Genomic DNA, 57671 nt, shown 5'->3' with positions numbered 1-57671 from the left:
CGTATTAATATTAACTAAACTACAAATTTCGCCATTGTTTTCATCTCAGGTTGCGATTGCTGTTATTGTGTCATTTTCACTAATTTTAAATAATTTACCTTTATTATTACTAGTTTTGCTACCAATGTAAATTATACCCTTAACATTTAATAAACTACAAATTTCGCCATTGTTTTCATCTCAGTTAGTAATTTGTGTTATGATGTCATCTTTTGTGATTCTAAATAATTTACCTTGGCCGTTAGCAGTTTTAGTTCCCACATAAACTGTATTTTTATCATTAATTAAACTTTGAATTTCACCATTATTTTCTTTTCAATTATTTAGTTCTTGAAACTTACTATCTAAACCTGTGAAACTACAGGCAGCAATATTGGTTGTTGTTATTGTTGTCAAACCTAACATGCTAATTGCTGTTAATATTTTTTTAAAATTTTTCATAATACCCCCATTATTTAAAACTTATTTCAATCTTTGATAAAATAATTTTACATGATTTCAAAAATAAATTAGTATTTATAATACTTTTAGATGTTATTTTATGTTAAAAAAACTACCACAATCTAATACATATAATATTAGGTTGTGGTAGTTTTTAGATTAAGATTTGTTGTTTAGGATATTTATTATTTGTCAAATCATTATTTGCTAAATTATTAATTTTCTCACTATTGATAATTTTTGCTATTACTTCATTTTCAATTAAATTTAAAATATTATTGATTTCACTATTATTTCAATAATTTATTTCTAAAATATTATTTGTTATATCAATAGTATTTGCAATTTCTTGATAATAAAATGAAACATCTGCTAATAATTGTAAATTACTATAACTATTATCTTGTTGTTTTTTATTAATAAGTTTCGTTAAAAAACTTTTTATTAAATCATTTTTATATTGCTCTTTTAAAATTGTTGTGACTTCTAAATCACATATTTTTTCTTCATTCATTATATTGTTTTATCCCCTTTTTAAAATGTTATTAATTAATGGTATCATAAGTTAATAAGAAAAATATAAAATCATGATATTGTGTAGTTGATTATTAAAGTACTTGATTTAAAAATGATATTGAAGAAATTAAAAAATAATATAAAGATGAATGCTATAATTTCCTTATGAAGTGAAATTAAATTTTTCTAATGAATAGTAAGGAGGTTTTACTTTGAGTAAATTAAAATTCATAGATTTATTTGCTGGAATTGGGGGTTTAAGTTTACCTTTTAGAGAACTGGGTATGGAATGTGTTTTTAGTAGTGAAATCGATAAATTTGCGGTACAAACATATGTAAAAAATTTTAATGAAGTACCTTTTGGTGATATTAGAGAAATAGCAGAAGAAAATATACCAACTCATGATTTGTTATTAGGGGGCTTTCCTTGTCAAGCTTTTTCAATTGCAGGGAAAAGAAAAGGTTTTGCTGATGATCGGGGTAATTTATTTTATGAAATAATTAGAATATTATCTTTTCATAAACCAAAAGCATTTTTATTAGAAAATGTGAAAGGTTTAATTAATCACAAAAAAGGTAGTACTTTTAAAACTATCTTAAATAATTTAACTGATTTAGGTTATAAAGTAAGTTATAAGGTATTGAATGCTAGAAATTTTGGTCTTCCTCAAAATAGAGAGAGAGTATATATTGTTGGTTTTTAGAGCATAATATTGATTTTCAGTTTCCTAATCCATTTAATAAAGCAACAATGGTTCCTGATATAATAGAAAATAATATTGATAAAAAATACATAATTTCTGATAAACTTTGAAAAAGTCATCAAGAAAGAAAAGAACGTAATAAATCTAAAGGTAATGGCTTTGGTTATTCGTTAGTATATAAAAATTCGGAATATACGAGTACTTTATCAGCCAGATATTATAAAGATGGAACGGAAATATTATTACATCAAGAAAATAATAATCCAAGAAAATTAACACCAATAGAATGTGCTAATTTGCAAGGATTTCCATATAATTTTAAAATAGTTGTTAGTGATAATCAATCATATAAACAATTTGGTAATTCAGTCGCTGTTGTTGTTGTTAGAGAAATAGCTAAGGAAATTGTCAAATTATTAGAAAGATTAGGATTTTAATTATGAATATTAATAAAATTGAAAAAACAATATGAGATGAAAATATTTTATTTATCGAGTATTGAAGTCGCTAATTCAATTAAAAATTAGATCATCTGTTTTGTTTGATTTACAAGTATTGATTGAAAGAAATAAAAATAAAAATTTAGATAGTAAATCATGATATGAACTTATTAGTAGTATATTAAATTATAAAGCTAATCGTGAATCAAATAATATATCTGAATTATTATTAACGAATAGTAAAAATATAACCAATTTTATTATTTTCTTAGATTTTTCAATCGCTTTATTTCAATTAAAAAGTCTTTTATGGGAAGAGATTAAAACATTTACAAATTCAAGGTTTGTGAAAAAAATTAGTAATATCAGCGATCCACTGTGATTAGCCTAGAATATCCATATAGTTTTAGAGTAATTTTTTCGTTAATAATTGATATGATTATAAGATTTGAGAATAATAAAAGTAATTTTATTTTAAATACCTCAAATAATGAAATATTAAAATTAAATGAAAAACTTAAATTTTTATCAAAAAATAGCAATTTAAATAGTGCCTCAATTTTTAACTTGATTATTAGTGAAAGTGTTAATCAATCAATAAAATCAACAGCAGGTTCAAGTTATGAAGCGAGAGTTAAGGAAAAATTTTTGGAATTCAAGGAAAACATTGAATTATTAAATAATACTCATGATTCAAGAATTCATGCTGTTGAATATGATTTCATTGTTAAATACAAGAAAATTAGTATTGGTATAAGTGTAAAAAGAACACTTCGTGAAAGATATAAGCAAAATTCTGAAAATGTATCAGAATTAGATGTTGATGCGATGATAGTTGTAACGCTAGGAGTAGATTTAACAGAAAAAGTAATGAATAATATTTTACAAAAAAAAGGACAATATATTTTAGTTTCACAAGAAATTTATAAAACTAAAGAATTTTTAAGAGAAAATAATAGAGTTTTTTCATCTGAAAATTTTGATTTTTCAATGTTAGAAATTAATTAATATTTGTTTTTTTATTTTAATAATTTTGAATTATTAAAATAATGTAAAAATAAAAAGTAATAAGAAAAATTATAATTATATTACTAATGAAATAATTATTTTATAAAGGAAATTGTGTAATAATGAAAAATTATATAGAAGATATAGAAAAAATATCATTAAATATTTTAGAAGATAAAGTTAATACAACTATTTTAAAAGAAATAATTTTTGATATAAAAGATAATGATAATAATCGGATGATTAAGTGAAATGAGAAAAACAAAATTGTCCAAAACCAGATTTTATAATTTATCAAAATAACAATGAAAAATGGTTAGTATTAATAGTGTTAAGGCAATATTTTAACAGTAACCGAAAAAGATAATTTAATTAAAAAAATTAGTAAACAGTAATAATAATCTTAAAAATAAAATTGTAAGTAATGTTTTACTTACAATTTTATTTTTATAAAGTTGGGGATTGTTTTGTAACAATTCGCTGTTCATTTTTGATGGTATTATTACTTGTTGTTGCTTGTGTTTGTGCTTGATTAACTTCACTAATTATTAGTTTAATTGCTTTATTATTTTCATCTTCTTTATTTTTAGCATTATCTTGTAATTGTTTTTTAATATTTGCAATTTCTTGTTTGATTTGCTTGTGTTTATTAATTTTTCCAAAAGTAAAAATTTTAATGATAAAATTTCTAAATTTACTTATTTTGTTTTTGGCAATAATCTTTTTATTTAGTTGATCATGAAGTTCGATTTCGATCGTGGCATTATTACTTTTTACGGTACTAATTTCTTGATCATTAATTATTTCTCATTCTTTATTTTCATATTCATTGTCAATTTTTAATTGATTAATAAATTTTTTTGTTGCTTGATTAGTATTACTTATAGATTCTTGAAATGTTATTAATAATTCTAATAAGTATTCTGTTTGTGAAAAGTCATCTTCTTTATCAAGCACTTTATATATTTCTTTTAGTTCTTGTACTGTTTGTGCAACAATAGCACTATGATAATCACCATGAAAATACTCATTATTTTTTTGAAAAATACTATAGCAATTTTTAAATTTACCATCAGGAACGTTTTGATGAGTATATTTTTCTTTTCTTTCAAGAGCATTAATTTTAGTAATATATTTTTTTTCTCAATTTCTTAGTAAATTACTGATATTAACAAAAAGCAACATTTTAATTTGTTGTTCGATTGCTAATTTAAATTCATGGAAATCCTCAGTTTCTTTCACTGCTAATTGTTTTAAAATATCTTCTACATTTTTATTGTTACGCTGTCCATTTTCAGCAATGATACTTTTCACCATTACTGTAAAAAAATCACCATCATTTTTATTATCTATTGCATTTTTATCTGTGAAATATTTACGAAAATCTAACATATTTATTTTTCCTTTAATGTATTTTTAAAATAAAAACCTATTTACTTGGCAAATAAAGTAATAGGTTATCGAACTTATTTCGTTACAAATAAAGAATAGCAAACTTTCTATTTTTTTACAATAATTTTTTTCCATAATTTATTAAGATAATTATTATTTAGTTAACGAAGATACTAAAACCTAAAAATGTAAATAATTAACAACTTTACTTGTTTTTATTTTATATCAAAATATAGTTAAATTAAGATCTATATTTTTCATATTTATATGATTATTTAATCTAGGTTAAAAATAAGTAGTAATTTAGGTGTAGCCTGATTGTATTGCTAGTATTTGTTTTAATTATTATTTTTAAGAGTTAGTTATTTAAGACATCTTCATAAGAAAAAGTATTAGGTGTTTAAAGCAATATATAAAAGAAAATAGAAAAGGAGATTTGCATTAGTATGTTATGAAAAATACTTATACCAATTTTATCTGCAATAATAGCCACCATTACATCATTTATATTATTAAAATTTTTTCCAAATGTTACTTATGAAGAAAAAAATGTTAAAGTTAATAAAAAATATAAATTTAATAAGATTTGTAAGTTATGATACTTCACAATTAAGTGTGTCAACTTTAGAAAGTGATTATTCTATGCAACAAAAGTACTGATGAAAATTAAGAAAAGGAATGGGTATTAAAGTAAAAAATACTAATGCACATAAGTCAACCAATGAATGCTTATTTCTTTTTTCTGATAGAGCAAAAGTCAGAATTTAAAACAAAATATTCAAATTTAAAACCTGAAGAATTAGTTAAAAAAGTTTATGAAAAATGACTTGAATTGGATATAACTGAAAAAGAAAAATATCAAGCACTAGCTAGAACGATATTTGCTTGCTAAAACTAGCAAAAAATAAAGGAATTAAAGAATGAATTTTCTAGTTAAATGATCAGAATTATCAGTAGAATATTGATTATAATAAGATTATCTATAATTATTGTGATATTAATTTGTTATTTATTTTAGTTATTTTATTCATAAAAGAAAAAGATTTAAGTTTAAAATCAATGGTTTTATAAGTGATAATTTACTAAAAATAGGTAAAAAAATTATAAATTTTTTGGTAAAAACTCTTTTGCTCTTTTTAATGAAATTAAATCAATGTTTTAGATAAATGCTATAAATATTTTTATAAGTTTAAAAAAAAGGAACAAAGAAAGAAATTTAAATAACGTATTTTTGCTATTGTTAAAAAACGAAAAGGAATTAAATAAAAAAACAAAACAACTAAATGATAATAAAAAAAATAGATAATCATAATTTATCAGATAATTCGGATAAAAAAATTGAACCAATTTTTAATGACAAAAATACGATGGTTAAATTTAAAGAAGAAAAGTAAACTTTTCAATTTGAGCAGTTTCGGGTAATATTTACTAAAATTAATTAAACATAGTTATTTTTGTAAGTTACACAGATTACTAAACGTTACCTATTACTTTTAAATAGAATTACTTCTTTGTTTTTTGTTATTATAAGTTTTAAAGGAAATCTTTTTCATATTTTTATCAGAAATTACATTTGCTATTTTTTATGCATATATGCCTTTTCTCTTAAAATATTTGCTTATTTTATCTTATTTTCTAAAAGATTTTAAATAGGTTTTAACAATAAAAACAAATAATCAACAGAAAAAATAAAATTATGTCTTATAATTAAAAATAGTAATTAAAAGTTAGAATGATAGATATATTTGTTTTTATAGAATTAAAGATTAGTTATTAGTTTAGGAAATTCTAAAATATTAATTAACATATTTTAAGATTTTATTACATTTATATTTAAAATTTAAGTTAAATAAGGAGAAAATAGTGAAAAAAACAGAAGATCAAGTTAAGGAAGAAATTAAAAATATAATTGGAATTTCAGTAGGTCAGCATACTACATTTAAAGAATTAGGTTTTAATTGGACAGATTTAAAAAAAATAAAAGTTGAAATACAAAATATGAAAAAAGAATTTAATATTAATGAAAAAACACTATTAAGTTTAGAGCCTGATGGATGATATTTTGATGAAAAAAAATCTTGTTCAATAATTGTAGAAGCAAAAAATAGTTTACAAAAAATTGATTCAAAAGCTATAAATCAATTAAAAAAATATATATTAATTGCAAAATCAAAATATAAAAATGTAATTGGAGTTCTATACAATGGTATTGAAAATAAAGTATTTTGAAATTTTAATGAGTATATAGATGAAAACTTATTGGGAATGACAATTAAAAACAAAGAATATTATTTAGATATTCCAAATAATAATTTAATTGATAAAAATAAAATTTATGCTGCTACTAAAACAATTAATGATATTTTACATTTTGATTTTCTGATTAAAAATTTAAATCATAGAATGATTTGAACAGCATGTATTTTAGTAGCAAAAAGATTTGGTTGTAACTATAATATTGATGATTCAATTGCTACAATCAAACATAAAACTATAGAAACAATACATAAACAAATAGAAGAAGAATTAAAAATAAATAGTAAATTAAATAAACTAGAAGAAACATTTAAATTAATTCAATATCAAGAAAATGTTGATATAAATAAAAAAGAACTTTTTATTAATTCTATAAATAGTATATCTGAAAATATTGATTCAAAAAATTGAAATGGTGAAGATGTAATGGCTATTTTTTTTAATGAGTTTACAAGATATAAAGGAAAAAGTGAAAATGGTCAAGTGTTTACACCAGACCATATAACTTCTTTAATGTATAAAATTACTAAAACAAATATGAATGATAGAGTGCTTGATGCATGTTGTGGTTCAGGTTCATTTTTAGTTAAAGCAATGTGTAACATGATAAAAGAAGCTGGTGGAAATAAAACAAAAAAATCTTTAGAAATAAAACGGAATCAATTATTTGGTATTGAAGTGGATCCGGAAATTTATGCATTAGCATGTGCAAATATGCTTATTCACAAAGATGGTAAATCCAATATTAATTGTGATAATGCATTGTCCCAATTAATGGGAAATTGAATTAAAGAAAAACAAATAAGTAAAGTTTTAATGAATCCTCCTTATGAACAAAAAAGTAAACCAATAGCTATTCTTGAAAATGTTTTAAATAATGTTCAGAGAAATGCAACATGTGCTTTTTTATTACCTAATAGTAAATTAAGAACAAATTGAAAAAAAGTTCAAAAAATTTTATGAACTCATAAATTAACTCATATAATAAAACTTCCAGATATTTTTCAAAATATGGCTTCAACAGGTTCTGTTTCTATTTTTATTTTTAATGCTCATCAACCCCAAAATAACGAAGAGATATTTACTTGTTGAATAAAAGAAGATGGTTTAGTAACAGTCAAAAATCAAGGTCGTCATGATATAAATAGTATTTGAAAAAACGATTTAGAAGATTATTGAGTGGAAGCAATAAATAAAAAACAAGATATAAGAAATAATACTGTGAAATGAATAAAACCTAATGAATTTTTAGAATATCCTGATGAAGAAATTAAATTTGAAATTTTTCATGAAGATTTTAAAAAAACCGTTTTAGAAAGAATTTTTTTTGAAAACCCTGATATAGCTAAAAAATTTGAACAAAAATCTGGAAATAATCCAAATGGCTTAACTCAAAGTGATTGAATTGTCTATGCTTTAAAAAATAAAGGTGAATTATAATGAAATTATCAGAAAATATTAATAAAAAAAATAAAATGTGTTTATCTTCATGAAAAGAATTTTGTTTAAGTGAATTATTTGATATAACAGGAACAAAAACAACGCCAAAAAAAGATTTGATTAAAAATTTAGGTCTGTATCCTTATGTTACGACAGCTTCTAAAAATAATGGTGTAGAATTTTATAGTAATATTTGGACTGAAGAAGGAAAATGTCTTGTTGTTGATTCTGCAGTAGCAGGTTATATGTCTTATCAAGAAAAAAATTTTTCTGCTTCTGACCATGTTGAAAAATTAGTACCCAAGTTTTTTATAAATAAAGAAATTGCAATGTTTATTTACTGTGTATGAAATTCTAATAAAATGACAAAGAAATATTCATATGTTTTAAAAGCAAGTCAAACACAATTAAAAAAAGATACAATTTTTTTGCCATCAATTAATAATAAACCTGATTGGAAATATATGGAAAAATTTATAGTAGATATTCATAATAAAATTTTTTTAAATTTACGAAATTTATCAATTGATATTAAAAATAAAGAGATGATTTCAACAAATAATTGAAAAGAATTTGGATTTATAAAAATATGAAAAGATTCAACTAATAATGTTAAATATAAAAATTTAAATGGTATTTTTGAATTAAATAGCACTTTGTCGGGTATTGATAATAATAAACTTATTAATATAAATTCTAAGGAATTTAATTTAGTAACACGAACAGATATTAACAATGGTATTTTTAAAAAAGTAGGTCATCAAAATAAACCAATAGACAAAGGAAAGTGTATAACAATAGGTTTAGACACACAAAGTGTTTTTTGACAAGATGAAGATTTTTACACAAGTCAAAATGTTAACATTATTAGACATGAAAAATTAACTAACAAATATATTGGTTTATTTATAGTATCATCAATAAGTAAATTAATTAAATTAAATTTTCGATGAGGGAATAAAGGTGCAACTTTATCAAGATTATGTAATTTAAAAATTAAATTACCTGTTAATAAAGATGGACAACCTGATTGAAAATATATGGAAACATATATAAAGTCGATACCATACAGTATATATCTATAAAATTAAATTATTACAATTGTATTTTTCTCATTACCTCATGAACTATTTATATTTAAATTAGGATTTTCTTAGCATTTAAATATTACATAAGGGGCGAAAAACCAAATTTTATTTAAAAATTGAAAAGGAATTAAATAAAAAAACAAAACAACTAAATGATAATAAAAAAAATAGATAATCATAATGTATCAGATAATTCTAATAAAAAAATTGAACCAATTTTTGATGATAAAAATATGGTAGTGCAATTTGGAGAAAAAAAGTAAACATTATTTAAAAAATATGTTGACTTAGTAATGAAAAACCTTTTCATAAAAAAGTTCCTATTTTTTAATATAGAAACTAAAGTTTTTAAAGATCATTTGAATTTGTGTTTATGTTTAATTTTTTTAATTATTTTGTTCTATACAAATAAAAGTAATTTTATTATATACTTTTATTTTATGTTTTAACATTTATTTACGTTAAATATTTTAATTAAAAATTAATATTTACATTTTTTGTGATTTATTACTAGAATTTTAATATGGTTTTATCAATTATTTTTATTTTCCTTTTTATATATTTTTTTTCTTTTGATAATCATTTAGTTATAAAAATTGAACACTTTCCTTAAAATATTTTTAACACAAAACTTATATTTTGTGTCTACTTATCTTAGATGTTCACAACGTATAATTATGGAATAAGTCTAAATAAAGAATTATTTGTAATAAAATAAATTTTTTGATTTTCTCCAAAAATAAAATATTTTATTTTATCCTTTGCAACAAATATTTCATTAAAAATTTCTTCTTTCGATTCACTAATATTTTTATAAATTTTATTTTTATTTGTTATATAAACATTGTTTTTATTATCAATAATTAAGTGATTATAAGTCATTTTTGGAGAAAAAGAAAAGCAACTTGAAAAATCATTGCTAATTTTATTGATACTATAATTGTTGCTATTTTGACCAGCATAGACATTATTATTACTATCAACTTCTAAAATATCAATATCACCAATAACATTTATTTTTTCTTCTTTGTTCAAAATTGTATTATATTTGTAAACAAAAGATCATCCACCAATATAAAGATTACCTTTTTTATCAATGGTTAAAACATTTACTTCTGTATTTGAATAATTTATTATTTCTGTGTAAATTTTATTTTTTATATCATATTTATATACTTTTGAATCATATAAGTAGTAAATTATATAATTATTTTTATCAATACACAAAGATTTAATTCTAAATCTAATATCCTGCATTTTACAAATTATTAAAAGTTGATTTAATTTTGCATCATATTTTAAAATTTCTCCATGAACATTTCCAAAATAAACATTATCATCTTTATCAAAAATTATATTACTAAATACAGGACCATTGGTATTTCCAATTTTTTCTTCTTCATTTTCATTTTTATACTTAAAAACATCACTATTATTTATATTAGTAGTATAAATATTGTTATTTTTATCAACATTAATTTTTCCAGTAATATAAGAAAAATTAGTTAAAAATTTAAAATGACTATTTTCATTACAAGCAAATAAGTTTATTGTTCCTGTTAAAATTATACTAATTGCTCCTAACATACTAAATATTTTTTTCATATATCTTACCTTTCCTAAATTTTTAACATAATTTTATTTTATAGTGTTTTTTAATAAGTTTTAAAAATAAGAATTAGCTACGATTAAGTAACTCTTTTAAGTTTAATATTATTCTTATTAGAATTGGTACAAAACTAAAATAATAGTCCTAAATTATAAATTGAAGCTATTAAATTAAATCTTTTTCTACGATTTTTATATTTTTTAGTTACAATTCTAAATTTTTAAAACATTTTTCTTTTCTTATTTAGTTAAATTTAAGTTTGCTGTCGTAACAATAGTAGATACTATAATTGGAACTTTTAATGTATTGTTTTAAGAGTTTTGATAGTATAAGATTTTACAACTTTAGCACCATCTCCAATTTTATCCATAATGGCTACTTAACAAGTTCCATCAGAAATTTTAAAAATAGAAAATGGTTTTTTCTGGATTTAATTGACAGCATTTAAGTGAAGTTACCTTGTGGGTCTAAATCAATAAGTAAAACTCGTTTTTTTCTATGCTTAAAAAAGCAAATAAATATTAATGATAAATATTTTTTTATTTTAGTAAATTATCCTGTAAAAAAAATGTGTTCTAGTGCAATTAACTAGATATCATTAAATTTTAAATTGATAGAAACTAAATTGCTTTTTAATACTAGTAAGTTTTTGTATTAATATTTATTTGCTTTTTTATATTGTTAATGATATTATTTTTAAGTACTTTTTATTAATAGTAATTTTATAAGTGAGGTGAAACTATGGCAAAACCAAATATCCATCCAGAATACTTTCAAACTAAAGTAACATGTATAACATGTAGTAATAATTTTATTAGTGGTTCAACGAAGGGTAAAGAAATTCGCGTTGATACATGTTCAAGTTGTCATCCATTTTATACTGGAAAACAATCATTTGTTTCAGCAAAAGGAAGAGTTGAACGCTTTAATACAAAAGCAAGTAAACAAGCTGAAATAAAAACAAAAACTGTCGGAGCAAACAAACCAAAAACACAAAACAATAAAACGATTGTATTAGAAACAGCAAAAGATGTTCTAAAATTAACTGATACTAAACAAGTTAAAAAATAATTTTAATTAAAGTAGAAACTATATTATTAGTTTCTTTTTTTTGTATTATTACCGTAAAATTATTTACAACCATTTTTAATATTAATTAAGTTAAAATATTATATATATATTATCCAATAAATATACAATGTAATTTTGATTGGATAACTAGTATAATTATATATTATGTAACTTTAAGGTAAGGAATGGTTTTATGGAAAAATCATCTCAATTTAATAAATTAGCAATAAGTCAAGGTATCAAATATTGTTTATCTGAAACTAATAACCTTAAATTTAACATTGTTAATTTATCTGTTGAAAAAGCGGTAAAAAATTGAAGTTTTGAAGGAAAATATCCTACTTGTTTAGCAATTTTTAGTAATGATGAAGATAATAATGAAAAATTGATTAATGCTTTAGCTGGCAACACTACTATTATCGAAGGTAAAATCTTAATTAATGATCTTGATGTTACTTATAATAGTACTGCCTTTGAACGAAAAATAGTTTATGTTAGTATGCAACTACAAGGTTGAAATAAGCTTTTTAGTATTCAACATAACCTAGCAAGAACAGCATTTGCTAATAAACCTTTTTTACAAGAAATCAGTAACTTTAATCAAAAAATAAAGATCGATATTGAAAATTTAAAAAATACTGGCTTAAACTTAGATAGTGGTTATTTTAAAGATAAATTAATTAATATTATTATTAATTTTATTAATGAAACACAAAGTACTCGTGATAATTTTATTAAAGAATATCAATATCAAATTAATCATTTTCATAAAAATTTTGCTAAAGAAAAATTTAACTTCCCTGGTAGTGAAAAATTAATAGATATTTTAATTAAAAAATTTACTGCTGAAGAAGCCAATATTATTGCTAATAATAACTTATTATTTTTACAATCATTACAAGATCGTATTTCTAGTTTAGAAAGTTTAGTTGGACCATGCTTTTGTGGGTGTAAGCCACCCAGAGAACGAAAATCAGAATTTCAATTACGTGAAATTACTTTTGTTATTAAAGAGATAAATAATTATTTAAATCGCGAAATTAGTGCTACGAGAAGTGAAATTAGAACTACTTTAAAAACTTGTAACAATTATAATCAAAGCTTTAATAATGAACTTAATCATTTACTTTCATATCAACAAATAAAATGTACTCGTGGTCAAATTGATCAAACTTTAGAACAATGAATTGATTTAGCAGAAGTACAAAGAATTAAATTTAATATGAAGCAAGATTTTGTGGCAATGCAACTTTTACCAGATGAAATGTATTTACTTTTGAAAAATATTAAAGATGAAATTAAAATTTATCATGATAAAATTTTAAAAGATCCTGAGTTGCAAGATAAAGAAATATATCAACAACAACTACACACTTTATATTCACAGTTAGTTGATGTTCGTGATTTAATTGGTGAAAATATTGTTATGATTTTTGAAAATTTAGAATTAAGTCATTTATTACCATTACGTTTAACAAAGTTAACAATTGTCGAACGACAATTAATAAAAATTATTCAACAATTAATTGTTCCAACTAAAGTTTTAATTTTACATAATCCATTTGAACTTTTAAATAATGATAATAAAGAACAATTAGCAAATTGAATTAAAAAATTACAAAAGTTTTTAAAAATAATAATTTTTTTTACTACTAATAATCAAGTTGATATTAATTTATTAGCAACTGATGTTACTGTTATTGAAAATGAAATAATTATTCAGCAAGGAAATGTTAGTGAAATAATTACTAAACCATTATCTTTAAACTTATTAAAAGAAATGAATGAACAACATATTAATATTGCCAAAGGAGTATGAAATGCTCATAATTTATATTTTTATGATGTCAATTTGGGAAAATTTAATAAGAAAACTGCTTCGACAATTGCTTTTAAATCAAATAGTATTTTGTTTAGTATCAAAAAACCAAAGTTTACTTTTTTTAAAAATACAATTATTATTAAAGGTGTTATTAAAAACATTACTGAGGTTAATGAAAAAGAAGCATATTTATCAATTGAAACCGCTAATGGTGAAGAGTTTGAAGTTTTAACAAATAACAATAATAATTTTGAAATAGGAACTATTGGCTGAATGAGTATTACTAAAAACTCGATTTTTGTTTTTGATGATGAAACTAAACAATTAATTGGTACATGATAGAAAGGTAGTAATATTTTATGAATATATTTAAACAACAAGCACAGGAAATTTATCAATTAATAAAAATTAGTAACCCGATTATTATTCATCGTCATATTAATCCTGATGGTGATGCTTTGGGAACACAGTGAGGATTAAAAAGAATTATTGAAGATAATTTTGAAAATAAAAAAGTATTTGCTCCTGGTGAAAACAATGAACAAATGGCATCATTTTTTCCATCGCCAACTTTTGTTAAAAAAGAAGATTATCAAAATGCATTAGTAATAGTTTGTGATACTGCTAATCGCGAACGAATTAGTGGTGAGTTTTGACAAGAAGCAAAAAAGATAGTCAAAATTGATCACCATCCTATTATTGATAAGTATGGTGATCTTAATTTAATTGAAGAAACAGCTTCTGCTGCTTGTCAAGTAGTAGCAAAATGAGCGCAACTACTAAATTTAAAAGTTTCTGCTTTAGCAGCTAGGGATTTGTTCTTTGGTTTAGTTACTGATTCTGGTCGATTTTTATATCGTTCTGTTAATGAAGAAACTTTTCAAATTGCTAGTTTTTTAATTAATAAAGGTTTTAATTTATTAGATTTATATCAAAGTTTATATATCCAAAATTTAAAAATTGCAAGATTAAAAGGATATATTTTATCAAATTTTAAAATTACTAATAATGGAGTTGCTTATATCGTATTTAGCGATAAAATAATTAATGACTTACAAACAATAATTATTAATCAAAATAAAATGTTAAATATTAAAGATGAAGTTATTTTAAGCCAAGAGGATTTAACTAGTCAAGTTAATGTTATGTCAAATATTGCTGGTATTAAAATTTGATTAATTGCTGTTTATGATCAATTTAATAGTAAAATTAAGATTAGTGCTCGTAGTGCTAAATGAATAATTAATGATGTTATTGCACAATTTGGTGGTGGTGGTCATCAAACAGCAGCAGGAGTATATTTACAAAACATTGATGAAGTCGAAAAATTACTTGATAGTTTAGATAAAGTTGCTAGTAAACCGCCACACTTAACAAGTAATTAAAAAGTTAGAGATGGAGTAGAAAAAATGTATAATCGTTATAATGAAGGATGAATTGAAGTAATTACTGGCTGCATGTTTGCTGGTAAAACTGAAGAATTTATGCGTCGTATTAATCGTTTACAATATGCTAAACGCAAAGTATTAGTTTTTAAACCAGTGGTTGATGTTCGTTATGATGCCAAAAAAGTTGTAAGTCATAAAGGAGTATCAATTATAGCAACGGTAATTGATGATCCAATGCAAATATTAAAATATGTTGATGCAACAGTTGAAGCAATTGCTATTGATGAAGTTCAATTTTTTAAACCATCAATTATTGAAGTAATTAAAACATTAGCCAATCAAAATAAGCAAGTTATTGTTGCTGGATTAGACCAAGACTTCCGTGGTGAACCATTTGCTGTTACTAAAGAATTATTAGCTTTAGCAGAATTTGTAACTAAATTAGATGCTATTTGCGTTGAATGTGGTAAAGCAGCAACAAGAACGCAACGTATTATTAATGGTCGCGAAGCTAGATATGATGATGAAATTATTTTAATTGGTGCCCAAGAACAATATGAAGCACGTTGTCGTAGTCACCATCGTGTTTTAATAAATGATCAGAAAAAATAAATCAGGTGTGAAATTATGAATCAAAAAACATTAGAACAATTAATGCAACTTGCTAAAAAATATCATGAAATTGAAAAACAATTAGAAAATCATAGTGCAATTACTCGTGAAAAATATACTGAATTAAATAAAGAACGTAGTCGTCTAGCACCAATTATTGAACAATATGGAAAATATCAAAAAATTAATGATGAAATAATTGAAACCAAAAAAGCATTAGCAACAGAACAAGATCAAGAACTTTGTGAAATGTTTAAAACAGATATTAAAACAAATGAAGTTGCATTAGCAAATGCAGAAAATGAATTAAAACTAACATTAATTTCCAAAGATATTAATGATGATAAAAACGTTATTATTGAAATTAGAGGTGCTGTTGGTGGTGATGAAGCAAATATTTTTGCTGGTGACTTATATCGCATGTATAATAAGTATTGTGAAATTCAAAAATGAAAAATTGAAACAATTGAAGCAAAAGAGGCAGTAAATGGTGGTTTTAGTTACATCGCTTTTATAGTTAAAGGTAAACATATATTTGCTAAATTAAAATTTGAAGCTGGTGGCCATCGTGTTCAAAGAGTTCCAAAGACTGAATCACAAGGACGAGTTCATACTTCAATTGCTACGGTTGTCGTATTACCAGAAGTTAATGAAGTTGAAATTAAAATAAATAATTCTGATTTAAGAATTGATACTTATCGTTCGAGTGGTGCTGGTGGCCAACATGTTAATACTACTGATTCAGCGATCAGAATTACTCATATTCCAACAGGAATTGTTGTGACTTCACAAGATGGACGAAGTCAGCATGATAATAAAGATAAAGCAATGCGAGTATTAAGAGCTAAGCTTTATGAAAAAAAAGTTGAGGAGGAACAAGGAAGAATTGGTAATTTACGAAAAACTGCTGTTGGTAGTGGTGATCGTTCAGAAAAAATTAGAACATATAACTATCCGCAAAATAGAGTAACTGATCATCGCATTGGTTTATCTCTATTAAAATTAGATCGGATTATGGAAGGTAATATTGATGAAATTATTATTGCGCTAATAAGTAATGAACAAAAAGAAAAATTAGAAAATATTGATGAAAATATTACCATATTAAAATAAAAAAAGGAAGAAAATTATTATGAATTTTAATATTTTAGATACTCGAACAAAAATTTTATTTTTAATATCAGTTATCTTTTTATATGTAACATTAGGAACATTTATTGCAACAATTATTAGCGGTGGTATTATTCATATTTTATTTTTAGTTTTAACATTATGATTTGCTAGCACCGCTAGTTTGATTTTTCATTATGTATTATGAAAAAACTTAGAATTTTTGCAAAATATTAATACTAATAATATTAATAACTTTGGTTTTATTATTAGCATTTGCAGTTATATTATTCTTTTTCCAATTATTTGTTTATTAACAATTACTTTCTTATTTATTTTTAGTATTATTATTTTAATTTTAATTATTAATAATTTAATAAAAAAAATGTCAAAAAAGAATAATTCAAATGTTAATTTTCAATAAATATTTATTTTGGAGTAACAATTAATGACTTATAAAGATTATCTTTTATTAGCAAAAAAAATTAATAAAAAGAATGAACAAATTAATAAGATAATTTTATTACAGTTTATTAATAAAGATTTATCATGATTATATGCAAATCTTAATCAAACAGTAACAACAAATTTTTTACCATTATATTTAAAAACAATTAAAAAAATTGTTGCTGGCTATCCCTGACAGTATATTGTTGGTTATCAGTGATTTCTTGATCGTAAGTTTATTGTTAATAATCGTGTCTTGATTCCTCGTAGTGAAACTGAAGAATTAGTTAAAAATGTTTTTGTTTATGCACAAAACATTTTTAATAATGATGATTTAACAGTTTTAGACTTAGGAACAGGCAGTGGTGTCATTGCTATTAGTTTGGCTTTAAAAAAATCTAATTGAGATGTCATAGCGAGTGATATTAGCAATAATGCATTAAATATCGCTAAGATTAATAATGATCATTTTAATCTACATAATATTAAATTTATTGAAAGTGATATCTTTAACAATCTTAAAGACTACAAGTTTAATATTATTGTTGCCAATCCACCATATATTGATAAAACAGCAAACAATTTTTTAATTGATAATTTACAATATGAACCAGAATTAGCTTTATTTGCTGCTAATAAAGGCTTGTATTTTTATCAACAAATCTTTCAACAATGTCATCTTGTTTTAAAACAATCATTTTTATTAGCTTTTGAATTTGGCTTTCATCAAAAAGCAGCATTAAACGATCTTATTAAAAAATATTTACCACAATGTAACTATCAATTTGTTAAAGATATTAATAATAAATGAAGAATGTTATTTATTTGGCACGCATTATAACACATAAAAACAATTTTAGAGTAATAATTTTGTCACTCACAAGGTGACTATTTTATTTTTTAAAAAGGAAAATTTTATTTAACCTTTCAATTAGGATAATGGGGGCAGTTTTAATGTGGCGTATCATTGAAATACTAAAATATTTTCAATATTCTTGTTCAGTTAATATACCATTTCTAATGCAAAAATTTAATGTTACATTTCGAACTTTGCAGAGAAACGTTGCTTTTATTAATAAACTATTAATGAAAATTAGTAATTGTAATATTGTTAGAAAACATGAACAATTTGTAATTAATGGTGACAATGAAATAATTGCAATAAATACTTTGCTTGCACAATTTATCCACACACCTAATGAATATCCTTTTGTGACAATGAGTAATTTATTCTTAATGTTTGTATGACAAAAAAAACATTTAACTAGTAAATGACTTATAAATAATATAAGTAATACAAATAAGCATAATTTAAAAAAAGATATTGTTTATTTGAATAATTTTTTAGCTAACCAAAATTTAAGATTAAAAGTAAAATTTGAACATAATAAGGGTTTTCGATTAGTTGGTTATGAACAACATTTACGATTTATAACCGCTATTATTATTATAGAACGTATTGGTAAAGATGAAAATCTTTTCCTAACTGATGATAAGGTCCTAACTTATATATATAAAAAAATAAAAATTATAATGATTAATATCGGTTATAAAAAATATTATGATGAACAGTTGATATGATTTTTAACAATTAATGTCAGAAGAATTAAACTTAATTTTTTTCTTGAAAAAAATAACGAAATTGAATTTAGTTTAAGTTTAAATGTCAAAAAAGAAATTAAAGAATTTATATTAATAATTGCTAAAGAATTTGATATTAAGTTTGATCAATTTGAAACTAATTATTTTAATTTTGTTTGCTTACTTAATATTAAAGTTGATATTCAATTATTTCCAAATATAACTTCAGAAATTGACAATATTACTCAAAAAATATTTTCCTTTATTACTTGTCAATATCAGGTGCCTTTATATTGAAATGTTTTTAAAAGTATTTTGAATAGTTTTCTTAGTGATAATTGATTCAAATTACAATTTAATTATTATCGTGATATTAGTTTTGATTTGGAGGATCTATTTAAAATAGAAAGTGATTACCAATGAGGACAACAACTACTTTTTATTATAAATTCACAATTAAAAAATGATTATTTTCCTAACCTTAATCTTTTAAGAAATAAATTTTTGATGACTACTTTTCATAAAAGTTTTATAGAAAATGAAAACTGAAATATTCCCTTATGTATATTTTTAATTGATGACTCCTATGCTAAAGTTCAAATAAATTCATTTATAAAAGTAAACTTTTCTAATATTTTAATTATTTCCCAAAAAAATAACTTAAATAATAGTTTTAAACTGCACTTACTAAATCAAAAACCTTGCATATTAATTGAAAAGGTAAATATCTATAATAATTATCATTTAGATAAATATAAAAATATTACTGTCATTATTATTAATGAGAATTCGTGAAATTATCGATTAGAAAAAAATATTAATGAAAAAATAAAATGAGTGATGTTAAAAAGAATTCAACATTTAATTACGGTGTTTAATTTTTATCTCCAAGAAAAATTTTATAGTATTAAGTCTATTTTATGAGCATTTCAAAAAATATTTATGAAAAAATATAATTTGAATTTAGAATTTTTAGATATTGATGAATGCTCAATAATTAAAAATTATATTTATGAAAAAATATTATTAATAAATCAATTAATACCTGTTCCAAATTATAATTTCCCTATTATCCTTTTATATACAAAAATCCCTTTAATATTTCATAACAAATTTAAAATCAACTTTATTTTTATTTTATTTACTAATAAAAGCAATACTCAAAATTATAATTGAATACATTTATGAATTTCTTTATTTAAGAAAATGATCAATACTAATATTAAAAGTATTAGTCATATTTATAAAATAATACAATCAATCATTACAATTTAATGTTAATTTCCTCTACATTTTTATGTAAAAACATCTTTAAACTTATTGTTAAAGATGTTTTTTACACATAATTTAATTTTTTTTAATAAAAATATTTTTTTGTTGATATTTTATTATAATATATAGGTATTCATATCAGCATCTTTTTCTTGTTTTTTCTAAGATAACAACTATTATATTTAAAGTAATAAGTGTATAATTTAGTTAAAAATTTTAGAATGGTGCTTTCATGATAATTTTTCAACAAAATCAAATTAAAGAAATTAGTGAAGTCATTATTAATGGCGAAATTGTTGCGTTACCAACAGATACTATTTATGGTCTTGCTTGTAAATTTAATGATGATAAAGCTATTAATAAAATTTATCAAATTAAGAAGCGTAATTATAATAAACCATTATCAGTTTTAGTAGGCAGTTGGGAACAAGCTAAAATTATTGGTGTAATTAGTGAAGAATTACAATCATTTTTACTAAAAAATTTTAATGTTGGTAAAGTTACTGTTATTGTGTTGAAACAATCTAGTTTGAATACTCAATATTGAATAAATAAAAAAACAATAGCAATTAGAGTTAGTGCTTCACATTTTATTCAAGAATTAACAAAATTAACAGGCCCTTTAGTAGCTACAAGTTGTAATTTAAGTAATCAACAACCAATTACTAACTATCATGATATAAACTTCCCTACTTTAAATTATAAAGTAGCAGGTGAGATTTTAGATAATAAGCCATCAACGATTTTTGATAGTTTTAATGATAAAATTATTAGATAAGAGTATTAAAAAAGGAGATAATATTATGAATTGATGAATAATTTTAATTATTATTGTTTGTGTAGCAATATTAATTATATTAACAACATTAATACTATTAATTAGAAAGAATAAACAGAAAAAAATATTAAAAATTACTAATGATATCAATAATACATATCAAAATTTAAAAATTAAACCATTAAAAACTAAAGAGTTACCGGTCTCAATTGCAGAGATTAAAGAGGATATTTATTATAGTGGCAAAGTTATTTTAGGTCAATATCAACACCTTGCTAAGATTTCTGGTCAAAATATTATCTTGAAAACTACAGCTGATGTGGCTAAAAATGCTAACAAAAAAATATTTTTACGTTATAAAGTTAGAGATATTAATTTTATAAAATCATCAGATTTTATCCCCTTAAATCAAATTGATTTATTAATTTCTCAAAAAAATATTTATTTTATTGATCCTTTTGAACCACAAATAATTTCATTGACTAATGTTAATAACATTACATTTTTTTGAGAGAAAAATAAGTATATAAAAAATAAACAAAAATATATTGGTATCGAAATTAATTTTAAAAATAAACCTTTATTTTTTCTTTTTAATACATATGAGGAAGCTATTAATTTTACGACACATGTTATGAAGTTATGATAATTAACGTTTAATAATTAAAAATTTTGCTTTTTTTATGAAAATGATATAATTATAGAAAATATACTATTATTAGGAGCAATATTATGCCAAAAAAATCTTTTAAATTTAATGCTTGAAAGTTTATACAGTTTACTGGCTTTTTTTTAATTATTTTAGGTATTATTTTTTCTTTTTCTTCTTTTAAAGTTACTTTATTATTATATTTTGGTTTAGTATCAGTATTAATAGGTTCTATTAATATTGTTATTTATTATATTTTTATTGGAACAAACAGTTATCAACGATATTTAAGAAAACAAAGTAAACAAAGTAACACTAAGTTAATAATTGAAAATAAATAAAACATATTAAAATAAAACTAAGAAAATACTAGGTGAAAACTATGACAAAAATATTAAAAATATTGAAAGCATTCGTTGTAACAAGCACTGTTTCTTTGTCATTAGTTGCATGTAGAGGAGAAAGAAATCAAGTTTACGTTGATATTAGTAACATTACCATGGAAATGATTAATGCTAAGGTTAGTTTAAATAATGGTGAAATTTATAATACTGCTTTACATCAATTCCAAATAAATATTGAAAATAAAATTAATAGTCTTATAACTCAAGGCAGAGAAGCAAAATATTATGTTGATTTTAAAATTAAAATTGCTAATCATGGCATTTATGATAAAATTAAAAAACTTGAATTACTTGATATCAATGTCTCTGCAACAAGTGATAGTAAAGTTTTAAAAGGTAATTTTAAAGCAGAAGTAAATTTAGTACCAAAAGCAGTAGATATTAGTAACATTAATATTGATAAGCAAGAAACAAAAATTGTAGTTAATACTACTACTTTTGAACAAGCGATTAATGGACAGTGTTTATCATTGATTCAAAATAAAATTACTAATCTTGTTGCAACTGCAAGACAGGATAATGATTATGTTGTTAATGTTGAAGGTCATCAATTAACAGAACAAATCGCTAAACTTGAACCTGTTCATATTAATGTTAATGCCGTTGAAGATGATTATCACTTTTTATTACAAGGTAGTTTTACTTTTATTTTAGTTCTTGTTGCAGTTTAATTTATATTTTTAATTCAAATAAAATTTACTATTAGTATTAACATAAAATAATCGGAGACAAAAATGACAGAGATAGAAAAATTATTAGTGATGAACTATGAAAATGCTTGTAATTATTTAAAGAACAAATATGGACATGTCGCAAAAGATTATTTTATGGATGAAACAATGACAAAAGCAAAAATAAGGCAATCTATCAAAAGAGGTAAAGAGGGTTTATATATTCATCATATTGATGAAGATAAGGCGATTAAATTATCTACACCAAAATATGCGCAACTTGCACCATTTACTTTTCAAAAAGCGAATAGATTAGTTTATTGCAATTTATTAGAACACTTGGTTTTACATATTAAAATAGTTGAATCTACTAAGTCAAAATATGGTTGTGGAGGAATTTATGCATATATTGTTCCCGAATTAAATGATATTTATAGTGGTATTCAATATCAACAACCATGAAAGCAAAAGGTTAGTACAATTATTTTACCATTAAAACAAGATTATCTTAAGTGTATTAAAAAGTTAGTAGATCTTGATTTTCCTTATCCGTTACTTAGTTCTTTTAATGATAAATTTCAATTATGAGAAAGTAAAAATAATAATCAATTATATAATGAAATGAAAAAATTAGGTGTTAAATATTAAAATAATTAATATTATCAAAAAATAATTTCAAAATTTTTCATATCTTTTTATATAAATATAAAATTTTAATTTTTTAAAGCGCTAAATATTGCGTTTTAAAGGCTATTAACGTATTGTTTTATTTTTTTAATATTAGTTTATTAATTTAATCTTTTTGTTACTGATTTTATTGAAAATTTATTTAAAAATAGATGATAACAACTGGCAATAATTTTCATTAGTTTTTAATTTTTTTAGATGATTATGATGAACAGTATATTATTTCATGAATTAAGGACCTCCAGTTTTATTTTTATTTTCTAAAATTAATCTTATGTTTGCAAATTGTTCTTTACTGATAACTCCAATAATATATATATATATATATATATATTATTTTAAAATAGACAAATTATTGAATAAAGAAAGCATGTAAAAAAAATAATAAAAATGAAAAAATGAACAATGTATTTCAAAATTAAAATATTGCCATTGTTCATTTTATTACAAAATTTAATGAGAAATTAATCTAAACTAGTAATTTCATAAATTAATAAAAACATTAAAATTAAAATTGAAAATCTAATTTTGTTAATTTATTGAGATATACTCATTAATTTTATTTATTAATATTTTGTTTTTATTACTAATTATTAATTAGTACTTATCTTTTTGATGAGATTTATTAAAAAAATCATTTTATTAAGTTTAGATATTAGTAAATAATTAAACTGATTATCTCTTAATAAAATAATTACAACTTTTATTATTTATATAACTAGCATTAAAAGTTTTAAATAAAATGAGTTTATTACTTGACTAGTAATTGGTAAAATAAATATCACTTAAAGTTTATATCTGAAAAAAATAATATACAATAAACATTTTTATAAAATACTTGTTGTTTGTTTTTGATGTTTAAATATGAAATTAAATTATGTGATTAATTTATAAATTTTGAAAAATTACTGTTAATGGTAACACTTGTATTAAATCTTGTTACAATATAATCTGTTATAATTAATGAGTTAATATCTTGTTTAAAATAAATAACAATTGCTTTTTGTTAATATTTAATTTCACTTTTTGGAAATTATTAATTAATAATTAATAGAAAATTTTGATTTAATATTAATATTTTATTGTTATTTTATTGATTTCTAAATTAAAAGGCGTAAAATTTCATATTAGTATATATTTTAATTATTGAAAGTATACGGCATTAAAGATAAAGGAGTGTTTTTAGTGGAAAATAGTAAAAATCTGTTTATTGTTAATCATCCTTTAATACAAGATAAATTAACAAGAATTAGAAATCACTTAACCCAAAAAAAAGATTTCAAAGAGAATTTAACCGAAATTGCTACCTTGATGGCTTATGAAGTATTTAAGGATCTTCCACTGGATGAAATTGAAGTAGCAACACCCATTACTAAAGTTATTGGTAAAACATTAACTAAAACAATTATTCTTTCTCCAGTTTTAAGAGCTGGATTAGGAATGATAAATGGATTTGAATATCTAGTACCTAATGCAATTGTTAGTCATATTGGTTTTTACCGTGATGAAGAAACTTTAAAACCACAAAAATATTTTTTTAAGTATCCTAAAAATATTAAAGATATTGAACATGCATTAGTGTTTATTTTAGATCCAATGCTTGCTACTGGTGGTACTGCTGATGCTGCCATTAAAGAATTAAAAAAAGTAGGTTTTAAAAACATTACTTTAGTTTCTATTGTTGGAGCACCAGTAGCAATAAAGAAGATTAATGATAATCATCCTGATGTTAAGATTTTTTTAACAGTTTTGGATAAAGAATTGAATAATGTTGGTTATATTGTACCTGGTTTAGGTGATGCTGGTGATCGTATTTTTGGAACTAAGTAAATAATTTAATGAAAAAAATAAGAAATAACCTTCTTCTTTCAATACTTTTTACAATGCTATGCTATTGATTATTAATTAATGTAGGATTAATTATAACTGTTATAATTAGTACAAGCTATTGATTATTAATTACTGGCTTTAATATTGGTTTTATCGCGAGCATAATTGGCTTATGCTTTTTATACTTAGCATCAAAATGATTAACCAGTAAAATACACTTAAAACAAACCCTTGCATATTTTGGATTTTTATTAAGAATGTTAATTTATGGTTCAATTATAGTTTTGAATATTTTCTTTAATTTTGCTAATATGTTTACTATAATTGTTGGAATGTCGATGTTAATGGTTGCTACTATTACTGCATCATTGTGTGTATATCACAAAAATAATTTAAAAGAAGGAATTTAAATGAATAGTTTAGTTGGACTTGAAAGTTGAAATTATTTAAAAATTATGCCACAGTTGATAACAATTTTAATAACAACAGTTTTTATTAGTGTTATTAGTTATATTTATTATTACAAAGTAAAGCGAATGAAAGCTGATGAAGATCCAAGAGGTATTGTTTTAGTTGTTGAATTGATAATTAAAGCAGTTGAAAAAATCGTTGTTGATGTTCTAGGTATCAAGTATAAAAATTTAACAATTTATTTATTATATGTCATGGGTTATATTTTAATTGGTAATTGATTATCAATTATTGGTCTTGAACCACAAGCATCAAGTTATACCGTTACTTTATCAATGGCATTAGTTACTTTTATTGGAATATATTATATTGCTATTAAATTTCAAAAGTTCTTATTTTTAAAAAAATTTATTATTAATCCTTTAGAATTAATTACTCAGTTTGCACCACTAATTTCTTTATCTTTCCGTTTATTTGGTAATATTTTAGGTGGTAGTATTATTTTAGCAATGCTTTATGGTGTCACTGGTGAAATTTGAAGTAATATTCCAATTATTGGTCAAGTCAATTTATTAATTGGTGTCATTGGCCCATTCTTACATATTTATTTTGATTTATTTACTGGAAGTATTCAAGCTTTAATTTTTGGGACCTTAACTCTTGTTTATTGGAAATTACAAATGGATGAAGGTTCACCGAAAGCAGAACTTACTATTAAATTGCCAAGAAAACTTCGTAAACAAGGTAAACATCATTCAAATCATGAAGAAGAAATTTATAATGATCGTTTAATTATGGAACAAAAATAACATTTAAAAAGGAGAATTTATTTATTATGGAATTATTAACAACAGTAATGACACATTTATTACATTATTTTAATCATTTAGTAACCGATCCTCAATCTTTAGTAAGTTTAAAATTTGTTGGAGCTGGAATTTCAACTATTTCTTGTGCTGGAAGTGGAATTGGCCAAGGTTATGCTGCTGGTAAGGCTGTGGAAGCTGTTTCTCGCAATCCCGAAGTAGAATCAAAAATTAGAACACAATTTGTTATTGGAGCAGCTATTGCTGAATCAGGAGCTATTTATGGTTTAGTTGTTTCTTTAATTTTAATATTCGTAGCAAATTAAATTATTAAAAAGTAGGTGATTTTATGAATTTTAATTTCAATGATTTAGTTTCGGGTGATGATATTGTTAATCAATTATTTCCCAATCTTCCTGTCTTTATTGCTCATATTTTTGCAACAGTAATTTTGTTAATGGTACTTTGAAGATGAGTTTATGCTCCTTTTCGGAAAACATTACATGCACGACACTTGGTAATTAGAGAAAAACTTGATGATGCTGCTAGTAAGCAATCGTTAGCTAACCAAGATCGTGGTGAAGCTAGTCAAATCCTAAAAGCTGCTAAAATTGAAGCGCAAGAAATTATTGCTAATGCACAAAATGATGGTTATAATAAACGTAAACAAATTATTGATAAAGCACAAGAAGAAAGTATGCGAATTACTAATCAATCAAATCGTGATTTAATTCGTGCTCGTAAAGAATTAGAAGCAAAAATTAATGAGGAAATTAAAGTAGTAGCATTAGAAGTTACTAAAGAAATTATTGGCGCCGAAATTAATGCTAAAAAACATGAACAATTAATTGATGATTTTATTAAAAATTTAAAATAGTGGAGAAGTTTAAATGTTGGATGAAGGATTAGCTAATCAATGAAGTAATGGTCTTTTTCAATTAGCTCGAGAAATTAAAAAAATTGCTCAATTTGCTGAAGAAAGTAATAAATTAATTGATATTTTTTCTACGTTTCCAGAATTTATTAACATTGTTAGTAGTAGTAATTTAACTATTGAAATACGTAAACAGATTATTAACGAAACTTTTAAAAACTATATTGAACCATATATACTAAATTTTTTTCTATTATTAATTGATGAACATCATTTTCAATCTGTTCGTCTCATTTTAAAAGAATTTCGTAAATTATGTAATCAATATCAGGATATAAATTATGGCATTATTTATTCAGTAATAGAACTTTCAAATCAACAAATAAATCAAATAAAATTGAAAATTGAAAAAGTCATTAATCATAAGATTAAAGTAGTTAATAAAATTGATAAATCATTGATTGGTGGCGTTAAAGTTAAAGTACGAAATCAAGTTTTTGATGGTTCAGTTAAAGGCCAAATTGATCAATTAAAACAAAAATTATTAAGTCATGAATAGAGGTAAAAACAAGTGTCCTTAAATGTTAATCAAATTTCAGAAATTATAAAAAGCCAAATTAAAAATTATGGTAAAAAAATTAGTGCCAATGAAGAAGGAAATGTTGTTACTGTTGGTGATGGAATTGCTTTAATTCATGGCTTAGATCGAGCTGTTAATGGTGAATTAGTATTTTTTCCTAAAGCTAATGTTTATGGTATGGTTTTAAGCTTAGAAGAAACTGCTGTTGGTGTTGTTTTAATGGGTGATGATACTGATATTAAAGAAGGAGACATTGTTAGTAGAACAGGTAATGTTGTAGAAACACCAGTTGGTAATACTTTGTTAGGAAGGGTTGTTAATGCATTAGGACAAAAAATAGATGGTAAAGGTCCAATTAAAACTACAAAAACTAAACCAATTGAAAGAATAGCTTTAGGTGTGATGACTAGAAAGTCTGTATCAGAACCATTAGCAACTGGATTATTAGCAATTGATGCTATGATTCCAATTGGCAAAGGACAAAGAGAATTAATAATTGGTGATCGACAAACTGGAAAAACAACAATTGCGATTGATACTATTATTAATCAAAAAGGTAAAAATGTTTTTTGTGTTTATGTTGCTATTGGCCAAAAAGCTTCAACTGTTGCGCAAATTGTTGATAAATTGACACAATTAGGAGCAATGGAATATACAACTATTGTTGCTGCTAATGCTAGTGAAGTTGCTCCTTTACAATATATTGCTCCTTATACTGGCGTAACGATTGCTGAAGAATGAATGGAGCAAGGTAAAGATGTCTTAATTGTTTATGATGATTTAAGTAAACATGCCGTTGCTTACCGTGCCATTTCTTTATTATTAAGAAGACCACCAGGAAGAGAAGCTTATCCGGGAGATGTATTTTATCTTCATTCTCGTTTATTGGAACGCGCTGCTAAATTAAGTGAAAAACATGGTGGTGGTAGTATTACTGCCTTACCGATTATTGAAACACAAGCAGGAGATATTTCTGCCTATATTCCTACTAATGTTATTTCAATTACTGATGGTCAAATTTTTTTAATGTCAGAATTATTTAATGCTGGTATTCGTCCCGCAGTTGATGTTGGTTTATCAGTTTCACGGGTAGGTTCATCAGCACAAATTAAAGCGATAAAACAAGCGGGTGGTACCTTAAAATTAGAATTAGCACAATTTCGTGAGTTACAAGCTTTTTCACAGTTTGGTTCTGATTTAGATGAGAACACAAGAGCTATTATTGAACATGGCAAACATGCTATTGAAATTTTAAAACAAAAACAAAATGAACCATTAAGTCAAATTGATCAAGCAATTATTTTATTAGCAATTAAAAATAAAGCAATCAAATGATTACCAGTAGAAATGATGGAATCTTTTAAAAAAGAGGTAATAAATTATTTTCAAAAACAACAACGTAAGAATTATTTAAAATTACAACATGATCAAGCATTTAGCGAAGAACTAGAAAACAATATTAGCCAAGGAATTATGCAAATTGTTTATAATTTAGTTAATAAATTAAATGACTACAACCCAAAAGTATATGGTAGTGTTGAAGAATGGGAAACATTAACTAAAGCATTGAAGTAATGCAGTAAGGTAAGGTGAAATATCATGGCTCAAAGTATGGAACAAATTCGTCAAAAAATTAAATCAGTTAATACTAGTTATAAAATTACTAAAGCAATGCAACTAGTATCAACAGCTAAATTAAAAAAAGTAGGTAAGAGAATTGAGACGATTAAACCTTATTATTCTGAAGTTTACGATACATTCCATCAATTAATACCTAAATTGAATAATTCAATTTATTTAAAAGCAAAAGATCAAGTTATTAATAAAACAATATGAGTTGTTTTTAATTCTAATTTAGGGCTATGTGGTGGTTTTAATAATAATTTAAATAAATTAGTGCTTGAACAATATCGGCCAATAGATGAAATTGTTGTTATTGGTAATAAAGGAGTTTCATACTTTACTAATCATCATTGTAAAATTATCCAATCTTATACTGAAATTAACATTCAATCATCATATAATGATTCGCAAGAAATATCATTATTATTGCTTTCAAAATTTAATAATAAAGAAACTGATGCTATTAAAATTGCATATACCAGATATATCAATACAGTAACAACGATTCCAACAGTTATTGATTTATTACCAATAACTGTTAATAAAACTGATAAAGAAAGTAATTTAATTCAAACTGATTTTGAACCAGATGCCAATACTGTTATTAATAGTGCTTTTCCCTTATATGTTGGTGCCATTATTTATGGAGCATTAGTTGAATCACAAGTATCAGAACAAGCATTACGACGATTAGCAATGGAAAATGCTTCAAAAAATGCCAAAGAAATGAAGGATAAATTATTAATCAGTTATAACCATGCCCGTCAAGGAGCTATTACCCAAGAAATTTCAGAAATTATTGGTGGCGCTGATGCCCAATCATCATAATAAAGGAGTCAATTAAGATGAAAAATGCAACTAGTAAAGAGAAAACGATTAGTGATAACAATGATACCAAAAAAGTTAATACTAAGATTATTGTTAAAACAAAAGAAAAAGTAAATAAAAAAGTAGTAGTTGTTAAAGCAAAAACTAAAACTAATATTGCAACTAAGAAAAATATTGGAAAGATTGTCCAAATATCAGGTCCAGTTATTGATATTCGCTTTAATGATAATAGTTTACCGAATTTAAATAACGCTATTAGTATTGATAATAATGGTCAAAAACTAATTGTTGAAGTTGCAAAACATATTGGTGATGATAGTGTTCGTTGTATTTCTATGGGTCCAACAGAAGGATTGTCTCGTGGTCTTGAAGCTATTGACTTAGGAATTCCAATTAGTGTTCCTGTTGGTGAAGAAGTTTTAGGAAGACTTTTTAATGTATTAGGAGAAGTTATTGATGATGGCAAGGAAATTAAAACGAAATTAAAATATCCTATTCATCGTATTCCTCCTAGTTTTGACGAATTACAATCAAAATCAGAAATTTTAGAAACAGGAATTAAAGTTATTGATTTATTGGCACCTTATGCAAAAGGTGGAAAAATTGGCTTATTTGGTGGAGCTGGAGTTGGTAAAACAGTTTTAATTCAAGAGTTAATCAATAATATTGCTAAAGAACATGGTGGTATTTCTGTTTTTTCTGGTGTTGGTGAAAGAACACGTGAAGGTAATGATTTATATTTTGAAATGCAAGAATCAGGTGTTATTAATAAAACAGCTTTAGTATTTGGACAAATGTCAGAACCACCAGGTGCTAGAATGCGTGTTGCCTTAACTGGTTTAACGATTGCTGAATATTTTCGTGATGAAAAACAACAAGATGTATTATTATTTATTGACAATATTTTTCGTTTTACCCAAGCTGGTAGTGAAGTATCAGCATTATTAGGAAGAATGCCTTCAGCAGTAGGATATCAACCAACATTGTCAACGGAAATGGGTGCTTTACAAGAACGTATTGTTTCAACAACACGTGGTTCTATTACTTCAGTACAAGCAGTATATGTGCCAGCTGATGATTTAACTGATCCAGCTCCTGCTACAACGTTTACCCACTTGGATGCAAAAATTGTTTTAGATCGTAACATTGCTGCATTAGGACTATATCCTGCTGTTCACCCTTTACAGTCTTCATCAAGAATGTTAGATCCTGCTATTGTTGGCCAAGAGCATTATGATGTTGCACAAAGAGTTATTGAAACAATTCAGCGTTTTTCTGAATTAGAACCAATTATTGGTATTTTAGGAATGGATGAATTGAGTGAAGAAGATAAAAAAGTAGTAGCCCGCGCTAGAAGAATTCGTAATTTTTGTTCACAGCCCTTTCATGTTGCTGAAAAATTTTCAGGGTTAAATGGTATTTATATTTCTGTTAGTCAAACTGTTGCTAGTTTTAAACAAATTTTAGATGGTGAATGTGATGATTTACCAGAACAAGCATTTTTATATGTTGGAACGATTGAACAAGCAATTGAAAAAGCAAATAAGCTAAAATAATTGAAGGTGAATAATATGGCATTAAATCTTAAAATTATTACTCCTGATGGTATTTTCTTTGATGGTGAAGTACAGTGAGTTAATGTGAAAACAACTGAAGGGTATGTTGGTATTCTTGAGTGACATACACCATTAATTGCTAATATTCAAATATCTAAAATGTCATTTAAAATTAAAGAAAAAGTTTATGATTTAACGATCTCGGGTGGACTTTTAGTAACGGATTTACATATGGTTCGCATTATTAGTGATAAAGTTGAATATACTTCAATTTTAAAAGAGCAAGAAGTAAGAGTATCTGATGAACGTATTAAAAGAGTTAGTGGGGTTTAATATATGCATGATTCACATTTAATAAAATGAACAATTGAACTAAGTATTTATCTTTTTAGTTTTATTGCTAGTGCTTTTGCCGTAAAAGCAATTCCTTTTACTAAATTTCTTGATCATAGTCGAATAAAAGAATCATGAATTTTGTATATGTTAACAACTTTAGTTTTTACTTATTGTATTGGGACACTATTTATTAAGTGTATTGGTTTAGATATTTGGTTTAGTTAGAAAATAATTAATTATAGTAATGTTTTTTTGGTAAATTTATATTATTTTTTAAATATCAAAATAATATAGTTTTATTTGCAGTTTGTTATTTTTTTGTTACTTAATTAGTATAATAAAAATCAAAAAATTATTTTTACCTATTTTTACTTGTTTTTACTATTATTGTATATATAATTATAATATGTATAATAATAAACCTATTTTTTTATGTTTTTTATGTGTATATACATAAGAAATAAATTTATTTTAAGAATAGAAGGAGATAAGTTAGAAAATGAATAATTTTTTTCATAAGAAAAAATCTTCCCCCACTGATAAAATAAACCCTAGCTTTACTTTTAAAGGAACTTTTAACAAATTAGGTGGCAAAATGTTTGGTAAAATGCAAAACTTAGCAAGAGCTATTGTTTTACCAATTGCTACTTTACCGATTGCTGGTTTATTATTAGGAATTGGTGGTGGAGTTGCTAGTGCTTTAAAGCAATTACCAAATCATGAAAATATTGTTGTTATTATTAATATTTTTTCAATTATGCAAGCTGCTGGAAATGTTGTTTTTGCTAATTTAGGATTAATCTTTGCAATTGCAATTGCTTTTGGATTTGCAAAAGCTAGTAAAGGTGTTGCAGCACTTTCTGGATTTATTACTTTTGCTGTTATGACTGCTGTTATTAGTGGTATGTTTTTTTGAGATTCAAAAACAGAAAAGCTAGGTTTTGATCCATGAAATTTAGGTGAAGGGATGTCTGTAACACCAACTAGTGGTAAAGATTCTGGTCTATTTTCTTCTGTCTTAGGATTATTTCCCACTTTTGATACTTCAGTTTTAGGTGGTATTCTTGTTGGTTGATTAGTATCAATTATTCATAATCACTCATATAATATTCGTATGCCAAGAATATTAACTTTCTTTGGTGGTGAGCGTTTTGTTCCAATTTTAGCTGTTTTTGTTGGAATTGGAATGGGATTGGCGTTTTTCTTTATTTGACCAATATTATTAATTGCTTTTAAAGCAGTAGGGAATGGTTTAGCAACAGGTATGAATACTGGCCAACTTACTACTGGGAAATTAACTGGTGATAATTTTCAACCAACAGTTGGTGGCGCCTTTATTGCAATGTTTTTTGGAATTACTGAACGTTTATTAATACCAACAGGATTGCATCATGTTCAATATGCACCGTTTTGATATACTGGAATTGGTGGAACTTGAACTAATGAAGTTGGTGATACATTTGTTGGAGCATATAATATTTTCTTCGGTCAATTTGCTTCAAATGCCGTTGGACATATGAATCAAACACCTGGTACGATGTTTATGAGTGGACGATTTGCATTTATGCAGTATGGATATCCATTTGCAGCACTTGCGATGTGAATGTTAGCACGACCAGAAAATAAAAAATTAGTTGCTGGTATTTTAGGATCTGCTGCATTAACTTCTTTCTTAACAGGAATTACCGAGCCAATGTTATTCTCATTCTTGTTTGTAGCTCCACTATGTTTTGTTTTCCATGCGTTTATGGCAGGAATTAGTTTCATGATGGCGTATTTATTAAATATAGTTATTGGTCAAGGTTTTGCTGCTGGCTTTATTGATTTTTCTTTCTTTGGAATATTACCAAGTGTTCTTGGTAAAGCAACCGGATTTTACTGAGTATTTGTTACTGGTTTACTTATGGCACCAGCTTATTTCTTTGGTTTCTACTATATTATTAAATGAAGAAATTATAAAACTTTAGGTCGTGAAGAAGGAGAATTGGCAACTAATTTAGCTTTACAAAGTGTTGAAAGTTCTTTAGATAAATCTTCAAAAAAAGGTAAAACAAAAGTACAAAATTTATTACTTGGACTTGGTGGTGCATTAAATATCATTGATGTTATTGTTAATGATAAAGTGTTAGTTGCAACATTAAAAAATAAAAATATTTATTCAAAACCTTTATTACGATTAAGTGGTACTAAAAATATTAAAGTAGATGATAATAAAATTGAAATCACTTATCTTGATGGTGCACAATCTATTTATCAAACTTTACAAGCAGAAATGAGAAAAGAACAAGTAACAGACTCTGATATTAGTAAAGATAAAAAAGATAATTTATCAGAAAATATTTTTAAAGGCCTTGGCGGACGCGATAATGTTAAATTGTTAGATAATTGTGCAACAAGATTACGTGTTACAGTTTATGATACGACTAAAGTAGATGATAATGTTTTAAAAGCAACTGGTGCTGTTGGTATCTTTAAAAAAGGGACTGCTGTTCAAGTGATTTATGGACCACAAGTTGGTAATATTAAAAATGATTTATTAAAAACTTGAACTCCAAAATAAACTATTACTAAAAGAAAATGAACAATTTAAAGGTTGTTCATTTTTTTAGTTTTAGTTATGGATAATGTTAAAATTATAAAATAGAATGGAGGGATTACTATGGATTTTAATGATGATGAAGTTGAACATTTAGAAAAAGCAATGTATGAAGAAGTACAAACAAATATAAAAAATGTAAAATTGACAATTGATGTTAATATTGTTATTAAAGATTTATTTAAATATATTAAATTAAAATGTACACAAAAAATTAGAACTATGGACATTTTAGCATTGTTTTTATCAGTATTTTCCATAATTCTTTCGATATTACTAACTGTTATTGATAAAGATAGTCAAACAATTAGTAATCAACTTTGAAGATTATTATATATAGTAAGAATATTTAAAGATTTAACTGTGATAATAGTATTAATAATCGCAATATTTATGGTTATTTATGAATTTAAATATTGTCTTAAACAAAATCAACAATTTAAATCTTTTTATGCAAGAAATAATGATTTTACACCAGAAGAAATTGTTGCTTCATTAATGGATATTAATAATATTTTTAGTTTTAAACATTGAAATCAAATTTCACTTCATATTAAACATTATAAAAAATGTAAATCATTTAAACAACATGCCATTTTAATTGCCATTTTGGATTATTACCAATTACCAATTAATAAATGAAATTTGATGTATTTAAATCAAACAATTAAATATTTGAATCGAAAACAATTCTGTCATATTTTTAGATTATGTGTATTTATTTGTTTAGCAATAATTATGGTTATTTTAATGAGCACATTCCCTTCAATATTTTTAAAATAATTTTTTTTAGATAGAAAGGTAGCATATGAAAATATTTAATGAAGAAATAGCAATTTTAACAACAATCTTTATTAACAATGCTGATATTAATGTCAAGAGTAAACAAGAAAAATTTCTAGTTAATAATTTTCAATTTTATGGCATTTTAACTAGTAAACGAAAACCTTTAGTAAAATCACTATTAAATAAATGAAATAAAACTTTACCTTTAGCAATTAAAAAAGAGTTATTTCGTGAATTATATTTACAAAAAAATCGTGAGTTTCAGTATACAGCAATGGAGTTCTTAAGTCTTTGATGAAAACAGAATTTAAATTTTAATGATTTAGATTGACTTTTATTGATCATAAAACATAATATTTGATGAGATACTACTGATTATTTTGATAATATTATTGGGGTACTGATATTTAGTAATTCTGATATTAGTATTAGAAATCAATATTTATTTAAATTAATAAATGATAGTAATTTTTGAATGCAACGAATAGCAATTCAAACACAATTAATGTTTAAAGAAAAAACTAATTTTGATTTATTATTTACATTAATTACGCCATTGCTGTTAACACCTAATTTTTATTTAATTCGTGCTATTGGTTGAGCATTACGAAATGCTAAGCGAGTTAATGAAAGCAAAGTAAATAACTTTATTAAAATTAATAATGTTAGTAAAAAAATAATAAGTGTTATTAATGAGCATTAAAAATAAATATGTTTTTTAAAGGAAATTGGTTTTTTAATAAAATTATTAGTTTGTAAAAAAATAGTACAAATCCAAAAAAATTTTTTTGCTGCTAAGCTTTCTAAGTGTTTTTATGTTAAAATAATAAAGGTTTTCTTATAAAATGAGAAATAGTAAATATAATTAATAATACAGAAAATAAATGGTGATTTAGTTTATGTGAGATCATAAAATTTTACGAAAAATTAATAAACAAGTAAAGGCAATAATTAGTCTTGATGAAACAATGAAAAAAATTAGTGATAAAGAGTTAGCAAATAAAACAGTAGAATTTAGAATAAGATTGGCAGAAGGTGAATCATTAGAAGATATTTTAGTTGAGGGATTTGCCACAGTTAGAGAAGCAGCGCGAAGAGTTAGTGGTTTACATCCATATCCTGTTCAATTAATTGGTGGTATTGTTCTTCATAATGGTGATGTTGCTGAAATGAGAACTGGTGAAGGAAAAACGTTAACTGCTGTTATGCCGATTTATTTAAATGCCCTTAGTGGTAAAGGTGTTCATGTTATTACCGTTAATGAATATTTAGCGGCGAGAGATGCTGAGTTAAATCGGCCAATTTTAGAATTTTTAGGAATTACTATTGGTGTTAGTCTTCGTGATCATTCTACTACTCAGAAACGTGAAGCATATTTAAAAGATGTTACATATACAACTAATTCAGAATTAGGTTTTGACTATTTGCGTGATAACATGGTTAAAGTTTATGCAGACAAAGTTCAGCGAAAACTTAACTATGCTATTATTGATGAAGCTGATTCTGTTTTAATTGATGAATCAAGAACACCTTTAATTATTTCTGGTGGTTCCAAGAATCGTACTCCTTTATACCAAGCATCAGATGTTTTCGCAAAAACATTAGTGCCTGAAGATTATAAGATTGATTGAGAATCACGTCAAATTTCATTAACAATAGCAGGTGTTAATAAGGCACAAAAACAGTTTAATTTAAAGAGTTTATTTGATATTGATAATTCAGAATTATTTCATCATATTCAAAATGCACTGCGTGCTAATCATGTTTTCAAATTAGATGTTGAATATGTTGTTAAAGATGGTGAAATTGTTTTAGTTGATCAATTTACTGGTCGTTTAATGCCTGGTCGAGTATATAGTGATGGACTTCATCAAGCTTTGCAAGCTAAAGAAAAGGTGGCAATTCAGCAAGAAACAACAACTGTTGCCACAATTACTTATCAAAACTTTTTTCGTTTATATAGCAAACTAAGTGGCATGACAGGAACTGCTAAAACCGAAGAAGAAGAGTTTGTAAAAATTTATAATATGCGGGTAATTAAAATTTCTACTAACAAACCAATTATTCGTGAAGATAAACCTGACCATGTCTTTGCTTCACTAAATGCTAAATTTAAATCATTAATTGCTGAAGTGAAAGAACGCCATGAGAAAGGACAACCAATTTTGATTGGTACTGCTAATGTTGATGTATCAGAACGAATTGCTAATATGTTAACAAAAGAAGGAATTAAACATGAGATTTTGAATGCTAAAAATCATGCTCGTGAAGCTGATATTATTGCTAGAGCTGGTGAAAAAGGTGCCATTACCTTAGCCACTAATATGGCAGGGCGGGGAACAGATATTAAACTTGGTGATGGTGTCGTTGCCCTTGGTGGATTAGCTGTTTTAGGTACTGAAAGAAATGAAGCGCGAAGAATTGATAATCAATTACGGGGAAGAGCTGGTAGACAGGGTGATCCTGGATTTTCACGATTTTATGTTTCAATTGAAGATGATTTAATGTTACGTTTTGGTGGTGAGAAGTTAAAAAAAGCTTTTGCTAGTTTAGGTGAAGATTATATTAAATCAAAGATGTTGACTAGATCAATTACTAGAGCACAACAAAAAATTGAAGGTATGAATTTTGATGCACGAAAAAACTTACTAGATTATGATAATGTTATCGCTCAGCATCGTGAAGCAATATATCGTCAACGCGATAATATCTTGCTTGCTGATGATTTATTAGATTTAATCAAAAGTATGCATCGAACAGTTGCTCGTGATTTATTAAATATTTTTAATAAAATTGTTGGTAGAGACCAGTTTATTGATTATGATGAATTAGTCAAAGGTATTGAAAATAAATTAATTAATGTTAATGATTTAATGCCAGAAAAGTTAAAACGATTAACTATTGAAGAAAATGTTGATCAAATTACTGAAAAATCTTATGATTTTTATTTAGAAAAAAGAGAAAAATTAAATAAAATTATTATCAAGCAAATTGAAAATAGTGTTATTTTACAAACTTTTGATCAATATTGAACTAATCATATTGATGCTTTAAGTAAACTACGTGCTGGAATTCATTTACGTGGTTATGCCCAGTTAAATCCGTTACAAGCTTATATTGAAGAGGCCTCAAAATTGTTTAATCGAATGAAGGTTAATGTTGCCCATCAAGTTATTATTATGTTGCATAGTATTGATCCAGAACAACATCAAGTTCGCGGTGGCCAAGATGTATTAGAAACAGTATTAGCAAGTAATGTTGAGACAAAAACTAAGATTGGATAGCTAAAAAAACTAAGCATATTATACTTAGTTTTTTTAATGTAATTTTTTATTTTTAATGATTTCTTTCTTTATATTTTCATGATTTTTTCTTAAAGATATTTTTATTTTTTTTGCTGTCATAAGTAGTAGTAGTTCAATTTGGAAAATTATTACCTTTAGTAACAGCATTAGTGTTATTCATAGGTACTAAGTTTTTAGTATAACTGTCACCACCATTAGTTATTGGTCGTTCATAAACAATCGTTCAATTTAAACTTTCGATGGCATCATTAAGTTTTGGTTGTGGAATAAAGTTATGTCAAAACATTAAAGCACCTGCATAGTCTTTGCGATATAATTTTGGATTAAGATTATTAACAATTTCTCCCTTATTTCATACTTCTTCAATTTGTTGTGCTGTTCATATTTGTTGTTCATCATTATTAGCTTGGGTTAAAGGTTCTGTTTTTTGATTAATTTCATTTTGAAAATAAAGAGTTTTCATTTTTAGTGACATATATTTTTTTTGTCTACTTTTTTTGATAAAACATAAACAAGATAATATTAAAACTATAAAATAAAAAGATTCTACTATTCACGGAATAATAAAAAATAAAACGTTTTTATTTTTAACAAAGTAACTTTGATAAAAAGCAGAATATCCTAGCGAAATGAATAAAATTGAACCAGTAATAAATAATAATGATATTCATAACATTATTCTAACTAATATCAATGAAATAAAATCATTAGTTTTTAGAAAAATAAAAGGAAATCCAATAACACCTAAAATTACGATGCTAAAGGCTAATACTATAATTGTTAAGGTTGGAAAGGTTAAGTTAAATTTAATAACCTTTTTAGTAATTATCGTATCAATAAATGCTAATAAATTATTAGTTTCAGTTTTAAAGAAAAAAATTCATACCATTCAACTAATTATTAAGGTCATACTTGTTAATCATGAAAAAACTATAATAAGTCAGTTATTATAATAATTGATATTTTTCTTTGTTGGAGAATTATTAGTATCAACAGTTTCTTGTAATATCTTTTTTTTCATTATTAATAACCTTATAATATTTTGTTATTATTTTTTCTTGTTTCGCTTTTATCCATAATATCTCTCCAATACTAAACGATTATTTTTGCGTATATTTTGTTACTGTATTATTGAATGCTTCTTGATAGCATTTTCCACTACAATATACAAATTTATCACGATATAAAGAATCAAATGTATATTCTTTCTCACATGATGATATAAAGCATTTAGTTGTAATGATTGCCATAATCTAAGCCTCCTTTTGATTTATACTATACATTTTACATGATTTCTTTTTTATCTTTTTATTAACTATTTTTTTATATTTTGCGTGTTAATATCGTTAAAATCAATTATTTATTAAAGATAATTTATGTTTTATTTTAAAAAAATGTAAAATATAAATAACTTCTTAAATTTAAGAAGTTATCGGGTAAGTAAGGGAGGATTAATTTATGAATTTTTTATTAAAAGCATTAAGTATTTTAGTGATGACAACGATGACAGGTGTCTTAGATAATGGACAATTATTAAATAATGGACAATTAAAAATAAGTTCTAAAAAAAATGATAACACACAGCAAGATACAATTTACATTGATAAAGATAAAAAGCAAGTAGCAACTAATGAGATAGACTTATCAAATATAGATAGTAAAGAAATTGTGCAAATTGGTTTTTTTGAAAATGGAGATCACGAAATTCAAGTTGTTAAAATGCCAAGAGTAATTGAGAAAGTACCTAATAAATTACCAACAGCAATTACATCTTTGAAAGATATGTTTAACGGATGTATTTTTTTTAATCAAGATCTTTCATTTTGAGATACTACTAATGTCATAGATATGACTAATACTTTCCAAGGAGCAAGATTATTTAATCAAAATATTTCATCTTGAAATACTACAAATGTAGTAAAAATGAGTGGTATGTTTGCAGATGCGATATTTTTTAATCAAGATATTTCTCCTTGAATTACAAATAATGTTATATATATGAATGCTATGTTTGCCGGTGCTAAATCATTCAATCAAAATTTATCATGAAATATAGTTAAAGTTAAAGATATGAGTTCAATGTTTTATGATGCCATCGCATTTAATGGTAATTTTACAAGTTTATCTCATGATAATAATGTCATAAATATGAGTAATATGTTTCGTAATGCCATTGCTTTTAATCAAGATATTTCAAGTTGAAATGTAGAACATGTGACAAACATGCGTTGTATTTTTACAGATGCAATATTATTTAATCAAGATATATCAAAATGGAATACTGTTAGTGTTACCGATATGGGTTATATGTTTTATCGTGCCTCATCATTTAATCAAGATATATCAAAATGGAATACTGTTAGTGTTACCGATATGGGTTATATGTTTTATCGTGCCTCATCATTTAATCAAGATTTATCAAACTGAAATGTCAAGAAAGTACGATGACATGGTTGATTTGCTACATATTCAGCATTTGCTCATGATCCTAAGAAATGACCTAAATTTATACGTTAGATTTTTAAAAATGTAAAAATTTTATTTAATTACTGATGTTTTTTCCATGATTATCATCAGTAATATTTTTTATTTTTAGTTATAATTATTAGATAAAGTTTTAATTTTATAATAAAATTAACATCAACAATAGAGGAGTCATAGTTATGGCGAATAAATTTTATGCAGTAAAAAAAGGTAGAATTACAGGAATATTTGAAAGTTGAGATCAATGTGAAGTACAAATTAAAGGCTTTGCTGGTGCTAAGTATAAACGATTTGCAACTAAAGAAGAGGCTCAACATTATTTAGATGGCAAAATGGAAACAAATTATAATGATAAATATGAAGTGATAGCATATACTGATGGTAGTTTTAAAGCAACAATAAATCAATTTTCTTATGGACTTGTTTTTTTAAATAAAGGTAAAAAGAGTACTTATTGTGAAAAATTTGATGATGAAAATTGAGCAAAATTAAGAAATGTTGCTGGAGAAATAATGGGTGCACAAAAAGCAATGCAGTTAGCTTTAGAAAATAATATTAAATCAATCTTAATTTGTCATGATTATGCTGGAATTAGTAAGTGGTGTACCGGTGAATGAAAAACTACTAAGGTAGAAACAAAATTATATAAAGCATTTTATGATAAAATAGCAAAAGATGTTACTATTTATTTTAAATGAGTAAAAGGTCATAGTGGTAATATATATAATGATGAAGCTGATGTTCTTGCATCAAAAGCGTTTACCTTAAAAAAAATATCAAATGTAATAATTTAACTATTAACATGATTTTATACAATAGTCAAAAATACTCTAGCAAAAGTGTTGCAATCACTTTTTAATTAGGGTGTTTTTAATTGAAAGTTTTTATTATTTTATTTAAAAAATCTTAAATGGATTCTAACAAGAAATTACCTTGAAGATAGATTAACTAATTAAGAAACTAGTCAAATGAATATTAAGTTGGGAACCTTGTGTTGCATCTAAAGTTCTTTCAAATCAATGGTATTTTAGATAAATATTTTTGTCATCATGATAAATCATGAAATAACAATCAATTTGTACAAAAGCACGAATGTTCCTTTGTCATGAGCACGTGTGTCATAATATGTCAAATCGATGCTGAATCGGTGATGACAAAACCTCCATTTGGACTATAATCATCTGGATTTCATCCAAGTTATATTATTAAATTTATCAGATATTTGCTTTGTATTAATATTTAGTTGTGAAGCAGAAAGTTTACTTTTATAGTATTGCGAGCTTATTTCTAAGTAGCTATCATTAGCAAATATTATTTTTGTAAAGTCTTGAACAAAATTTTGTCAATGATTACTAATAATAATTTCAGTTTTTAAATAATACTATTTCTGAACTTAATTCTTTTTCATTAGAATCCATTCCATTAAAACTTTTATCATCTTTATAATTTAAATTATTATTAGTAATATTACTGTAAAGATAATATTAACAACACGATAATAAACTTTAGTGTCAGTTGAAATAAATTGCGCCCCGGTATTAGTAATTGCATTTTCATCAACTGTAATTTTGTTTCAATCAATATTTCGATTAGTATTTAATTTTTGTCGTAATTATTTCTCTCCTTTTAGTTATTAATTCAATTATGTAAGGAATTAATTATAACAAATATTATTGATGTAATAGTGAAGAATAGAGCAGCAACTTCTCAGTCGGTTTTAACAGTAGTATCTAATAATGTAATCATTTATAATGAATAAAAGAGAAATGGATAATGGATTTTTTTAAACAAGATAAATTTTTACTTTGTTTGTTTATAATCAAATTTGATGCTTTAAAATTGATTTTCGTTCAGGTTTTTGTTTAATAATTGCTTTGTCTTTTTTATTAAAATTATAAAATATTAACTAGTCTCTTAACTTTATTTACCATATTTTTACTTGCTTAAATTTGTTTAGTGTGATAATTTTTCACTTAAATAAATTGTTGCTTTATTTTTTACTGCTCCTGCAACATAAATATTGTTATTGTTATCTATTATCAAACTATTAATGGTACCAGTTGTTCCTGTCATTGCGGTAAATGTATTGTTATTAATTGATTTATAAACACTATCATTACCTCTACTATTTTTATTTACAGCATAAATATTGCCATCTTTATCAGTAGTTAAATTAGTAACGACACCAGATACTACTATTTTCATTTGTGTGAATGTTGTGCCATCAGTTGATTTATAAATAGAACCGTTATTGTTTCCAAAATAAATATTGTTATTGTTATCAACTGTTAAGCTTTTAGTTGTAGGAGTTGAATATATTGAATCAAATTCTTTGCCGTTATTTATTGATTTAAAGATACCACTTGGAGTTGCAACATAAATAGTACCATTTGGCGCAATTGTTAAATTTCAAATTGCATAACCTATATTTTTTTTTATGGTAAATGTTTCTTTATCAGTTGATTGATAAAAATTACCATTACTACTTCCAGCATAAATATTGCCGCGTTTATCGACTGTTAACGCTTTGATGGTACCAGTTGTTCCTGTCATTTTTGTCAATACATCCATGTTATTTATTTTATAAACATTATCATCACCACTACTTGTAACATAAATATTGCCATCTTTATCACTATTTAAACTATTAATGGTACCTTTTATTACCGTTATTGGTGTAAATTTTTTGTTATCAATTGATTTATAAATATGACCATCAGTTGTTGAAATATAAGTTAGATTATTATTTTTTTTAATATTTTGAATTATAGCATTGTTAGCTATGCCATTAATATCAATAGCTTTAAAATTGTTATTATTGAAAGTTAAAGAAACTTCGTTTTTATAATTATTTTTACCAATTATTGTACTATTTTTACCAGTTGCACTTTCTCCTATAAATTCAAAATCATTTTCAGTTAATTTGGCTACTGATGTATTTTTAGCTTTAATTTTTTCTAAAATTTGACTTTTAGTTACTTTTTCAGCTTGTCCAATATAAATACTATCTAAATTTTTATCTGTAATAATTGTGTTTAAATCAATTTTTTTGTCTTCATTATTTTTTGTTGGACTACATTCACATCCAGCAACATTGGTAGTTGTTGTTGCACCTAAAGTAATTGCACCTATCATAGTTAGTAATTTCTTCATATTTTTTTATCCCCCAATTATCTTCTAAATTTTCTCATATAATTCTACAATATTTTTGTGTTAACTTCTTTGATAAACTTTTTTTTAAAAGTGTAATTTAGTACATAAATGTTAATCGTTGATTAACATTTATTAATTTACCATTTTTAATAAATTTAAAGTTTTTACACAAATTTGCTTTTTAAATTTCTTTTTTTCTTTTCAAGATAATTTATTTTATAAATATTTTTGCCAAATTTTACTCGATACTAGATTCTTACTATCAGATAATAGACTATTTATTTTAAATAGGATATTTTTTATTTTTTTTGTTTTTGGAAATTAACTTAGGTTTTTTTAAAGATTTGGTTACTTTTTTGAAATAGATATTGATTCTTTAAATTATTCAAAAAATTTAATTCCTTATTATTTGTATAGTTAAGTAATACTTTGAAAACAAAGGGGTTATTAAAAATTTTACATTCATTAGTTTTACTAAAACGAATACCAAGTGCATTTAAAATTTCTTTTTTATTTTTTTTAATTGTAATTGTAATGTGTTAATTATTGATATTTATGATTTCTAACATTAGTAATCTACTTTAATTTTTATAATTATCGTATAAATTATAATAAAATTATTTTAATTTTTAAACTCTTTATAAGAATGATAGTATATATCATGTAATTTTTTTAAATTTATATACAATATAAAAGAAAAACTAAATATAGTTTTCAATCTATTATTTTTTTAAGAAAGTAATGATTTTTTTATATTTAAAAAGAAAGGATATAGAAATTAGTGATAGCAGTAGTAACGAGAAAGGAATCAAGAAATTCAAAAGTAGAAATTAAAAAAATAGATACAATCATAGCAAGAAATAAAAACCAAATTAAAGCATTAGAATTAGAAAAACAAAAATTAGAAAAAGAAAAAAATAAATATTTTGCAGAAATTAAAAAATTAGACAAAACAATGAAAATTGATGAAATTTATCAAATTAAAAAACAAATTAAAAATAATAATGAAGAAATAGCAAAGTTAAAAAATATATTACCAAATAAACCACTTAAAAAAACATATATGATTGTAACATCGGAAGCTGAAATTAAAAAAGCAAATGAAAATATTATTAGTGAAACAGCAAAAGAAGAAAAAATATATACTGATATAATAACAATGGAAATTGAAGGAACAAATTTAGAACAACAAATGGAAAATTTCAATGATAATAATTTAGATAAAACATTAGATTTATGACAATTAAAATTAAAAACAACAAAATTACTCATTAAATTAGAAAGAAGAGAATGTAAAAGAAAAAAAATATTTGCTAGAATTGCTAATAATGAGTTGATAATAGCAAATAAATATTTATTGATAGCACAAAAAGATTGAAAATTATATCCAAATATTAGAACAAAAAAAGAGATTTTTAATGGAGAATTAATAGTTAAATTAAAATACAAAATGAATAACATGTGTGATTTAAATCTTGGTATAAGTAAAAAAAATTTAAAGATAACAAAAATTAATAAAATGATAGCGAAATTAAATCTTAATATAAATGAAAAAAATATTGAAATTAAAAATTGTTTTGCAAAAATAAGACAAATTTATAATTCACAACAGATAAAAGTAGAAAATAAAAAAATATGCAAGTCGCCTTTAATCTGATTAAATAAATGTTTTCAAAAATATAAGTATCAAATAATGTTAAATCAATATCGAACTCAATTAAGAAAATTAGAAAAAGAAATAACAAGATTGGAAACAAATAAATTAACAGGAAATTTTTATAATAAGTTGTGATTTATTATTAGTTGTGGTTTTTTTAATAATCATCAAAAAAATGAAAATAGAGATGAAAAAATAGCAAAATTATATGAAATTAAAAAGAAAATTTATGAATTAGAAGATCAGAGAAATATCCAAGCACAACAACCTTCTTTAATATCTAGAAATGTTGCATCTTGGAATGAAGTTACAAGACCTAACGACCCTTTTAATGAAGTTCGATATAATAATCAAATTGCTTTTCCTTCTTTTTTAAAATAATTAATAATAACAAATTTAAATGGTATTATTGATGCTAAATTTTGTGTGTTGATTATAAAAAAATATCCTGTAATTTCTATAAACGTAATATAAGTTTTTAATTCATTATTTTGCTTAAAGATAAATGAGTTTTTTATTTTAAGGAAAGATAAGAAGATCTACAATTTGTAAAAATTAGCGATAAAAATTATAAATTTTAAAGAAGAAAGGAAACAATTTAATAATCAGTAACTACAATTAAAATATAAAAAAATTTAAAAATATAAACTACTTATTAGTCAGTTAATTGAGAATATTATAAAACCAATCAATATTCCTATAAAAAGTAATTATATTTTTAATGTAATAATTATTAAAAATAAAACTGCGCAAATCTAAGTAGTTTTATTTTAATTTATTACCGATCATCACCATTGTTAATAGTACCCTTAACAATGACATAATCACATTTAGTTAATGAAGATAAAACTTTTCCACCAGCATAGGAAATAGCAGATTGTAAATCTTCTTCTATTTCTTGATAAGTACTAGCAATTGAACCTTTGTAAGGAACAAGTATTTTTTTACCTTCAATGTTTTTTGCTTCTGCCTTATTAAAGATACTTGCTGAACCAAAGTATTCTTTATATGATTGACCATTGATAGTAACTATTTTGCCAGGTGATTCATCATAACCTGCTAAAATACTTCCTGCCATAATCATAGTTGCCCCAAAAGCAATTGCTTTAACAATATCACCATTACATCTAATGCCGCCATCAGCAATTAATGGTTTAGTAGTGCTTTTAGCAACATCTTGTAGGGCATTTAATTGTCAACCACCTGTTCCAAAACCAGTTTTTAGTTTTGTAATGCAAGCTTTACCTGGTCCAACACCAAACTTAATGGCATCAGCACCTCATTTTTCTAAATCGTGAACAGCAGCTTTTGTCATAACATTACCAGCAATAATAAAAGGTTTATTTTTAGTTTTAGTAAAAGTAGTTTTGATAAATTTTATCATTTCTTCCATGGAAGAACTATGACCATGAGCAATATCAATAGTGATAAATTCAGGAATTAGGTTTAATTTCACTAATTGGTTAAGTAATGTTTGATCTTCTTTTTTAATGCCAATACTAATAGAAGCATATAATTTTTGATCATGCATATTTTTAATAAATTTAATTTGATCAATGTTAAAACGATGCATTATATAAAAGTAACCATTTTTAGCTAGCCAAACACATAGGTCTTCATTAATAACAGCACTCATATTTGCTGGAATAACCGGAATTTTAAAAGTAAACCCATTTAATTTAACACTAGTATCACATTCTTTTCGTGATTTAACAATGCTTTTATTTGCAATTAGATTTATATCTTCAAAATCAAATTTTACATTCATTTTTTATTTATTCTCCTTATTATTGGTTATTAATTGTCGTTACCAAAATAATACATGATATTTATTACCACACATTAAAATACTAATTGATTAAAACACCATTAGTATTATATATTATTTTTTTAAAAGTTAATTATCTTTATTAGTAATTAATGTTGCTAACTGATTAATCATTTTTTGTAAGTTATTAAGCAGTGGGTTATAAACATCAATTTGTGTTAAATCAACGCCAGCATCTTTTAAAATATCTAGTGGATATTTGCTACCACCAGCTTTTAAAAAGTTAAGTAAATTTTCTTTTTTACCATTTTTAACATCTTCATAAAGTTTATAGGAAACAGTAATTGAAGTAGCATATTTATAAACATAATACGGTGAATGGAAAAAATGAGAAATGCGTGGTCATGAATATCCTTTTACTTTTTCATCATATTTATCTAATGCTTTTTGTCCATATTTATTAGCTATTTTTTCAAATAAATCAGCTAGAATATCAGCATTTAGTGGTGTTTCTTTTTCCATTAATTTATGTGCTTCTCATTCAAATTCAGCAAATTGAATTTGACGAAAGAAAGTACCAATTACAGTTTCAATGTGGGTTTGTAGTAAGTAAATCCGATCTTGCTTATTAGTAGCATTATTGTATAAATAATCAAAAACTAAATGTTCATTAACTGTTGAAGCAACTTCTGCTAAAATAATTGGATAATCAGTATTGGGATATTTTTGGTATTTTTCTACAAATAAGGTATGAACAGAGTGTCCTAATTCATGAGCTAATGTGTTAAGTGAGTTAAGAGTATCATCTCAATTCATTAAAATTATTGGTTCGACACCATTACCACCAGTTGAATAAGCACCAGTTCGTTTATTAGTATCTTCATAGTAATCAATTCTACCTGGTAATAACGCTAAATTTAATTGTTGTAGATACTCATCACCTAAAATGTTTAGAATTTTTTTAACTGCCATAATTCCTTCTTCAACACTGATTTTTTTAGTTGGTAATGTTGACATTTTTAGATTAGTATCACTACCATAGAATTTTTTAAATTTAAAAAATTGATGTTTTAAATTATAAAACTGTTCTACTAAAATAGCATGTTTTTGTCCAGTTTTTACTAAATTTTCATATAGTACTAATGGCACATCATCACCTAATAAACTATACTCTAAGGTGGTTAGATGTTTACTTTTATCTTTTTCTTTATCATTATTACGAATTTTTATTTCTTCAATGGCAATTTTAATAATACTTTCATAAACTTGTGCTAATGAATGTTTTTTATTTTTAATATCTTCGTAAAATTTCTTTGTAACATCAACTCTTAATTGTTGATCTTTGATTGGATCACTGTTTTCTAAAATGTTTAAATATAAAGTTTGTGTTAATTCTTGTTCTTTATTTTGATAGTTAAACATTGTTTTTTCCTTATCGGCATAAACTAAAGTATCGTATAAACCACTAACAGCATTTCTTGACTTGCTGACTTTACTTAGTAAAGTTTCATCATGTTCATTTAAAATAAATTTTTCAAATTTAAAAAAAACTTCCATATCATGATGATATTCTGTTAGTGATGAGTCGTTAGCAATTCAATTTTTAATTGTACTAAAACCAATCTTTTTAATTTCTGGTTGAATTCATGCCAATTTTTCTGCTAGTTTGCTTTGTTGGGTTGTAAATAAACTAGATAATTGTTGTAATTCTAGATTAGTTTGGTCTAAATCTCCATAGTGTAAATATTGAACAAGTTTTGATCCTAACATTGCAATTTGTTTGCTAATTGTTAAGTATTTTTTAAAATTATTAATATTATTTAATTTTCCTTTTAAAGTTAAAAGTTGTTCAGCAAATTTGTTAAATTCAGATAATGCTTTTTTTCAAGATTCATTATTAGCAAATAAATGTTTAAAGTCCCAACAGTATTTTTTTTTATTTTTTTCATTTAATTGTGAACGCTTCATCGTTTTTTCTCCATTCTATGGTAATATTACAATACAATAATAATACAATAATATTGTTTAACTTATCTATTTTTGTGTAATTTTCGAAAATATTAATTTATAGATATTATAATTGTAATTATTTTAATATTACCATTTAGGAGTGAAAATATGGATAAAAATGTTTTGTTTAACATTAGTGATAAATCTCAATTAAAATTAAAATTAACAGCAGTTTTTGCTGACAAAGTTATACATGAATTGGTTGTTAAAGAAAAGAACAAATTAACATTAATTTCTGAAAATAAAACTTATTACGTATATTTAGGTGATAGTAAGAGTTTAACTCGTAATGATGTTTATAATTTTTTTGTTGCTTTTAGCAAAAGTAATAATCAAGATTTGGATATTGATGTTAAATCTTTTGTCACTAATAATTTTGATGAAAGTGTCCTTTTACAAATTATTTATGAAGCATTATGATTTGGTAGTTGTCAAGAGTATACTTTAAAAAGTAAAAATAAGGAAGCAAAAAAAGTTAAATATAATATTGTTTCAACAGCAAAGTTTCCTAGTTATACTTCGCAGCAACAAATTGAAATTCAAGGTGAGAGTATTAATTTAGCACGTAATTTACAAGATATGCCACCTAATTTGTTATATCCTGAAATTTTTGCTAAAAAAATTCAAGATGCGGCGAAAGCAATTAAAAATTTATCAATCAAAATTTTAGAACAAAAAGAAATAACTGATTTGAATATGAACTTATTATTAGCAGTTAATGCTGGTAGTCATTATGAGGCACGTGTTGTTGTTTTAGAATATAAAGGTGATCAGCAACATGCTGATGATATTTTAGGCCTAGTTGGTAAAGGTATTACTTTTGATAGTGGTGGTTATTCATTAAAACCTGCTTCAGCTATGAAGGGGATGAAATTTGATATGTCAGGTGCCGCTAGTGTTTGTAGTGCTGCTATTGCTGCTGCCAAACTACAATTAAAATTAAACTTTGTTGCTATTGCTTGTTTAACCGAAAATAAAATTGGAGGCAATGCTACTTTAGTTGAAACAGTTTTTCCTTCAATGAATGGGAAGACGGTTGAAGTTAATAATACTGATGCTGAAGGAAGATTAGTATTAGCAGATGGTATCACTTATGCTTTACGGAAAGGAAAAGCAAATCGCATTATTGAACTATCAACTTTAACTGGTGCCATGTTAGTGGCCTTAGGTAGTTATATGACTGGTGCTTTTGCTACTGATGATAAATTATTTAATGATTTTAACTTAGCCTCTCAACAAACTAATGAAGAAATTTGAAGAATGCCAATTCATCAACAAAATATTTTAAATATGCGTTCATCTAAAATAGCTGATTTAAGTAATTTATCTAAAGATCCATATGGTGGTTCATCAAATGCTGCTGCCTTTTTAACAGAATTTAGTGAAGATAAACCATTTTTACATTTAGATATTGCTGGAACTGCTTATAAACAGGACCGTGGTATGGGTGTCTTAATTAAAACATTAGTTCAGTATATGAAAAATTATAGTATAAGTAAATAAGCAACAAAAGTAATATTTATCCCTTTATTAATAGTTAGTGAAGTAAAATAAAAATAAAGTTTCAATTAACATTAGTATGTCAATTGAAACTTTTATTATATAAAATTAAATAGTATTAGTATATTTAATTAATTTATATTGATAAAGTATTTGTTTATATTTTTTTGTAGTACCATTACTAATGGTGGTAATTTAGTGTTATTTATTTCATTAATATCTAGTATCATTTCTGTATTGAGAATATCACTTAACTTAGTATTTATTTTTGTTAATAGGTTAGTATTTATATCAATTTTTTGATAATAATTTTGAACGATTTTCCTTAATTGTTGTTCAGTAATGATTGTATTAGATTCAGATATTGCTGAATTTGGACAAAGAAATTGATAATATTTTTTAGGAAAACTACATATATAATTTAATGCTTGATAAGGGTAGGTAGTTTTAAATTTTTTTCAACAAAGGTCAGTGATAGTAAGTTTAAATGAAAAACCAATTTGTGCTATGATTGCAGTTATTATATTTTCTTTAGTTACTAGTAATTTTAAATTATTTATAAAGTCCACTTTTTTATTAGCAGCAATTTGTGCACTAATAATATAAAAATAATTATCAAGTGCTATTGAAGATAGTGTTGATATTAATCAACTAAAAAAATATTTAATATTTTCATAAACAGTAGCATTATAAATGCTAGGATTTGCAATTACTATTTCTAAAATTTTTTCGATTTCATTTAAATTATAATCTAATTTTATAATATTTGTATCATATCATATTTTTATTAATTTTATTTTGTTATATTCTGCTTCAATATCAGCTTCAGTAATATCGATTTTATTAATTAACTTTTTTCTTCATTTTCATAGTAATAACTGTTTAACATTATTTAATCCATTTTCGAATAGATTAAATTTTAATTTAAAAATAATTAATGCTGAAAAAGAAATAATAATCGTTGGTAACGAAGTAAAAGTTTTAATAAAAGATAATAGATTTAAAGGTAAATCATTGGCGATATCGTTTTTGATGATATTGATACTACTAGCAAAAGCGACTCCAGCAGTTAAAGTGGTAACAGTAGTAATAATCTTTATTAATTCATTAGTAACTAATGAATATATATTTCGTGAGTTATCAATATTTTCTTCATAAGTTAATATTGTTTCATTTTTAGGAATATTATTTAAAAGAGTTTCAAACTTGACAACTAGTTGTTGTTGTAAGTTGTGAAACTCTTTCATTTGTGCTGTTAGTGTAATTTTATTTGCTTCAAGAAGATTAATTTTATTTTTAATTTCTTCAAAATTAAGTTTAGTTTCTGAAGTAGTATTGATAAATATTTTCCTTTTTAATTTATTTCATAATTGATAAAATAAAGTTTTTTTAAATTGATTATTTCCAAAATTTATTAAGCATTTTTTTAAAAATGAAATAAATAATGAGATAGTAGTAGTTACTAGTATTTCTCATTTGATTATAGTAACATATGCTTTTTCAAAATCAATATCTTGATTACTATTCGCTTGAACACCAATAACATTTAAAGTAGCAAGGATGAAAATTGCTGCTGATATTCATAGTGAAGCTAGAGTTAAGTATTTAATTTCTTGATAAAAGTCAATAGTTCAAGCTTTAATTATTTGCTTTCATTTATTAGTAGTATTCACTAATGGTAATAACGATGTTTTTTCTGTTAATAATAATGATGGCATTAGTAGTTCTCCTTAATTGTTTAAAATTTTATTAATCTTGTTAGTAAAACTAAATAACATCAAAAATGTTTTATTAAAAATATTACTTTTCTAATAAAATATTGTAACAATATTTATCTTCAATTGTTATTTATGATTAAATATTTTTTAAGAAGTAATAATTCCTTGCTTGATAAAATAAATAGTAGTTGTTAAATGTTAGAAATGTTAGTTTTAAAAAAGTGAAAATTACTCAAAATAGAATATTTCCAATTCAATTTTTATTAATTTTTTGACTTTAATATTTTTATTGTTTATCTTTAAAATTTTTTATTTTTTTTGTATTTTGCTATTCCCTTTTACTAGTACACTATGTTATACTTACATAGCGTGGTTGTTATGCATAAATGCTGATACACTGATATCAGTTGTCATTATATCACATGTTTTGTTCTTTATTTATTAAATCGTTCTAAGGAGGATATAGCCAATGGCAATCATAGGAGACAAAGTAAAAATTCGTTTAGAAAGTTATGATCATTCAGCTATTGACCAAATTGCACAAAAAATTAAAGATGTGCTAAAAAAAGAAGGTGCTGAAGTAGTAGGGCCAATTCCATTACCAACTGATAAAGAAATTTTCACTATTCTTCGTTCACCACATAAACATAAAGATTCACGTGAACAATTTGAAAAGAAAACTCATAAAAGAGTTATTGGTGCACAATTATCACCAAAATCTTTGAATGCATTAAGTGGAATTACTATTCCAAATAGTGTTAGTATCTCTTTGATAATTGAATCGAAAGATGAAAAAAAATCAACTTTAAATCAAGCATCAAAAAAGATTAATAAAAAAAATCGTAAAAATGGATAAATATTAATTATTTACAATATATTCCAAGGAGGAAAATATGAAAGGAATCTTAGGTAAGAAACTAGGAATGTCACAAGTTTTCTTAAACAACGGGCAACTAGTTCCAGTAACAATTATTGAAGTACAACCAAATGTAGTAAGTCAAGTTAAAACAAATGTAAAAGATAAATATAATAGTTTACAACTTGCAGCTTTTGATCTTCGTGTTACTTTATCAAACAAACCAACAATCGGACATTTTAAAAAAGCCGACAGTCAACCTAAGCGCTTCGTGAAAGAAATTCGTAACATGAACGGCTTTAATCATAAAGATCTTATTAATGTTGCTGACGTATTCACAGCAGGTGAGTTCGTTGATGTCCAAGGAACTTCTAAAGGTAAAGGATTTACGGGTCGCATTAAACGTCACAATCAATCACGTGGTCCAATGGGACATGGGTCAGGTTTACATCGGCAAATGGGATCAACAGGTTCTATTAATGCTAACCGCGTGTTTAAGTCACAACCAATGCCAGGGCAGATGGGAAATGTGACACGAAGTGTTGCTAACTTAGAAGTTATTAAAATAGATAAGGAAAATAATTATCTTTTAGTAAAAGGTTCAGTTCCAGGACCAAAACAAGGATTGCTTGTTATTAAACAAGCAGTTAAAAAACCAATTCTCAAAACTCCAGTATCATTAGTTGTTAGAAATCAAGAAACGACAACCAAAGTTACTGCTGGTCAATAAAGTTAATTATGGAGGATAGCAAAATGAAAATTAATGTTGTTAACAACGCTGGAACAAAAGTTAGCGAATTAACTTTAAACGAAAAAATTTGAGGAATTGAACCCCACAAGCAAGCACAATTTGATAGTTTATTAAGTTATAATGCTACAAAACGCCAGGGAACCCACGCTGTTAAAAGTCGTGCCGAAGTTGCTGGTGGTGGCAGAAAGCCATGAAAACAAAAAGGAACAGGGAATGCCCGCCAAGGATCAATTCGTTCACCACAATGAAAAGGTGGAGGTGTTGTTTTTGGACCAAATACTGAACGTAATTATTTAATTGGATTACCAAAAAAAGTAAGAAGATTAGCAATAAAATCAGCATTAGCTGCCAAATTTCAAGCTAAAAATATAGTTGTCATTGATGAGCTAAACTTTGAAAAACCTTCAACTAAAATCATGTTAGAAACTTTGAAAGTTTTAGAATTAGCAAATAATAAAACATTAATTGTTTCAGGAACAAGTAATAAAGAAACAGTTATCAAATCAAGTCGCAATTTACCTAGAACAACAACTATTGTTGCTAATAGTATTAATATTTACGATTTATTAAATGCAAAAAAAGTATTATTTACTACTGAAGCAATTAAAATCGTTGAGGAGGCTTTAATTTAATATGCATTTAAGTGAAGTTATAGTGAAACCAGTATTAACTGAAAAGACTTATAAACAAATGGCTATCGGTATTTATACATTTACTGTTAACCGTAAGGCTAATAAAAGTCACGTTAAAAAAGCTTTTGAACAAATTTTTGAAGTTAAAGTAGCAGATGTTAATATTATTAATAGTAAACCAAAAACAAAAACTGTTGGTCGATTTATTGGTAAAACATCAGCAGTAAAAAAAGCTCTTATTAAATTAGCTCCTGGTGAACAACTAAGTTTGTTTAGTTCTGAAGAACAAAGCTAATGAGTTTGGAAGGAGAAAAAAACAATGGCAATTAGAAAAATTAATCCCACTACTGCTGGAAGACGTAATATGACTGTTCTTGATTATAAACAAAACTTAACTATTGGTAATAACCCTGAAAAATCTTTATTAGTTAACTTAGTTAAACAAGGTGGTCGCAACAACCAAGGTAAAATTACAGTAAGACATCAAGGTAATGGTCATAAAGCTAAATACCGTATTATTGATTTTAAACGTAATAAAGATAATATCATTGCAACAGTTAAAACTATTGAATATGATCCAAACCGTAATGCTAATATTTGTCTGCTTTCTTATCTTGATGGTGAAAAACGTTATATTTTAGCACCAAAAGGAATTAAGGTAGGAGATAAGCTATTAAGTGGTGAAAGCAGTGATAGTGATATTGTTAAAGTTGATATTACTATTGGTAACTGTTTACCATTATCACAAATTCCCCAAGGAACAGTTGTTCATAATGTTGAATTAAAACCAGGTAAGGGTGGACAAATGGCACGTAGTGCTGGTAGTAGTGTGCAAATTCTTGGTCGTGATGAAACTGCTAAGTACACATTATTAAAACTAACATCAGGTGAAGTGAGAAAAGTACTAAGTAATTGTCGAGCGACAATTGGTACTGTTGGCAATGATGATCATAACTTAGTAAATATTGGTAAAGCAGGAAGAAATCGTTGAAAAGGAATTAGACCTACTGTTCGTGGTAGTGTTATGAATCCAAACGATCACCCACATGGTGGAGGAGAAGGCAAAGCACCAATTGGAAGAAAAGCACCAGTAACACCATGAGGTAAAAAAGCATTAGGTTTAAAAACTCGTGATAACAAAAAAGCTTCGAATAAATTAATTGTACGAAGAAGAAATGCAACAAAGTAGGAGGAGAATAATATATGTCAAGATCTTTAAAAAAAGGACATTTTGCTGATAGTCATTTATTAAACAAAGTGGAAATTCAAATCAAAAACAAATCAAAAAAAATTATTCAAACTTGATCTCGTCGTTCAACAATTTTCCCACAATTTGTTGGACTTACTTTTGGTGTATATAATGGCAAAACCCATTTACCTGTTTATGTAACAGAAGATATGGTTGGTCACAAATTAGGAGAATTCGCACCCACACGTAAATTTGGTGGGCACGGTTCTGACAAGAAAAAGCGTTAGGAGATAGAAATTATGGAAGCAAAAGCTCATTTAGAGAAATTACGCATTAGTCCAAGAAAAGTGCGTTTAGTAGCCGATTTAGTTCGTGATAATGCTGTTAGCAAAGCTCTAGTAATTCTAGCTCATGAAAAAAAACGCGCCGTGCAACCAATTATCAAATTAATTAATTCAGCAGTTGCTAATGCTGCTAATAATTATGGAATGGAAGCTAATAAATTACGTATTAAAGAAATATTTGTAAATGAAGGTCCAACTATGAAAAGATTTATGCCCCGTGCTCATGGTCGAGCATATCAAATCTTAAAAAGAACAAGTAAAATCACTATTGTGGTTAGCGATAATTAGGAGGTAAATAAGTAATATGGGTCACAAAGTTAGTCCAAATGGATTACGATATGGTATCAATAAAGATTGACAATCACGTTGATATGCAACTACTAATGAAGATTTAGCAAAATGAATTTTAGAAGATCATAAAATTAGAAAAGCATTGTTTGCACATTTAAAAACTTCTGGTGTTTCTAAAATTGAAATTGAAAGAACTAAATCACAAATTACTTTATTTATCCACTGTGTTCGTGTTGGTTCAGTTTTAGGGCAAGGTGGTTCCAACATTGAAGTATTAACAAAACTAGTTCGTAAAACGATTAAAAATCGTAAAATAGGGATTAGAATTAATGTTATTGAAATTAAAAATCCTGATATTGATGCACAAATAATTGCTAATACCTTAGCACAACAAATAAGTA

56 protein-coding genes and 3 pseudogenes (2 of these 59 cut by a window edge) are annotated in these 57671 nt (G+C 24.6%); 48 read left to right on the top strand and 11 right to left on the bottom strand.

From position 1 onward, the window contains the following. Both ACQH25_RS06650 and ACQH25_RS06645 read right to left on the bottom strand, forming a co-directional pair. Positions 1-441, bottom strand: the start of a protein-coding gene (locus tag ACQH25_RS06650) for a hypothetical protein (RefSeq protein WP_425381221.1). It extends 627 nt beyond the left edge of the window; only the first 441 of its 1068 coding nucleotides appear in the window; the start codon lies at positions 439-441; the stop codon falls past the left edge of the window. Between the two features lie 154 nt (positions 442-595). Continuing rightward, complete coding sequence (locus ACQH25_RS06645) at positions 596-955, bottom strand: hypothetical protein (RefSeq protein ID WP_425381220.1); 360 nt, start codon at positions 953-955, stop codon at positions 596-598. A gap of 214 nt (positions 956-1169) precedes the next feature. Between ACQH25_RS06645 and ACQH25_RS06640 the strand changes: the two are divergent. From ACQH25_RS06640 to ACQH25_RS06625, 4 genes and pseudogenes are all read left to right on the top strand, one after another. Then, positions 1170-2098, top strand: a pseudogene (locus ACQH25_RS06640) (DNA cytosine methyltransferase). Positions 2099-2129: 31 nt separating this feature from the next. Further along, a complete protein-coding gene (locus ACQH25_RS06635) occupies positions 2130-2492 on the top strand; it encodes a hypothetical protein (protein ID WP_425381219.1) in 363 nt (120 codons plus the stop codon). Then, positions 2480-3109, top strand: coding sequence for a hypothetical protein (locus ACQH25_RS06630; RefSeq protein WP_425381218.1), 630 nt, complete (start codon positions 2480-2482; stop codon positions 3107-3109). Before ACQH25_RS06635 ends, ACQH25_RS06630 begins: the two co-directional genes overlap by 13 nt. 122 nt (positions 3110-3231) lie before the next feature. Further along, the gene (locus ACQH25_RS06625; RefSeq protein WP_425381217.1) at positions 3232-3399 is read left to right on the top strand and encodes a hypothetical protein; all 168 of its coding nucleotides are present in this window, start codon (positions 3232-3234) and stop codon (positions 3397-3399) included. A gap of 157 nt (positions 3400-3556) precedes the next feature. Here the strand turns inward: ACQH25_RS06625 and ACQH25_RS06620 are convergent, their stop codons facing one another. Continuing rightward, entirely contained in the window at positions 3557-4501 is a 945-nt protein-coding gene (locus ACQH25_RS06620; RefSeq protein WP_425381216.1) for a hypothetical protein, read from the bottom strand. Positions 4502-5038: 537 nt separating this feature from the next. Between ACQH25_RS06620 and ACQH25_RS06615 the strand changes: the two genes are divergently transcribed. The 4 genes from ACQH25_RS06615 (at position 5039) to ACQH25_RS06600 (ending at position 9282) form a co-directional block, all read left to right on the top strand. Next, positions 5039-5269, top strand: a complete 231-nt coding sequence (locus ACQH25_RS06615; RefSeq protein WP_425381861.1) for a hypothetical protein — start codon at positions 5039-5041, stop codon at positions 5267-5269. Then, positions 5205-5393 carry a hypothetical protein gene (locus tag ACQH25_RS06610; RefSeq protein ID WP_425381215.1) on the top strand — a complete coding sequence of 63 codons (189 nt, stop codon included), beginning with the start codon at positions 5205-5207 and terminating at the stop codon, positions 5391-5393. Before ACQH25_RS06615 ends, ACQH25_RS06610 begins: the two co-directional genes overlap by 65 nt. A 971-nt stretch (positions 5394-6364) precedes the next feature. After that, entirely contained in the window at positions 6365-8197 is a 1833-nt protein-coding gene (locus ACQH25_RS06605) for an HsdM family class I SAM-dependent methyltransferase (RefSeq protein ID WP_425381214.1), read from the top strand. Beyond that, positions 8197-9282: a restriction endonuclease subunit S gene (locus tag ACQH25_RS06600; protein ID WP_425381213.1), complete on the top strand. Its 1086-nt coding sequence runs from the start codon at positions 8197-8199 to the stop codon at positions 9280-9282. Before ACQH25_RS06605 ends, ACQH25_RS06600 begins: the two co-directional genes overlap by 1 nt. Positions 9283-9960: 678 nt before the next feature. Here the strand turns inward: ACQH25_RS06600 and ACQH25_RS06595 are convergent. Further along, positions 9961-10890 (bottom strand): hypothetical protein, encoded by a 930-nt coding sequence (locus tag ACQH25_RS06595; protein ID WP_425381212.1) that lies wholly within the window; start codon positions 10888-10890, stop codon positions 9961-9963. 134 nt (positions 10891-11024) lie between these two features. Continuing rightward, positions 11025-11114, bottom strand: a pseudogene (locus tag ACQH25_RS06590) (IS5/IS1182 family transposase); the annotation flags it as partial. A gap of 521 nt (positions 11115-11635) precedes the next feature. Here ACQH25_RS06590 and rpmE point away from each other — a divergent pair. The 28 genes from rpmE to secA all read left to right on the top strand — a co-directional run bounded on the left by rpmE (position 11636) and on the right by secA (position 38896). Then, complete coding sequence (gene rpmE, locus ACQH25_RS06585; RefSeq protein ID WP_425381211.1) at positions 11636-11965, top strand: 50S ribosomal protein L31; 330 nt, start codon at positions 11636-11638, stop codon at positions 11963-11965. 193 nt (positions 11966-12158) lie between these two features. Continuing rightward, positions 12159-14129, top strand: a complete 1971-nt coding sequence (locus tag ACQH25_RS06580) for a hypothetical protein (RefSeq protein ID WP_425381210.1) — start codon at positions 12159-12161, stop codon at positions 14127-14129. A gap of 17 nt (positions 14130-14146) precedes the next feature. Continuing rightward, on the top strand, positions 14147-15172 hold the full coding sequence (locus tag ACQH25_RS06575) for a DHH family phosphoesterase (protein ID WP_425381209.1): 1026 nt from the start codon (positions 14147-14149) through the stop codon (positions 15170-15172). 24 nt (positions 15173-15196) lie between these two features. Further along, a complete protein-coding gene (locus ACQH25_RS06570) occupies positions 15197-15787 on the top strand; it encodes a thymidine kinase (protein ID WP_425381208.1) in 591 nt (196 codons plus the stop codon). Between the two features lie 15 nt (positions 15788-15802). Beyond that, positions 15803-16900 (top strand): peptide chain release factor 1, encoded by a 1098-nt coding sequence (gene prfA / locus ACQH25_RS06565; protein WP_425381207.1) that lies wholly within the window; start codon positions 15803-15805, stop codon positions 16898-16900. Positions 16901-16919: 19 nt separating this feature from the next. Beyond that, positions 16920-17321 (top strand): hypothetical protein, encoded by a 402-nt coding sequence (locus tag ACQH25_RS06560; protein ID WP_425381206.1) that lies wholly within the window; start codon positions 16920-16922, stop codon positions 17319-17321. Between the two features lie 24 nt (positions 17322-17345). Then, on the top strand, positions 17346-18185 hold the full coding sequence (prmC, locus tag ACQH25_RS06555; RefSeq protein ID WP_425381205.1) for a peptide chain release factor N(5)-glutamine methyltransferase: 840 nt from the start codon (positions 17346-17348) through the stop codon (positions 18183-18185). A 245-nt stretch (positions 18186-18430) separates the two neighbouring features. Beyond that, positions 18431-20200, top strand: a complete 1770-nt coding sequence (locus tag ACQH25_RS06550) for a hypothetical protein (RefSeq protein WP_425381204.1) — start codon at positions 18431-18433, stop codon at positions 20198-20200. Positions 20201-20429: 229 nt separating this feature from the next. After that, positions 20430-20975 (top strand): L-threonylcarbamoyladenylate synthase, encoded by a 546-nt coding sequence (locus ACQH25_RS06545; protein WP_425381203.1) that lies wholly within the window; start codon positions 20430-20432, stop codon positions 20973-20975. Between the two features lie 25 nt (positions 20976-21000). After that, positions 21001-21624, top strand: a complete 624-nt coding sequence (locus ACQH25_RS06540) for a hypothetical protein (RefSeq protein WP_425381202.1) — start codon at positions 21001-21003, stop codon at positions 21622-21624. 83 nt (positions 21625-21707) lie between these two features. Beyond that, a complete protein-coding gene (locus ACQH25_RS06535) occupies positions 21708-21965 on the top strand; it encodes a hypothetical protein (protein WP_425381201.1) in 258 nt (85 codons plus the stop codon). A gap of 41 nt (positions 21966-22006) precedes the next feature. Continuing rightward, positions 22007-22699, top strand: a complete 693-nt coding sequence (locus tag ACQH25_RS06530) for a hypothetical protein (RefSeq protein WP_425381200.1) — start codon at positions 22007-22009, stop codon at positions 22697-22699. Between the two features lie 63 nt (positions 22700-22762). After that, positions 22763-23347 carry a hypothetical protein gene (locus ACQH25_RS06525; protein WP_425381199.1) on the top strand — a complete coding sequence of 195 codons (585 nt, stop codon included), beginning with the start codon at positions 22763-22765 and terminating at the stop codon, positions 23345-23347. A 1242-nt stretch (positions 23348-24589) separates the two neighbouring features. Then, entirely contained in the window at positions 24590-25216 is a 627-nt protein-coding gene (upp, locus tag ACQH25_RS06520) for a uracil phosphoribosyltransferase (protein WP_425381857.1), read from the top strand. A 257-nt stretch (positions 25217-25473) separates the two neighbouring features. Then, positions 25474-25626 carry a hypothetical protein gene (locus ACQH25_RS06515; RefSeq protein WP_425381198.1) on the top strand — a complete coding sequence of 51 codons (153 nt, stop codon included), beginning with the start codon at positions 25474-25476 and terminating at the stop codon, positions 25624-25626. Beyond that, on the top strand, positions 25627-26436 hold the full coding sequence (locus tag ACQH25_RS06510) for a F0F1 ATP synthase subunit A (protein WP_425381197.1): 810 nt from the start codon (positions 25627-25629) through the stop codon (positions 26434-26436). 26 nt (positions 26437-26462) lie between these two features. Beyond that, complete coding sequence (gene atpE, locus ACQH25_RS06505; protein ID WP_425381196.1) at positions 26463-26759, top strand: ATP synthase F0 subunit C; 297 nt, start codon at positions 26463-26465, stop codon at positions 26757-26759. Positions 26760-26782: 23 nt separating this feature from the next. Continuing rightward, complete coding sequence (gene atpF / locus ACQH25_RS06500; RefSeq protein ID WP_425381195.1) at positions 26783-27310, top strand: F0F1 ATP synthase subunit B; 528 nt, start codon at positions 26783-26785, stop codon at positions 27308-27310. Positions 27311-27323: 13 nt separating this feature from the next. Next, positions 27324-27866, top strand: coding sequence for a F0F1 ATP synthase subunit delta (locus ACQH25_RS06495; protein WP_425381194.1), 543 nt, complete (start codon positions 27324-27326; stop codon positions 27864-27866). A 12-nt stretch (positions 27867-27878) separates the two neighbouring features. After that, on the top strand, positions 27879-29462 hold the full coding sequence (gene atpA, locus ACQH25_RS06490) for a F0F1 ATP synthase subunit alpha (RefSeq protein WP_425381193.1): 1584 nt from the start codon (positions 27879-27881) through the stop codon (positions 29460-29462). Between the two features lie 24 nt (positions 29463-29486). Then, positions 29487-30338, top strand: a complete 852-nt coding sequence (gene atpG, locus ACQH25_RS06485; RefSeq protein WP_425381192.1) for an ATP synthase F1 subunit gamma — start codon at positions 29487-29489, stop codon at positions 30336-30338. A 17-nt stretch (positions 30339-30355) separates the two neighbouring features. Continuing rightward, positions 30356-31894, top strand: a complete 1539-nt coding sequence (atpD, locus tag ACQH25_RS06480; protein ID WP_425381191.1) for a F0F1 ATP synthase subunit beta — start codon at positions 30356-30358, stop codon at positions 31892-31894. Between the two features lie 15 nt (positions 31895-31909). Next, a complete protein-coding gene (locus ACQH25_RS06475) occupies positions 31910-32227 on the top strand; it encodes a F0F1 ATP synthase subunit epsilon (RefSeq protein ID WP_425381190.1) in 318 nt (105 codons plus the stop codon). Positions 32228-32230: 3 nt separating this feature from the next. Then, the gene (locus tag ACQH25_RS06470; RefSeq protein WP_425381189.1) at positions 32231-32455 is read left to right on the top strand and encodes a hypothetical protein; all 225 of its coding nucleotides are present in this window, start codon (positions 32231-32233) and stop codon (positions 32453-32455) included. Positions 32456-32729: 274 nt separating this feature from the next. After that, the gene (locus ACQH25_RS06465; RefSeq protein WP_425381188.1) at positions 32730-34790 is read left to right on the top strand and encodes a PTS transporter subunit EIIC; all 2061 of its coding nucleotides are present in this window, start codon (positions 32730-32732) and stop codon (positions 34788-34790) included. Positions 34791-34889: 99 nt separating this feature from the next. After that, positions 34890-35609 carry a hypothetical protein gene (locus ACQH25_RS06460; RefSeq protein ID WP_425381187.1) on the top strand — a complete coding sequence of 240 codons (720 nt, stop codon included), beginning with the start codon at positions 34890-34892 and terminating at the stop codon, positions 35607-35609. Between the two features lie 25 nt (positions 35610-35634). After that, positions 35635-36315 carry a DNA alkylation repair protein gene (locus tag ACQH25_RS06455; RefSeq protein ID WP_425381186.1) on the top strand — a complete coding sequence of 227 codons (681 nt, stop codon included), beginning with the start codon at positions 35635-35637 and terminating at the stop codon, positions 36313-36315. A gap of 196 nt (positions 36316-36511) precedes the next feature. After that, positions 36512-38896 carry a preprotein translocase subunit SecA gene (gene secA, locus ACQH25_RS06450; RefSeq protein ID WP_425381185.1) on the top strand — a complete coding sequence of 795 codons (2385 nt, stop codon included), beginning with the start codon at positions 36512-36514 and terminating at the stop codon, positions 38894-38896. A 52-nt stretch (positions 38897-38948) separates the two neighbouring features. On the opposite strand, the gene ACQH25_RS06445 is transcribed toward secA, so the two are convergent. Both ACQH25_RS06445 and ACQH25_RS06440 read right to left on the bottom strand, forming a co-directional pair. Continuing rightward, on the bottom strand, positions 38949-39938 hold the full coding sequence (locus ACQH25_RS06445) for a hypothetical protein (protein WP_425381184.1): 990 nt from the start codon (positions 39936-39938) through the stop codon (positions 38949-38951). Between the two features lie 79 nt (positions 39939-40017). Beyond that, positions 40018-40167 carry a hypothetical protein gene (locus tag ACQH25_RS06440; protein WP_425381183.1) on the bottom strand — a complete coding sequence of 50 codons (150 nt, stop codon included), beginning with the start codon at positions 40165-40167 and terminating at the stop codon, positions 40018-40020. A gap of 208 nt (positions 40168-40375) precedes the next feature. Between ACQH25_RS06440 and ACQH25_RS06435 the strand changes: the two genes are divergently transcribed. Continuing rightward, positions 40376-41434, top strand: coding sequence for a BspA family leucine-rich repeat surface protein (locus ACQH25_RS06435; protein WP_425381182.1), 1059 nt, complete (start codon positions 40376-40378; stop codon positions 41432-41434). A gap of 146 nt (positions 41435-41580) precedes the next feature. Then, positions 41581-42195, top strand: coding sequence for a viroplasmin family protein (locus tag ACQH25_RS06430; protein WP_425381181.1), 615 nt, complete (start codon positions 41581-41583; stop codon positions 42193-42195). A 1159-nt stretch (positions 42196-43354) separates the two neighbouring features. Here the strand turns inward: ACQH25_RS06430 and ACQH25_RS06425 are convergent. Further along, complete coding sequence (locus ACQH25_RS06425) at positions 43355-44554, bottom strand: lipoprotein (RefSeq protein WP_425381180.1); 1200 nt, start codon at positions 44552-44554, stop codon at positions 43355-43357. Between the two features lie 781 nt (positions 44555-45335). On the opposite strand from ACQH25_RS06425, the gene ACQH25_RS06420 reads away from it, so the two are divergent. After that, on the top strand, positions 45336-46592 hold the full coding sequence (locus ACQH25_RS06420) for a hypothetical protein (protein ID WP_425381179.1): 1257 nt from the start codon (positions 45336-45338) through the stop codon (positions 46590-46592). A gap of 397 nt (positions 46593-46989) precedes the next feature. Here the strand turns inward: ACQH25_RS06420 and ACQH25_RS06415 are convergent, their stop codons facing one another. After that, a complete protein-coding gene (locus ACQH25_RS06415; RefSeq protein ID WP_425381178.1) occupies positions 46990-47979 on the bottom strand; it encodes a GMP reductase in 990 nt (329 codons plus the stop codon). A gap of 129 nt (positions 47980-48108) precedes the next feature. After that, the gene (gene pepF, locus ACQH25_RS06410; RefSeq protein WP_425381177.1) at positions 48109-49947 is read right to left on the bottom strand and encodes an oligoendopeptidase F; all 1839 of its coding nucleotides are present in this window, start codon (positions 49945-49947) and stop codon (positions 48109-48111) included. Positions 49948-50097: 150 nt separating this feature from the next. Between pepF and ACQH25_RS06405 the strand changes: the two genes are divergently transcribed. Beyond that, on the top strand, positions 50098-51492 hold the full coding sequence (locus ACQH25_RS06405) for a M17 family metallopeptidase (RefSeq protein ID WP_425381176.1): 1395 nt from the start codon (positions 50098-50100) through the stop codon (positions 51490-51492). A gap of 128 nt (positions 51493-51620) precedes the next feature. Here the strand turns inward: ACQH25_RS06405 and ACQH25_RS06400 are convergent, their stop codons facing one another. Then, positions 51621-53207, bottom strand: a complete 1587-nt coding sequence (locus ACQH25_RS06400) for a hypothetical protein (RefSeq protein ID WP_425381175.1) — start codon at positions 53205-53207, stop codon at positions 51621-51623. Between the two features lie 469 nt (positions 53208-53676). On the opposite strand from ACQH25_RS06400, the pseudogene rpsJ reads away from it, so the two are divergent. The 8 genes and pseudogenes from rpsJ to rpsC form a co-directional block, all read left to right on the top strand. Next, positions 53677-53979: pseudogene (gene rpsJ / locus ACQH25_RS06395) on the top strand (30S ribosomal protein S10); the annotation flags it as partial. 121 nt (positions 53980-54100) lie between these two features. Then, positions 54101-54793 (top strand): 50S ribosomal protein L3, encoded by a 693-nt coding sequence (gene rplC, locus ACQH25_RS06390; protein ID WP_425381174.1) that lies wholly within the window; start codon positions 54101-54103, stop codon positions 54791-54793. A gap of 23 nt (positions 54794-54816) precedes the next feature. Beyond that, complete coding sequence (gene rplD / locus ACQH25_RS06385) at positions 54817-55446, top strand: 50S ribosomal protein L4 (protein ID WP_425381173.1); 630 nt, start codon at positions 54817-54819, stop codon at positions 55444-55446. Position 55447: 1 nt separating this feature from the next. Further along, positions 55448-55741: a 50S ribosomal protein L23 gene (gene rplW / locus ACQH25_RS06380; RefSeq protein ID WP_425381172.1), complete on the top strand. Its 294-nt coding sequence runs from the start codon at positions 55448-55450 to the stop codon at positions 55739-55741. Positions 55742-55765: 24 nt separating this feature from the next. Continuing rightward, positions 55766-56635, top strand: coding sequence for a 50S ribosomal protein L2 (gene rplB, locus ACQH25_RS06375; RefSeq protein WP_425381171.1), 870 nt, complete (start codon positions 55766-55768; stop codon positions 56633-56635). A 14-nt stretch (positions 56636-56649) separates the two neighbouring features. Further along, positions 56650-56922, top strand: a complete 273-nt coding sequence (rpsS, locus tag ACQH25_RS06370) for a 30S ribosomal protein S19 (protein WP_425381170.1) — start codon at positions 56650-56652, stop codon at positions 56920-56922. A gap of 12 nt (positions 56923-56934) precedes the next feature. Then, positions 56935-57267, top strand: coding sequence for a 50S ribosomal protein L22 (rplV, locus tag ACQH25_RS06365; protein ID WP_425381169.1), 333 nt, complete (start codon positions 56935-56937; stop codon positions 57265-57267). Positions 57268-57283: 16 nt separating this feature from the next. Then, positions 57284-57671, top strand: partial view of a 30S ribosomal protein S3 gene (gene rpsC / locus ACQH25_RS06360; RefSeq protein ID WP_425381168.1) — the 5' portion only. It continues 356 nt past the right edge of the window; the window shows 388 of its 744 coding nt (coding positions 1-388); it begins with the start codon at positions 57284-57286; its stop codon lies off the right edge, out of view.

Source organism: Spiroplasma endosymbiont of Polydrusus pterygomalis (assembly GCF_964030825.1).
Taxonomy (GTDB): Bacteria; Bacillota_I; Bacilli_A; order Mycoplasmatales; family VBWQ01; genus Spiroplasma_E.
The sequence above is the reverse complement of the archived record's forward strand: the minus strand, read 5'-3'. Positions and strand labels throughout refer to the sequence as shown.